54 protein-coding genes and 1 pseudogene (1 of these 55 cut by a window edge) are annotated in these 56,881 nt (G+C 63.1%); 36 read left to right on the forward strand and 19 right to left on the reverse strand.

Going from position 1 to position 56,881, the window contains the following annotated elements; genetic code table 11:
- From B2696_RS07675 to B2696_RS07680, 3 genes and pseudogenes are all read left to right on the forward strand, one after another.
- A partial coding sequence (locus B2696_RS07675; RefSeq protein ID WP_414646596.1) for a hypothetical protein occupies positions 1 to 410 on the forward strand: 410 nt, incomplete at its 5' end.
- 66 nt (positions 411 to 476) lie between these two features.
- A pseudogene (locus B2696_RS11585) lies at positions 477 to 707 on the forward strand (ABC transporter substrate-binding protein); the annotation flags it as partial.
- On the forward strand, positions 689 to 886 hold the full coding sequence (locus tag B2696_RS07680) for a hypothetical protein (protein WP_286954881.1): 198 nt from the start codon (positions 689 to 691) through the stop codon (positions 884 to 886). The pseudogene B2696_RS11585 and the gene B2696_RS07680, both read left to right, overlap by 19 nt.
- Here B2696_RS07680 and B2696_RS07685 read toward each other — a convergent pair.
- From B2696_RS07685 to B2696_RS07725, 9 genes are all read right to left on the reverse strand, one after another.
- Positions 883 to 1,380 (reverse strand): hypothetical protein, encoded by a 498-nt coding sequence (locus tag B2696_RS07685; protein ID WP_286954883.1) that lies wholly within the window; start codon positions 1,378 to 1,380, stop codon positions 883 to 885. The genes B2696_RS07680 and B2696_RS07685 overlap by 4 nt on opposite strands.
- Positions 1,311 to 1,970, reverse strand: coding sequence for a glycosyltransferase 87 family protein (locus B2696_RS07690; protein ID WP_422653253.1), 660 nt, complete (start codon positions 1,968 to 1,970; stop codon positions 1,311 to 1,313). Before B2696_RS07690 ends, B2696_RS07685 begins: the two co-directional genes overlap by 70 nt.
- A gap of 128 nt (positions 1,971 to 2,098) precedes the next feature.
- The gene (locus B2696_RS07695) at positions 2,099 to 2,479 is read right to left on the reverse strand and encodes a monovalent cation/H(+) antiporter subunit G (protein ID WP_075730594.1); all 381 of its coding nucleotides are present in this window, start codon (positions 2,477 to 2,479) and stop codon (positions 2,099 to 2,101) included.
- Entirely contained in the window at positions 2,476 to 2,751 is a 276-nt protein-coding gene (locus B2696_RS07700) for a monovalent cation/H+ antiporter complex subunit F (RefSeq protein ID WP_075730593.1), read from the reverse strand. The genes B2696_RS07695 and B2696_RS07700 overlap by 4 nt, the downstream gene beginning before the upstream one ends.
- The gene (locus B2696_RS07705; protein ID WP_255312467.1) at positions 2,751 to 3,290 is read right to left on the reverse strand and encodes a Na+/H+ antiporter subunit E; all 540 of its coding nucleotides are present in this window, start codon (positions 3,288 to 3,290) and stop codon (positions 2,751 to 2,753) included. The genes B2696_RS07700 and B2696_RS07705 overlap by 1 nt, the downstream gene beginning before the upstream one ends.
- The gene (locus B2696_RS07710; RefSeq protein ID WP_286954889.1) at positions 3,280 to 5,091 is read right to left on the reverse strand and encodes a Na+/H+ antiporter subunit D; all 1,812 of its coding nucleotides are present in this window, start codon (positions 5,089 to 5,091) and stop codon (positions 3,280 to 3,282) included. The genes B2696_RS07705 and B2696_RS07710 overlap by 11 nt, the downstream gene beginning before the upstream one ends.
- Positions 5,084 to 5,584: a Na(+)/H(+) antiporter subunit C gene (locus B2696_RS07715; protein WP_286954891.1), complete on the reverse strand. Its 501-nt coding sequence runs from the start codon at positions 5,582 to 5,584 to the stop codon at positions 5,084 to 5,086. Before B2696_RS07715 ends, B2696_RS07710 begins: the two co-directional genes overlap by 8 nt.
- Entirely contained in the window at positions 5,585 to 8,560 is a 2,976-nt protein-coding gene (locus B2696_RS07720; RefSeq protein WP_286954893.1) for a Na+/H+ antiporter subunit A, read from the reverse strand.
- A gap of 322 nt (positions 8,561 to 8,882) precedes the next feature.
- Positions 8,883 to 10,238 carry a dipeptidase gene (locus tag B2696_RS07725; protein ID WP_286954895.1) on the reverse strand — a complete coding sequence of 452 codons (1,356 nt, stop codon included), beginning with the start codon at positions 10,236 to 10,238 and terminating at the stop codon, positions 8,883 to 8,885.
- 161 nt (positions 10,239 to 10,399) lie between these two features.
- On the opposite strand from B2696_RS07725, the gene B2696_RS07730 reads away from it, so the two are divergent.
- From B2696_RS07730 to ppk2, 5 genes are all read left to right on the forward strand, one after another.
- Entirely contained in the window at positions 10,400 to 12,388 is a 1,989-nt protein-coding gene (locus tag B2696_RS07730) for an OPT family oligopeptide transporter (RefSeq protein WP_286954896.1), read from the forward strand.
- A 286-nt stretch (positions 12,389 to 12,674) separates the two neighbouring features.
- A complete protein-coding gene (gene groL / locus B2696_RS07735; RefSeq protein ID WP_286954897.1) occupies positions 12,675 to 14,327 on the forward strand; it encodes a chaperonin GroEL in 1,653 nt (550 codons plus the stop codon).
- 623 nt (positions 14,328 to 14,950) lie between these two features.
- Complete coding sequence (locus B2696_RS07740) at positions 14,951 to 15,133, forward strand: hypothetical protein (RefSeq protein ID WP_286954898.1); 183 nt, start codon at positions 14,951 to 14,953, stop codon at positions 15,131 to 15,133.
- A gap of 44 nt (positions 15,134 to 15,177) precedes the next feature.
- The gene (locus tag B2696_RS07745; RefSeq protein WP_286954899.1) at positions 15,178 to 15,312 is read left to right on the forward strand and encodes a hypothetical protein; all 135 of its coding nucleotides are present in this window, start codon (positions 15,178 to 15,180) and stop codon (positions 15,310 to 15,312) included.
- Between the two features lie 156 nt (positions 15,313 to 15,468).
- Positions 15,469 to 16,368 (forward strand): polyphosphate kinase 2, encoded by a 900-nt coding sequence (gene ppk2, locus B2696_RS07750; protein ID WP_075730585.1) that lies wholly within the window; start codon positions 15,469 to 15,471, stop codon positions 16,366 to 16,368.
- A 153-nt stretch (positions 16,369 to 16,521) separates the two neighbouring features.
- Here ppk2 and B2696_RS07755 read toward each other — a convergent pair whose 3' ends face one another.
- From B2696_RS07755 to B2696_RS07770, 4 genes are all read right to left on the reverse strand, one after another.
- A complete protein-coding gene (locus B2696_RS07755) occupies positions 16,522 to 20,376 on the reverse strand; it encodes a Pls/PosA family non-ribosomal peptide synthetase (protein WP_286954938.1) in 3,855 nt (1,284 codons plus the stop codon).
- 131 nt (positions 20,377 to 20,507) lie between these two features.
- Positions 20,508 to 20,966: a MarR family winged helix-turn-helix transcriptional regulator gene (locus B2696_RS07760; RefSeq protein ID WP_286954900.1), complete on the reverse strand. Its 459-nt coding sequence runs from the start codon at positions 20,964 to 20,966 to the stop codon at positions 20,508 to 20,510.
- Between the two features lie 37 nt (positions 20,967 to 21,003).
- Positions 21,004 to 21,300, reverse strand: a complete 297-nt coding sequence (locus B2696_RS07765) for a rhodanese-like domain-containing protein (protein WP_286954901.1) — start codon at positions 21,298 to 21,300, stop codon at positions 21,004 to 21,006.
- 46 nt (positions 21,301 to 21,346) lie between these two features.
- The gene (locus B2696_RS07770; protein WP_286954902.1) at positions 21,347 to 21,820 is read right to left on the reverse strand and encodes an inorganic diphosphatase; all 474 of its coding nucleotides are present in this window, start codon (positions 21,818 to 21,820) and stop codon (positions 21,347 to 21,349) included.
- 83 nt (positions 21,821 to 21,903) lie between these two features.
- Between B2696_RS07770 and dacB the strand changes: the two genes are divergently transcribed.
- The 13 genes from dacB (at position 21,904) to B2696_RS07835 (ending at position 33,636) form a co-directional block, all read left to right on the forward strand.
- Positions 21,904 to 23,178, forward strand: coding sequence for a D-alanyl-D-alanine carboxypeptidase/D-alanyl-D-alanine endopeptidase (dacB, locus tag B2696_RS07775; RefSeq protein ID WP_286954903.1), 1,275 nt, complete (start codon positions 21,904 to 21,906; stop codon positions 23,176 to 23,178).
- Between the two features lie 13 nt (positions 23,179 to 23,191).
- On the forward strand, positions 23,192 to 24,133 hold the full coding sequence (tilS, locus tag B2696_RS07780) for a tRNA lysidine(34) synthetase TilS (protein WP_286954939.1): 942 nt from the start codon (positions 23,192 to 23,194) through the stop codon (positions 24,131 to 24,133).
- A gap of 15 nt (positions 24,134 to 24,148) precedes the next feature.
- Complete coding sequence (hpt, locus tag B2696_RS07785) at positions 24,149 to 24,736, forward strand: hypoxanthine phosphoribosyltransferase (protein WP_286954904.1); 588 nt, start codon at positions 24,149 to 24,151, stop codon at positions 24,734 to 24,736.
- 12 nt (positions 24,737 to 24,748) lie between these two features.
- Complete coding sequence (gene ftsH, locus B2696_RS07790; protein WP_286954905.1) at positions 24,749 to 27,085, forward strand: ATP-dependent zinc metalloprotease FtsH; 2,337 nt, start codon at positions 24,749 to 24,751, stop codon at positions 27,083 to 27,085.
- Positions 27,075 to 27,668, forward strand: coding sequence for a GTP cyclohydrolase I FolE (gene folE, locus B2696_RS07795; RefSeq protein WP_286954906.1), 594 nt, complete (start codon positions 27,075 to 27,077; stop codon positions 27,666 to 27,668). Before ftsH ends, folE begins: the two co-directional genes overlap by 11 nt.
- Positions 27,669 to 27,712: 44 nt before the next feature.
- Positions 27,713 to 28,603, forward strand: coding sequence for a dihydropteroate synthase (folP, locus tag B2696_RS07800; RefSeq protein ID WP_286954907.1), 891 nt, complete (start codon positions 27,713 to 27,715; stop codon positions 28,601 to 28,603).
- 19 nt (positions 28,604 to 28,622) lie between these two features.
- The gene (gene folB / locus B2696_RS07805; protein ID WP_286954908.1) at positions 28,623 to 28,994 is read left to right on the forward strand and encodes a dihydroneopterin aldolase; all 372 of its coding nucleotides are present in this window, start codon (positions 28,623 to 28,625) and stop codon (positions 28,992 to 28,994) included.
- Positions 28,994 to 29,482, forward strand: coding sequence for a 2-amino-4-hydroxy-6-hydroxymethyldihydropteridine diphosphokinase (gene folK, locus B2696_RS07810; RefSeq protein ID WP_286954909.1), 489 nt, complete (start codon positions 28,994 to 28,996; stop codon positions 29,480 to 29,482). Before folB ends, folK begins: the two co-directional genes overlap by 1 nt.
- Complete coding sequence (locus tag B2696_RS07815; protein WP_286954910.1) at positions 29,479 to 29,961, forward strand: DUF3180 domain-containing protein; 483 nt, start codon at positions 29,479 to 29,481, stop codon at positions 29,959 to 29,961. Before folK ends, B2696_RS07815 begins: the two co-directional genes overlap by 4 nt.
- A 61-nt stretch (positions 29,962 to 30,022) precedes the next feature.
- Complete coding sequence (locus tag B2696_RS07820; RefSeq protein WP_286954911.1) at positions 30,023 to 31,231, forward strand: DUF6779 domain-containing protein; 1,209 nt, start codon at positions 30,023 to 30,025, stop codon at positions 31,229 to 31,231.
- Between the two features lie 2 nt (positions 31,232 to 31,233).
- Positions 31,234 to 31,890: a hypothetical protein gene (locus B2696_RS07825; protein WP_174775513.1), complete on the forward strand. Its 657-nt coding sequence runs from the start codon at positions 31,234 to 31,236 to the stop codon at positions 31,888 to 31,890.
- Entirely contained in the window at positions 31,887 to 32,669 is a 783-nt protein-coding gene (locus B2696_RS07830) for a pantoate--beta-alanine ligase (protein ID WP_286954912.1), read from the forward strand. The genes B2696_RS07825 and B2696_RS07830 overlap by 4 nt, the downstream gene beginning before the upstream one ends.
- Positions 32,670 to 32,709: 40 nt before the next feature.
- The gene (locus B2696_RS07835) at positions 32,710 to 33,636 is read left to right on the forward strand and encodes a 2-dehydropantoate 2-reductase (RefSeq protein WP_286954913.1); all 927 of its coding nucleotides are present in this window, start codon (positions 32,710 to 32,712) and stop codon (positions 33,634 to 33,636) included.
- On the opposite strand, the gene B2696_RS07840 is transcribed toward B2696_RS07835, so the two are convergent.
- On the reverse strand, positions 33,633 to 34,595 hold the full coding sequence (locus B2696_RS07840) for an HNH endonuclease signature motif containing protein (RefSeq protein ID WP_286954914.1): 963 nt from the start codon (positions 34,593 to 34,595) through the stop codon (positions 33,633 to 33,635). The genes B2696_RS07835 and B2696_RS07840 overlap by 4 nt on opposite strands.
- Positions 34,596 to 34,675: 80 nt before the next feature.
- Positions 34,676 to 36,766: a PhoX family protein gene (locus tag B2696_RS07845; protein ID WP_286954915.1), complete on the reverse strand. Its 2,091-nt coding sequence runs from the start codon at positions 36,764 to 36,766 to the stop codon at positions 34,676 to 34,678.
- Between the two features lie 215 nt (positions 36,767 to 36,981).
- On the opposite strand from B2696_RS07845, the gene lysS reads away from it, so the two are divergent.
- On the forward strand, positions 36,982 to 38,550 hold the full coding sequence (gene lysS / locus B2696_RS07850; RefSeq protein ID WP_075730567.1) for a lysine--tRNA ligase: 1,569 nt from the start codon (positions 36,982 to 36,984) through the stop codon (positions 38,548 to 38,550).
- 12 nt (positions 38,551 to 38,562) lie between these two features.
- Here the strand turns inward: lysS and B2696_RS07855 are convergent, their stop codons facing one another.
- Positions 38,563 to 39,999, reverse strand: a complete 1,437-nt coding sequence (locus tag B2696_RS07855) for a GuaB1 family IMP dehydrogenase-related protein (protein WP_286954916.1) — start codon at positions 39,997 to 39,999, stop codon at positions 38,563 to 38,565.
- A 218-nt stretch (positions 40,000 to 40,217) separates the two neighbouring features.
- Between B2696_RS07855 and B2696_RS07860 the strand changes: the two genes are divergently transcribed.
- The 4 genes from B2696_RS07860 to B2696_RS07875 all read left to right on the forward strand — a co-directional run bounded on the left by B2696_RS07860 (position 40,218) and on the right by B2696_RS07875 (position 46,376).
- The gene (locus B2696_RS07860) at positions 40,218 to 41,660 is read left to right on the forward strand and encodes an MDR family MFS transporter (RefSeq protein WP_286954917.1); all 1,443 of its coding nucleotides are present in this window, start codon (positions 40,218 to 40,220) and stop codon (positions 41,658 to 41,660) included.
- Between the two features lie 151 nt (positions 41,661 to 41,811).
- Positions 41,812 to 44,571 carry an ATP-dependent Clp protease ATP-binding subunit gene (locus B2696_RS07865; protein WP_286954918.1) on the forward strand — a complete coding sequence of 920 codons (2,760 nt, stop codon included), beginning with the start codon at positions 41,812 to 41,814 and terminating at the stop codon, positions 44,569 to 44,571.
- 311 nt (positions 44,572 to 44,882) lie between these two features.
- Complete coding sequence (locus B2696_RS07870; protein ID WP_075730563.1) at positions 44,883 to 45,053, forward strand: DUF4236 domain-containing protein; 171 nt, start codon at positions 44,883 to 44,885, stop codon at positions 45,051 to 45,053.
- Positions 45,054 to 45,089: 36 nt separating this feature from the next.
- A complete protein-coding gene (locus B2696_RS07875; protein WP_376778870.1) occupies positions 45,090 to 46,376 on the forward strand; it encodes a threonine/serine ThrE exporter family protein in 1,287 nt (428 codons plus the stop codon).
- Here B2696_RS07875 and B2696_RS07880 read toward each other — a convergent pair.
- Positions 46,350 to 47,210, reverse strand: a complete 861-nt coding sequence (locus tag B2696_RS07880) for an A/G-specific adenine glycosylase (RefSeq protein ID WP_075730561.1) — start codon at positions 47,208 to 47,210, stop codon at positions 46,350 to 46,352. The two genes, B2696_RS07875 and B2696_RS07880, sit on opposite strands and share 27 nt — an antisense overlap.
- 46 nt (positions 47,211 to 47,256) lie before the next feature.
- On the opposite strand from B2696_RS07880, the gene B2696_RS07885 reads away from it, so the two are divergent.
- A complete protein-coding gene (locus B2696_RS07885) occupies positions 47,257 to 47,883 on the forward strand; it encodes a carbonic anhydrase (protein WP_286954920.1) in 627 nt (208 codons plus the stop codon).
- Positions 47,884 to 47,941: 58 nt separating this feature from the next.
- The gene (locus tag B2696_RS07890; RefSeq protein ID WP_286954921.1) at positions 47,942 to 48,685 is read left to right on the forward strand and encodes a hypothetical protein; all 744 of its coding nucleotides are present in this window, start codon (positions 47,942 to 47,944) and stop codon (positions 48,683 to 48,685) included.
- Here B2696_RS07890 and radA read toward each other — a convergent pair.
- Positions 48,682 to 50,058 (reverse strand): DNA repair protein RadA, encoded by a 1,377-nt coding sequence (gene radA, locus B2696_RS07895; RefSeq protein WP_286954922.1) that lies wholly within the window; start codon positions 50,056 to 50,058, stop codon positions 48,682 to 48,684. The two genes, B2696_RS07890 and radA, sit on opposite strands and share 4 nt — an antisense overlap.
- Before the next feature lie 177 nt (positions 50,059 to 50,235).
- On the opposite strand from radA, the gene B2696_RS07900 reads away from it, so the two are divergent.
- From B2696_RS07900 to B2696_RS07915, 4 genes are read left to right on the forward strand one after another with little or no spacing between them, the layout of a single operon-like run.
- Positions 50,236 to 50,610 (forward strand): hypothetical protein, encoded by a 375-nt coding sequence (locus tag B2696_RS07900; protein WP_286954923.1) that lies wholly within the window; start codon positions 50,236 to 50,238, stop codon positions 50,608 to 50,610.
- A 12-nt stretch (positions 50,611 to 50,622) separates the two neighbouring features.
- A complete protein-coding gene (locus B2696_RS07905) occupies positions 50,623 to 51,153 on the forward strand; it encodes an ABC transporter permease subunit (RefSeq protein WP_286954924.1) in 531 nt (176 codons plus the stop codon).
- On the forward strand, positions 51,153 to 51,641 hold the full coding sequence (locus B2696_RS07910) for an ATP-binding cassette domain-containing protein (protein WP_286954925.1): 489 nt from the start codon (positions 51,153 to 51,155) through the stop codon (positions 51,639 to 51,641). Before B2696_RS07905 ends, B2696_RS07910 begins: the two co-directional genes overlap by 1 nt.
- Before the next feature lie 54 nt (positions 51,642 to 51,695).
- Positions 51,696 to 52,724 carry an ABC transporter substrate-binding protein gene (locus tag B2696_RS07915; RefSeq protein ID WP_286954926.1) on the forward strand — a complete coding sequence of 343 codons (1,029 nt, stop codon included), beginning with the start codon at positions 51,696 to 51,698 and terminating at the stop codon, positions 52,722 to 52,724.
- A 128-nt stretch (positions 52,725 to 52,852) separates the two neighbouring features.
- On the opposite strand, the gene B2696_RS07920 is transcribed toward B2696_RS07915, so the two are convergent.
- Positions 52,853 to 53,440 (reverse strand): hypothetical protein, encoded by a 588-nt coding sequence (locus B2696_RS07920; RefSeq protein ID WP_286954927.1) that lies wholly within the window; start codon positions 53,438 to 53,440, stop codon positions 52,853 to 52,855.
- Between the two features lie 319 nt (positions 53,441 to 53,759).
- Between B2696_RS07920 and B2696_RS07925 the strand changes: the two genes are divergently transcribed.
- The 4 genes in view from B2696_RS07925 to cysS are tightly spaced (at most 49 nt apart) and all read left to right on the forward strand, a layout consistent with a single transcriptional unit that may run on beyond the window.
- Positions 53,760 to 54,350 (forward strand): CarD family transcriptional regulator, encoded by a 591-nt coding sequence (locus B2696_RS07925; protein ID WP_075730557.1) that lies wholly within the window; start codon positions 53,760 to 53,762, stop codon positions 54,348 to 54,350.
- Between the two features lie 43 nt (positions 54,351 to 54,393).
- Entirely contained in the window at positions 54,394 to 55,098 is a 705-nt protein-coding gene (gene ispD, locus B2696_RS07930) for a 2-C-methyl-D-erythritol 4-phosphate cytidylyltransferase (protein WP_286954940.1), read from the forward strand.
- On the forward strand, positions 55,091 to 55,603 hold the full coding sequence (gene ispF / locus B2696_RS07935; RefSeq protein ID WP_286954928.1) for a 2-C-methyl-D-erythritol 2,4-cyclodiphosphate synthase: 513 nt from the start codon (positions 55,091 to 55,093) through the stop codon (positions 55,601 to 55,603). The genes ispD and ispF overlap by 8 nt, the downstream gene beginning before the upstream one ends.
- Before the next feature lie 49 nt (positions 55,604 to 55,652).
- Positions 55,653 to 56,881, forward strand: the 5' portion of a protein-coding gene (gene cysS, locus B2696_RS07940) for a cysteine--tRNA ligase (RefSeq protein ID WP_286954929.1). The gene runs 190 nt beyond the window's last position; the window shows 1,229 of its 1,419 coding nt (coding positions 1–1,229); its start codon is at positions 55,653 to 55,655; the stop codon falls past the right edge of the window.

Here is a 56,881-nt window from a genome sequence, read left to right on the forward strand (position 1 = left end):
CCACGATTTGCGGGCAAGCCCAAACTCACATGAAGCAGGCAATTCTAGCGGCCAGCCTCGCCGCCATCACCACAGTCGGATTGGTCTTGGGCGGTTGCTCTGCCCCCAATAGCTCCACTGATGGAAGCTCTCAGGCTTCGTCTGCAGCGCCTGGCGCCACCTCGGATAAGACGGTCACGATCACCGATCACGCGGGCAATTCCGTGGAGATACCGGCGAATATCGAGCGCATCGCGGTTGATGAAATCCCCATCGCTTCCACCTACTTGGCATACAACGACGGTAAGGCACCGAAACTAATTGGTATGTCGCAGTCTGTGGTCGGCGCGCTCAAAGATACGATCGTGAGTCTACGCCGACTGGCTGCGGTTGCTGGAGCAGGTATTCCAGGAGCCCGGCAAGATGGATGAAAAGATTGCCTATGGCCGCCAGCTTATCGACGACGCAAGCAGCGAAGCGCCCAGGTCAGTGAGGCGGAACGCAAGCGTGCGCCTATCATCTTCAACTACAGCAATGGCACCGCCCGAGTGGCGGGGGATACCCCCTTCTTTGGCTACTACTGGTTGCAGACAGCCAATGCTAAGAACGCGGCCGAAGGCACTAGTCAGGGGCTGGCTCCCGTCAATGCTGAGCAGATACTGGCTTGGGATCCTGACGTGGTACTCATTGGCGGGGCCGGGCACTGCGAGTGGCAGACTATTCCATGATTCTGCGCGGCCAGCAGCCGCCGGTGTTTGGGCTCCGAGACAGGGTTCTCACGCCGGAAACCCTGGGCGCGGCTTTCGATGTGCAGCTCCACATCGCGGACGTTGAGGTCGGAGGACGCAGCTACCCGGCGGTCATTCTCATGAATGTTCGGGAAGAAGCTCCCCCTGAGCGGTTCTAGCTAGCAGCGGGAACCGAGCTCTTCGCGGCGGCCTTGCGGGGAATAAAACCCCAGGCCGCGTACACGGCGATGGCCACCAGACAGGTTGCCGTGAAGATCGTGGAGAGCCACGGATGCAAGAACGTGGTCGAGTCGAGGCCGCGGGAGGAGAGCTGCTCCCAGACAGGCGCTGATACGAAAGGTAGCTGGATGAGGATGAGGGCCGCGAATGACAGGAGCCCTGCTAACTGCGCGCCCCACACCGAGTGCAGGCGGTCACCCACGGCCTGGTTGACGGCGATGAAGACGACGATGCCCAGGGGAATCGTCCACACAAAGTGGTGATACCAGGCAAAGGGTGAGACCAAGCAGGAGCTGAGACCGGCAACGGTCAGTGCCGCGGAGTTGTTGCGGAGCTTATATGCGGTGCGCAGCGCCAGGCAGGTCAAGATGAAGACCACGAGCACGGCGAGGAGCCACTTCCAGCCGCCGTCGATGCCCCAGACGCGGTACATAAGCGAGCGCAGAGACTTCGCACCAGTATTGTCGTGGTCGCCCACGCGCGAGGAGTTGAACATGGCATCGGTCCAAAAGACCTTGGCATCCGGGATGAAGAGGAAGCCGAGGACGACGGTGACGATGAAGGTNNGCCCATGTATGCCGGGGTGAGTTTGAGGCCCGCAGCTAGGCCAATGCCGATGCCCGGCAGACGCCACTTGTGCGGCAAAATATCGAGGGCCACGAGAAGCATGAGCAGGACGTTGATCTGGCCGTAGAACAAGGTTCCGTGGATGGGCTCGTTGGCAGGAGTGGCTGCGGTCAGCAGGATCGCCACGAGGATTGCCAGCGGCGACAGGCGCAGCCCACGCTCCCGGAAGATCATGAGGATGATGATGAGCAGGCAGACAAAGATTCCGCCCTGCCAGACGCTGATGATGAGGTTATCGGACCAGCTGGCCATCTGCTCGAAGATCACGGCGGCAAAAGGCGGGTAAGTAAACGGGAAGTTGTCTATATACGGCCCGTCATAAAGCAGGCCGCCGTGTGCAACGTCCTGGCCGGCAAGGCGGTAGATGCTCAGGTCGAAGGGGACTATCCACTCCATGGCGTTGTAGTTACCGCTATAGATGGTGAAGCGATAAAACACTACGGCGACCAAGGCGCTCAGAAGTATCACAAGGGTAGGAGTGCCGTAGAGCTTTTTCACTTTTGCCTCTCAGGTTCTCAGGACTTTTACTTTTTGCGCAAAGACTTGCCAGCTGGGCGGTCATTGCGCGACATGGAGCCATCCGTGCCGTACAGTCCTTCGCGGCGCGCGATGCGCGAGATCCGCTGGGCGGTGACCGGACTGGTAATCATGGCAAAGATTACCAGCAACATAAGTATTCCTAAGTCACCTTTTTCGGCAATGCTAAAAGTCCCTGATCCCACGACGCGAATAAGCGCGCCGATGATGGTGAGGATGAGTCCAGTGGTCTGTGGCTTAGATACCGAGTGCACCCGCGACATGGTGTCGCGGAATCGCGCCACTCCTATGGCAGCAGAGAGTGCGAAGGCAGAACCGGCGAGGATGAATACTAGGGAGAGAATGTCGGTGATGAGTTCGATGTTCATTGGCTATCCCTCTTGCGAAAGCGCGTGACCGAGACGGTGGAGATGAAGCCCAGGAGCGCGATGACCAGCATGGCATTGGCTACGGTGGTGTTCAAAGACCAGCAGATATAGGTTGCCAGCGAGCACTGGAAGATGGCGACGAAGCCGTCCATACCCACGAGCCTATCGAGGGAGTTGGGCCCAGAGACTATGCGCCACGTCAGGATGAGAAACGCGATGACGAGCATCAGCGCGGCCACGGTGAGGATGGCATTGTAGAGGGAATCATCCATTAGGGGTGGCTCCTTTCGAAGATGGAGATGAGCGAGGCTTCGAGGCGGGCGACGGCGGCGATTTCGCGCTCAAGGTGGCTATCGGAGTCCGCGTCGAGAACGTGGATGGTGAGCATGCGGTTGGCAATGTCAATATCCGTGACGGTTCCGCCTGGTTGCAGGTTATACAACGTCACGGCCAGGGAAAGGATGAACTCGTTCTCCAGCCGCATGGGCAGCTCCAGGATCGCCGTCTTCGGTGGGGCCTGCGGGCGAATGGCCAGCCACGCCACCTTCACGGAGGCGTAGAAGAGATCAGCCACCCACCGAAAACAGAAGCGGATGAACTCGCCCCAGGATATGGAGATCCCCGCCACCGGCATGGCCGGCAGCGGCAAGAGGAATACGATGAGGCAGCCCACGGCCAGCCCGCCGAAGACATTTGCCCAGCTGACATCCCCCATCAGCAGACACCACATGACGGTGAGCCAGACAATGAACCACGGGCGGAAGCGGTGCCGGAAGCCCTGGAAGTGGATTCCATAACGGTTACTGCTCACGGTCGGCCTCCGGAGATTGTGGCTCACTGGCCTCACTGCTAGGCGAAGGTGCGGAAGACGTGGCCCGTGCTGTAGAAGTAGCAGAGATTCCGGGCTCTGGATCCGGCAGCAGGTGCTTGCGGTTGCCTATGGAATCCGCGTCATCGTCGTCGCGATCCTTGCGATCGAGGTGGCGAGTGGGATTATCAGCCGTGTCCCCGAGCACAGCGTATTGATAGATGCTGCGATCCTGGGCAGATTCCGCGGCGCGGCTGGTGACCCCAGAGATAGGGCCGGCGAGGAAGGTAATCGAGGTGGATGCGGCCACGAGAAGCGCCGTCGAGGCCACCATGCCGAAGGGCAGGCGGCCGAAATCCTTGCGGGACTCGAACTCGATCTCGTCGGTGACATCTGCTAGCGGAGAAACCTGCGCCATGGCCTTGTTGCCCTCTGGGGCATCCGCGCGATCGCGCAGGAAGCCCTTGGCCCAGACCAGCATCATGACATAAAGGGTGAGCAGCGAGGTGGCAATAGCGCCGGAGATAAGCACCCACGCCTGCCACGTGCCCGCATTGGCGCCGGCCTGGATGAGCAGGATCTTGCCCAAGAAGCCGGAGAAGGGTGGGATGCCGCCCAGGTTGACGGCCGGGATGAAGTACAAGATGGCAATCAGCGGCGCGGTGTAGATGAGGGAGCCCAACCGGCGCAGGGAGGAGGTCCCGGCTTGGCGCTCGATGAGGCCCACGACCAAGAAGAGGGCGGTCTGCACCAAGATGTGGTGCACGGCGTAGAAGATGGCGCCGGAAAGACCCTGGGCGGTGCCCAGGGCCACTCCGAAGATCATATAACCGATGTGGCTGACCAGGGTAAAGGAAAGCAGACGTTTGATGTCTGATTGCGCGATGGCGCCCAGAATACCCACCAGCATGGTGGCCAGGCCTACCCACATGAGCAGGGAATCGAGCTCCCCGGCGGTAAATATCGAGGTCCGCGCACGGATGATGGCATAGACGCCGACCTTGGTCAGCAAACCCGCGAAGATGGCCGTGACCAGGGAAGGCGCGGTGGGGTAGGAGTCCGGCAACCAGGCATCGAGCGGGAAGACGGCCGCCTTGATGCCGAAGGCGATGAGCAAGACGGCGAAGACCGCGGCACGGGTGCCGGCGGGAATCTCCTCCATGCGCAGGCCAATCTGCGCCATGTTCACCGTGCCCACCGAGGCATAGACCAGGGCCAGGGCGATGACGAAGATGAGCGAGGAGGCCATGGAGACCATGACGTAGCCGGCGCCGGCGCGCACGCGGGCCGGGGAGGCGCCGAGAGTGAGCAGGACATAAGAGGCGACGAGGAAGATCTCAAAGCCGACGTAGAGGTTGAAGAGGTCTCCCGCAAGGAAGGAGACGTTCACGCCCATGGTCAACAGCATGTAGGTGGGCAAGAACACCGCCACCGGCTCGTCCTTGGATCCGTCGCGGATGCCCTGGGAAATGGCGTACCACATCACGCTAAAGAGCACCACGGCCGAGGTAAAGAGCATCACGGAGGAGAGCCGGTCAGCGACGAGCGTGATGCCGACCGGGGCGTCCCAACCGCCGACCTGCAGGGTCTGAATGCCGGCGGTATCCGCCACCACAATGAGCGCGGCGTTGACCACAGCGAGGCTCAGCAGGGAGAAGAAAGCAATCTGGCGCTGCACGTTGGGCGCCTTGGCAAAAAGGAGCGCTAACGCGGCGGCGAAGGCCGGGATGAGAACCGGCAGTGCGATGACGTAGCCGATGTAGGGCAAGAGGGCTTCGACAAGCGGGGTGACAGACTCAGTCATCGCTGGCCCCCTTTACTGGCTCCTCGAAGAACTCGGGGCCGAATTGATCGCCCTCTTTGGTGGCGCGGCCGGTGGCCGGGTCATTGGAGGCGTCGTGGTCCGGCGCGGCGGAAGCCTTGCCCGGGCGGGCGGCGATGGCGGCGATAGCGGTGTCCTCTGTGTCGTCTTCCAAGACGTCAGCCGTGCGGTAGCGGTACTGCCGGTAGGCCAGGGTCAGGATGAATGCGGTCATGGCCATCGAGATGACGATGGCGGTTAGAATCATCGCCTGCGCGAGCGGATCAGCAATCTGCTCGCCGTAGGGATGGGATTCGCGGCCGTCGATAGGTGGGGAACCGGCCTGCCCGCCTGCCTGCAAGAGCAGGAGGTTGGCGCCGTTGCCGATGAGAAGGAGACCCAACAACATCTTGGTCATTGCACGGTCGAGCAAGAGGTAGACCCCGCAGCCCACCAACACCCCGGAGGCGAGGAGCAAAAAGAGATTGGCTTCCATCTACTTCTCCTTTCCTTCAGTCTCGGTTGTGGCTGTGGCTGCACCAGCGGCAGCCTTGGCCTTCTTGGCCTTCTGAACCTTGGCGGCGGCTTCGCGCTGACGCTGACGGCGGGCCAGGGAGCGGGCGCGGTCGCGAGCACGCTGCTTACGGCCTTCCTCTTCGATGTCGAGGCGCGCTCCCAAGGAGTTGAGAATGTAGAGCGTGAGCCCCACCACCACGAGGTAAACCCCAGCGTCGAAGATGAGCGCGGAAGGCAGCGAGACATCCCCGATAAGCGGAACCGCTATCTTGTCGTAGCCCGTGGTGAGAGGCGGGCGGCCGAAGAACATCGGCACGATGGCGGCTAGGGCGGCGAGGATGAGGCCGGTGCCCATGGTGCGTCCGCCGTCGATAGGCAGCGCCTCATCAAGCTCAGCGCGCCCTCCCGCGAGGTAGCGCAGGATAAGCGCGAGGGCGGCGACGAGGCCGCCGGCGAAACCGCCGCCGGGGGCGTTGTGGCCGGCGAAGAAGAAGTACAGCGAGAGCGCCATCATCGAGGGGAAGAGCACGCGGGTGGTTACGTCAATCATCAGCGAGCGGTTAAGCGCCTGCTCGGATTCGACCCCGGCCGCCAGCCAACGCCGACCAGTCACCCGCAGGGTGGGCCGGCGCGAGGAGCGGCTGAAGGATTGCGTGCGGTAGATGAGGGAGGCCACGCCGATGGCGGTGATGACCAGCACGGAAATCTCGCCGAAGGTATCCCAGGCGCGGATGTCAACGAGGAGGACGTTGACGGCGTTAGCGCCGTGGCCGATCTCCTTGGCTAGCTCCGGCATGAACTCGGAGATGGGGCGAGCGGTACGCGCGTTGATGGCGTACATGCCAACCAGGGTGACCGAGAGCCCCACGCCCACGGCCAGCCAGGCGCGCAGGCGCGAGGTCTTGGGGTTTTGCTTCCAATCCGTCTGTGCGGGCATGCGCCGCAGGACCAACATGAACAAGACCATGATGATGGTCTCCACCAGCAGCTGCGTCAACGCCAGGTCCGGGGCGCCGTGGAGGGCAAAGACGAAGGCGAGCGCGTAGCCGGTGACGCCGACAATGATGACGGCGGAGAGGCGGTTATCCATGGAGGTAGCGGCGATGGCGGAGAGCATCATGATGAGCGCGGCCACCATCTGCCAGGGGTTCTCGGCCACGATCATGCGCACATTGGTGAGATCACCGTTGATGAGCATGATGACAGGCAAGATCATCAACGTGGCGAAGATGACCGTGAGGTTGAGCTGCAGGGAGCCGCGCTGCGTCGAGGCGGTGGTGCGCAGCGAGAGGTTGCGCAGAGAGTTAATGACGGTGTCATAGGCCTTGTCCGCCGAGCCGAGGGCCGGGTAGGTAAATTGCCACTTCACCAGCACCTGGCGCTGCCAGTGCAGGATGATTCCCATCGCGACGATGAAGGCCGACAACGCCAGCGGGATGGTCCAGCCATGCCACAGGGAGAGGTAGGTCTTTTCCGCGCTCCCAAACACGGAGTTGAGGTGCTGGTTGATGGCGGAAGACAAGGGCGTGGGCAGCAGACCAAAGAATATGGTCAGGGCGCTCAAGATTCCCGGGGGAAGCCAGAGCAAAAGGCCCACCGGGTGCATCTTGCGCACGGCCTCAGAGGCCCCTGCCTCCCGGTCCTTGGTGGCGAAGGCACCCCACAGGAAGCGCAGGGTATAGGCCATGGTCAGGATGGATCCCAGGACCACGCCGACGAGCAGCAGATTGCGCGGCATGCCGACGAGGAGCTCCTCGTGCATGATGGCCGTGAGCACTGCCTCCTTGGAGACGAAGCCAAAGAGCGGGGGAATGCCCGCCATGGACAGCCCGGAGATGATGGCTAGGCCATAAAGCAGCGGTTGGCGCCGCCCGAGTCCGGAGAGCTTGTCGATGTCGCGGGTGCCGGCGCTGTGGTCAATGGCGCCGACGATCATGAACAGCGCCGCCTTGAACAGGGAGTGTGCGAAGGTCAGGGCTAGGCCCGCCTGCATGGCCTCGCGCGAGCCAATAGCCATGATCGAGGTAATAAAGCCCAGCTGGGAGACGGTGCCATAGGCCAGAACGAGCTTCAAGTCCTTCTGCTTGAGCGCCATCCAGCCGCCGAGCAGCATGGTGAAGACGCCGAGCGGGATGACCACGAGGTGCCAGGTGGGCACCACGTGAAACTCAGGCGCCAGGCGCGCAACGAGGTAGATGCCTGCCTTCACCATGGCTGCCGAGTGCAAGTATGCCGAGACCGGGGTGGGTGCGGCCATGGCCCCTGGCAGCCAGAAGTGTGAGGGCGCGATGGCGGACTTGGACAGAGCTCCGGCCAGGATGAGCACGATGGCGACCGTGATATACGGAGTCTGCACCACATTCGGCATGGCGGCGATCTCGGAGAAGCTCCACATGCCGGTCTGGCGCCCGAGCAGGATGATGCCCATGAGCATGACGAGCCCGCCGAGAGCTGTGACCATGAGTGCTTGCTGGGAGGAGCGGCGGGAGGAGGCGCGTTCGCCGTAGTAGCTGACCAAGAGGTAGGACAGCAGGGAGGTGACTTCCCAGAAGACGTACATCAGCAGGAAGGAATCGGAGATGACCAGGCCGTACATGGCGGTGGCGAAGGCCATCATCTCGCCGGCGAAGAGGGATAGGCGGCGCGGGGTTTGATCAAAGTAGCCCCAGCAGTAGAGCATGACCAACGCGCCCACTCCCAAGATGATGAGGGAGAAGAGCGCGGAGAGCCCGTCCATGCGCAGGCTGATATCGAGGTGGGCTGCGGGCATCCACGCGATGTCGAAACGCAGCGTGTTTCCGTCGGCGAAGGCGCCGTCAACCAGCTTCTGGAGCGTCCAGAAGAATCCGACGCCCGGGACTAAGGCGAGCAAACCAAAAGCCGGCCTGCCCAATGCGGAAATGAGGAAAGGCGCGATGGCGGTGGCAACCAGAAGGGCGCCCATCAATGTCAGCACGGCGGTATTCTGCGCTCCTTTTCGAGGTTTCGAAGTGCGGGGTGCAAGAACTGCGGTTTACAGATCCCTGTAGGCGTGACCCCGTGAGCGACTGCCACCGTGGCAGGCGGAGAAGGTGCGAAGAGAGATTCCCGCTGCGCGCGGATGCCTTAAGAAAGACTTCCCGAGCGCACGCGAGACCAGCGAGGAGAGTCGATCACGATGCTACCAATGGTGCCGATGTTAGCACTCATTTCACACTGATCAAAGATAACTCTAAATATACTGTTATATATAGGCTCGTTTGCACCGGTTTGGCGCCACCTACTCTTTACGCGTAGCGCTACGCATAGCGCTGGAGGAACAGTGCCTCCGCGATGGCGATCTTTTCAATCTCCGTCGGGTCAACCGACTCGTTGGCGGAGTGGATGGTGGCCTTGGGCTCTTCGACACCGAAGAGGGCGATCTCCGCGGCGGGGTGCTTCTCCTGCAGCTCCACCGTCAGGGGGATGGACCCACCCATGCCGATCTGGGTCACCTCGCGGCCATAAGCCTCCGCCAGGCACTCGCCGAGGGTGGCCAGTGCCGGCTTGGTGGGATCGGTTTCGAAGCCGCGGTTGACCTCAAGGATCTCGCACGTGGCGTGTGCGCCCCAAGGCACGTGCGCCTCGATGTGCTTGACCAGCGCCTCGGCGACCGCATCCGGATCCATGGTGGCGGGAACGCGCAGGTTGAGGTTGGCGCTGGCGGTCGGCGCCACAGCGTTGACGGCCTCGGCAACGGGCGTGGAGCTAAAACCGGTGATAGATACCGCCGGGCGGGCCCACAGGAAATCTGCCACCGCATCCTGCTCGGTGCCCATGACGTCTACGCCCTCGAGGATCTGGGCGTCGGCGCGGAAATCCTCGACCGGATAGGCCTCGCCTTCCCAGATGGCGCTGGTGTCAATGCCGTCAATCTGCAGACGTCCGGCCTCATCATGCAGGGAATCCAGTGCGCGCATGAGAGCTTTAACTGCATCCGGGGCAGCGCCGCCGAACTGGCCGGAGTGTACGCCTGCTGCCAGCGTGTCTACGGTAACGAGGATCTGCCCGCCCCCGCGCAGGGACGTGGTCAAGGTGGGGTGGCCCAGCTTGGCGTTGCCGGCATCGGCGATGAGGATGGCGTCGGCAGTAAAAAGCTCGGGCTTTTCCTCGATGAGGGCGGAAAGCCCTTCGCCGCCGCGCTCCTCGGAGCCCTCGATGAGAACCTTGAGGTTGAGCTTGGTGCCGCCGGTGGTCTCAAGGGCGCGCAGTGCAGCCAGGTGCATGGCGACATTGCCCTTGCAATCAGCCGCGCCGCGCCCATACCAGCGGGTGCTGCCATCGTCCGCGGCGCGCTCGGTCAATGTGAAAGGATCGCTCACCCACGCGGCGCGATCCCCTGCGGGCACCACGTCATAGTGGGAGTAGAGAAGAACGGTCTTGGCCGCGGGGTCTCCGGCGCGCTCGCCCACAAGCGCTACTGAGCCATCGACGGTGGTGATCGCTTCCATCTTGATTCCAGCCTCCTCAAAGGCCTGCGCTACCCAGGCAGCGGCGGCTGCATTGGCCTCCTCGGCCCCAGGGGCGGCATGGACGGATGGGAAGGAGACCAGCGCGCTGAGCTGTTCGAAGATACGCGGGCGGTCTGCGGAAATTAGTTCAGGAATTGTAGTCATGGTCACTAACCTACCCCGCACGCCGACAGCGGTGCCGAGCCTCCTGCTTATGCCCACAATGTGAGATCTCAGTAAGAGAGGAATAGACTTTTTCTGTTCTACAACTGTCGTCGTCTCTTTTTGAGGCCGCGGCAACCTGTCTATCTAGGAAAGGACCTGGCATGGCGCACGATACTGCCTCCGCCACTGGTTCTCAGACCACCCCGTTGCGCGAGCTCACGCTGCGCGGCGTCATCATCGGTGGCCTTATAACCTTGGTCTTTACGGCCGCTAACGTCTACCTAGGCCTCAAGGTCGGGCTCACCTTCGCCACGTCGATTCCGGCGGCGGTGATTTCCATGGCTGTGCTCCGCAAGTTCGCCGGGCACAACATTAAAGAAAACAACATCGTCCAGACCATCGCTTCCTCCGCCGGTACCCTTTCGGCCATCATCTTCGTCCTGCCGGGCCTTATCATGGTGGGCTATTGGTCGGGTTTCGAGTTCTGGGAGACCGCCGCGGTCTGCGCCATCGGTGGCGTCCTCGGCGTCATGTATTCGATTCCGCTGCGTCGCGCGCTTGTGACCGGTTCCGATCTTCCTTATCCGGAGGGCGTCGCTGCCGCCGAGGTCCTGCGCGTCGGTGATGATGACGGCGATGGCGCCAACCACGCCGAAAACGCCCAGGGTCTCAAGGTCATCCTGATGGGCGGCATCGTTTCCGCCGTTATGGCACTGCTGGCCGCGACGAAGGCGGCCGCGAGCTCCGTGGCAACCTACTTCAAGGTCGGCGCTGGCGCCACCACCATGGGCACGAGTCTGTCCATGGCGCTCATCGGCGTCGGTCACCTCGTGGGCCTGCCCGTTGGTATTGCCATGCTCGTCGGCGTGGTCATCTCCTTCTTCATTCTCTTGCCCATGCACACCTCGGGTTTGGTCGATGGCATCAGCGACATCACCGCGCTGGGCGACGTCGTTGATTCCGTGTTCTCTTCCGAGATCCGCTTCATCGGCGTGGGCACCATGGCCATCGCCGCCATCTGGACCCTCATCAAGATCGCCGGTCCTATTGCGCGTGGCATTAGCGCCTCCTTTGCTTCCTCGCGCCAGCGCAGGGCTGGCCAGGTTGTCGACGTCACTGAGCGCGATATTCCCTTCCCCTATGTCATCGGTGCCATCATTGTGCTGATGATTCCTATCGCAGGGCTGCTGTGGAACTTCGTCTCCGGCACGGATATTCACCAGCACATGGGTGTCCTTCTTGTGGTCTCCGTGGCCTTCACCCTTTTGGTCGGACTCATCATTGCCTCGGTCTGTGGCTACATGGCCGGACTCATCGGCGCCTCGAACTCCCCGATTTCCTCGGTGGGTATCATCGCCGTGCTGGTGGCCTCGCTGCTCATCGCCGCGGTGACCCGCGGAACTGACGCGGAGCCGCTCTCGCTCGTGGCTTATACGCTCTTCACCGCGGCCATCGTCTTCGGTATTGCCACCATTTCCAATGACAACTTGCAGGATCTCAAGACCGGCCAGCTCGTCGGCGCGACCCCGTGGAAGCAGCAGGTTGCTCTCATCATCGGCGTGCTCTTTGGCTCCGTTGTCATTCCTCCCATCCTGCAGGTCATGCTCACCGGCTTCGGCTTCCAAGGCATGGAAGGGGCCGGCCCGGATGCCTTGGCTGCCCCGCAGGCGGCGCTGATGTCCTCGGTGGCATCGGGCATCTTCGATAACTCGCTGGACTGGAACCTTATTCTCACCGGCGTCGGCATCGGCGTAGTCCTTATTATTATTGATGAGGTTTTGCGCAAGACCACCGATAAGTACTCGCTGTCCCCGCTGGCCGTGGGTATGGGTATGTACCTGCCCGTCTCGCTGACCGTCATCATCCCCATCGGCGCCATCTTGGGTAAGTTCTACGATCGCTGGGCTGCCAGGCAGGAACGCCCCGAGTTTAAAAAGCGCATGGGAACCTTGCTGGCCACCGGCCTCATCGTGGGCGAGTCCCTGTTCGGTGTGGTCAACGCCGGCATCATCGCTGCTGCCGGTGGAGCCTCCCCTCTGGAGATCTTCCCCGGCGGCAAGCTCAGTGACATCGTCGGCATCATCCTCTTCGTCGCCGGTATCGCCTTTGTCTATTTCTGGACCAGGCGCCGCGCCAGCGCAGAGAATTAGAACTCGAAACCTTCGCCTTCCTTCACGCAGATTTTGCGTGGTGGGGAGGCGATTCTTTATCCCACAATGAGTGTTCGCTGAGGGCATGCGGTCAGTTCCATGTCCCACCTTGCACTCGCGTTAAACGAGTGCCAGAATGGTCGTTGGCACTCCCTAAGGGCAAGTGCTAGATAATCTGTATCTCTACGGTTGAGGCTGGAATAGCACTCACCAGCCATGCCGTCGCGGGCGGCCGTAAAGATTGACGCGAGTGTCGTCCTCATAAACTTTAAGGAGCACAAATACCATGGCAAAGATCATCGCCTTTGATGAAGAGGCGCGGCGTGGCCTTGAGCGTGGCCTGAACACGCTGGCTGATGCAGTTAAGGTCACCCTCGGCCCCAAGGGCCGCAACGTCGTTTTGGAGAAGTCCTGGGGCGCCCCGACCATCACGAATGACGGTGTCTCCATCGCTCGCGAGATTGAGCTCGAAGACCCATATGAGAAGATCGGTGCAGAGCTGGTCAAGGAAGTTGCCAAGAAGACCGATGACGTAGCAGGTGACGGCACCACCACCGCTACCGTTCTGGCTCAGGCACTCGTCCGCGAGGGCCTGCGCAATGTTGCTGCTGGCTCTAACCCCATGGGCATCAAGCGCGGCATCGAGGCCGCCACCAAGGCAGTGGTTGGCTCCCTGCTCGCCTCCGCCAAGGAGATTGAGACCCAGGAAGAGATCGCCACCACCGCCGGTATTTCCGCGGCTGACCCTGCCATCGGCGCCAAGATCGCTGAAGCTATGTACACCGTGGGCAACGGCCAGGTAAACAAGGACTCCGTCATCACTGTCGAGGAGTCCAACACCTTCGGCGTTGACCTCGAGGTCACCGAGGGCATGCGCTTCGACAAGGGCTACATCTCCGGCTACTTCGCCACTGACATGGAGCGCCAGGAAGCCGTCCTCGAAGATCCGTACATCCTCCTCGTGTCCTCCAAGATCTCCAACATCAAGGACCTCGTCCCGCTGCTGGAGAAGGTCATGCAGTCCGGCAAGCCGCTGCTCATCATCGCCGAGGATGTCGAGGGCGAGGCCCTGTCCACCCTCGTGGTCAACAAGATCCGCGGTACCTTCAAGTCTGTTGCCGTTAAGGCTCCGGGCTTCGGCGATCGCCGCAAGGCCATGCTGCAGGATATGGCTATCCTGACCGGCGGCCAGGTCATCGCTGAGGAGGTCGGCCTTTCCCTTGAGACCGCTGAGCTCGAGTACCTCGGCCAGGCACGCAAGGTCGTTGTCACCAAGGATGACACCACCATTGTTCAGGGTGCTGGCGATCAGGAGAAGATTGACGGCCGTATCAAGCAGATCCGCGCCGAGATCGAGAACTCTGACTCCGATTACGATCGTGAGAAGCTCCAGGAGCGTCTGGCTAAGCTCTCCGGCGGCGTCGCTGTCCTCAAGGTCGGTGCCGCAACCGAGGTTGAGCTCAAAGAGCGCAAGCACCGCATCGAGGATGCCGTGCGCAACGCCAAGGCCGCAGTCGAGGAAGGCATCGTCGCCGGCGGCGGCGTGGCTTTGCTCCACGCGGCAGCCGCTCTCGACGGCCTTTCCGATCTCACCGGCGATGAGGCCACCGGCGTCAAGATCGTCCGTGAGGCCCTTTCTGCGCCGCTCAAGCAGATCGCTCACAACGCTGGCCTAGAGCCCGGCGTCGTGGCCGACAAGGTTGCTTCCCTGCCTAACGGCCAGGGCCTCAACGCCGCCACCGGCGAGTACGTCGACCTCATGGAGGCCGGCATCAACGATCCGGTTAAGGTCACCCGCTCGGCACTGCAGAACGCCGCTTCCATCGCTGCGCTCTTCCTGACCACTGAGGCTGTCGTCGCTGACAAGCCGCAGCCGGCCGGTGCTGGCGCTGGCGCAGGCATGCCTGACGCTGACGCCATGGGTGGAATGGGCTTCTAAGAGCCCCGTTCTAGCCCCTCTGTCCAAGAGCCGCCTTCCTGCAATATGTAGGAAGGCGGCTCTTCTCGTCTTAGAGCCCTGGTTTGCGGCCTAGAAGCTAGGGCTCAAGACTCGTCCGCTGTAGTTCTGAGCAATTCACTCGCGTAACTCTGTTAACATTTTCTCGAGGGGGAAGTGGCGGGAACCGCTGATTCGACCCGGACTTGGGCGCGAATTTACCGGTCGGCCAAGTTTCCCAAAACAGCCAACCATCACGAGCTACCCCCAAAATGGGTTAATTTTGGGGAGTGTTGACCAGTGTAAAAATTGTGCAAAGAAAAAGATCTTAATTAAGACGCAATCGTGGTTGGTCGCCAACACGTTACCGCGTTAAAACTAATTTCACGTGAAAGTAACCTTGAAAGGTTAGTTTTCCCAGCTAAAGGAAAAGCTGGGCATTCTCTGTGCGTTGGCTCACTGTCCATGCTTTTCTCTCAGCACCGATACAGTAAAGAAATCTAATCGTAATTTCGTCTTGATTTTTGTTGAGGGTGTGCCAGAATAGCTTCTTGTGACGCCCGCTGTGGGTGTCGGTAAAACCGTAAACCATACGGGCGCAAGCTCGGATCTACTTAGGAGTTCACATGGATCTCTCCACCATCATCGATCACCTCGACAACTTCGTCACCACCTGGGAAGGTTGGGGCAAGGTATTCGAGGGTCTGAACGCATTTGACGGCTTCAAGAACCTCTTCGAGGTCACTTCTTCTGTTGGAGAGGGCGCACTTCAGGCTTTCTCTTCTTTGTCTTCCGAAGCTGACGCTTAAGTAATACTAACTTCATCAACCTTTTTAACTTCAAGGAGTTTCAAATGACTGACCTTTCTTCTTTGTCTTCTGGCGCTTTCACCATCATCAGCACCTCTTTCGAGATTCTGTCTGAGACTTTCGGACCGCTGGTCACCCTTGCTAAGGGCTTGTCTGACCTGCTCGGCCTGATCGCCTAAGCACTCTTTATCGCTGCGGCGATAATCTTTGAGAGCTCCACCTTGTGGTGGGGCTCTTTTTGCGTTCGTGGGGGCGGGGGAGGGGGGAGGGGTAATCGCCTAACATGGCTTAGGTTCAGCAGGCCATAGCGTGATTTGACCGCTAAACTGTCCCTTATGGCTCATAGTAAAGACGACGAACTCCCCGAGATCGACCTGGCGCAAACTGACGGCTACGTCGTCGATGGATCTGATGAAGATGACCCCTCACTGATCATGCCGGATGGCTCGCCCATCGAAACGTGGCGTGAGAATTACCCCTACGAAGAGCGCATGTCGCGCGACGAGTACGAGGTTATCAAGCGCGCACTGCAAATTGAGCTGTTGAAGTGGCAGAACTGGACCAAAGAGACCGGGCAGCGCCACATCATCTTGTTTGAAGGTCGGGACGCCGCCGGCAAAGGTGGCACCATCAAGCGCTTCAACGAGCACCTTAACCCCCGCGGCGCCCGCACTGTAGCGCTGGAGAAGCCCTCCCCTCGTGAGTCCACCTCCTGGTACTTCCAGCGCTATATTCAGCATTTCCCCGCCGGCGGAGAGATCGTTTTCTTCGATCGATCTTGGTACAACCGCTCCGGCGTCGAGCGCGTCATGGGCTTTTGTACCGAGTCCCAGCACGCGGAGTTTCTTCGTGAGGTTCCCATGCTGGAAAATATGCTCTTAGGCTCTGGTATCTCATTGACCAAGCTGTGGTTCTCCGTCACGCGCAAGGAGCAGCGCACCCGCTTTGCCATCCGCCAGATTGACCCTGTCCGTCAGTGGAAGCTTTCCCCCATGGACTTGGCCTCCTTGGATAAGTGGAATGACTATACCCGCGCTAAGGAAGAGCAGTTCCGGTATACCGATACGGATGAGTCGCCCTGGATCACTATTAAGTCCAATGACAAGAAGCGCGCGCGTATCAACGCCATGCGCTACGTGCTCTCTAAGTTCGAGTACACCAATAAGGACCATGCTTTGGTGGGTGAGCCCGACGCGAACATCGTCAAGCGCGGGCGCGATCAAATCGGTGACTAGGCCACGCTTATAGCGCAAACCCCGTACCCTCCAGTAGCGGAAGGCACGGGGTTTCCTTTGTAGAAAACACAAATACTGCACCTGGCCGCGGGGACGAAGTGCAGTAATCGGTGCTTTAGAAAGAGCCTCTCGATCGAGAGCTCCTCAGGTATCTCACCCTTTGTGCTCCCAAGGCTCGATGGGGTTTCCCTGCCACAACGAGTTGGCGGGCACGCGGTCGCCGCGCATGACGAGGGAGCCTGGGCCGATGGTGGCGGCGTTGCCAATGGTGGAGGCGGGCAGCGCTACGGAGTGCGCGGCTAGAGTAGCCCCCGTCCCGATGGTGACGGTATCGAGGCTCATCACGCGGTCCTGGAAAAGGTGGGTCTGCACCACCGTGCCAGGTCCTACGGTGGCGCCAGCGCCGACGCGGCACAGATCAGTCTCCGGGAACCAATAAGAATCTATCCACGCGCCGCGGCCGATAGACACGCCCAGGGCGCGCAGCCCGAGGTTGATCTCCCCGGAACCGGACGTGTGTTGGAAGAACCACGGTGCTGCAACGGCCTCGATGAAAGCATCTTGGAGTTCGTTGATCCAGACGAATCCTGACCACAAGGGGTGATCCCCTGGCACCTGTTTGCCCACGCAGATCCACTTCACAGCTGCGGTAATCGCCATGGCGAGCGCGCCGACGGTCATCAGCAGAATCCCCGACATGGCCCAAGCCAGGGCCACACCCCATTCAGTGATGGCATAATAGAGTCCACTCAAAGTTAGGGCCAACAGCATCGCAGAGGTCATGGGAGCGAGTAGGCGCATGGTCTCCACAATGCCGCGCGCGGCTTTGACCCGGAATGTGGGGCGGTAGGTTAAAGCCTCGCCCTCCACACCGTCGATATGTGCGGTGACGCGGCGCATGCGCTCAGGCGGGGAACCCCACCAGTTGGCGCCGGGCTTGGTCTTCTTCGGGGTCGAGGAGAGCACGGCGACCAGCGAGTTCTTGGAGAGCTTGCGGCCGGGCCCGGCGATGCCGGAGTTGCCAATGAAGGAGCGCTTGCCCACCTTGGTTGTGCCGGTCAGGGTCCAACCGCCACCGAGTTCGTAGCCGCCGACCATGGTGTCGTCGGCCAGGAAGGCGCCATCCTTGATGTCGGTGAGCGCGGGGATCATCACGGCGGTGGAAATCTCCACGTCCTTGCCAATCTTCGCTCCCAGCGAGCGCAGCCACAGCGGGGTGAGTTGGGAGGCATAAAGCGGGAAGAGTTGAGTGCGGGCCTCATCCATGAGCCTTTCGATGGCCCACAAACGCCAGCCCTGAGCCGAGCGCACTGGAGCGACGCCGGGTTTCAGGCCCGCCGAGAGCAGGCGCACGCCGAACCAGACTTGGAACATATAGAAGGCGAAGGCCACCAGCGCCCCGGCTGGCGCGAAGAGTACGACTCCGACATAGGGATTGCCCGCAGTCACGTGGACGAGGCCGATGGTGGCGCAGGCCGCGAGGACGAGCGCGATGACGGGCTGCAACGCGAGGAAGATGGAAGTCGCACCATAGATGGCTACCCACCAGGGACGGCGTGCGGGCGGCTGATCCGGGAAGCGGTGCTTGGAACGGCCCACCTTCTTCGCGGGGGAGCCGGACCAGCGCTGGCCATCCTTGACGCGCTTGGAACCGGTGACGGTAGAGCCGGCCTCCACGTGGGCGTACTCGCCGATGACGGTGCCAGGCAGCAGAGAGGAGCGAGCGCCCACGCGGGCGCCCTCGGCCACGGTGATGGCGCCGACATGGAGAATATCGCCGTCGAGCCAGTAGCCGCACAGGTCGACCTCCGGTTCGATGGCGGCGTGATCGCCCAAGGTGAGCAGCCCGGTTACCGGCGGCAGTGAGTGCAAGTCGACGCCGCGTCCCACCTTCACGCCCAGTGTGCGCGCGTAGTTATTGACCCACGTGGCACCCGCGATGGAACGCGAACCGGAGGCGTCGGCCCAGCGCTCAGCGGCCCAGATGCGCAGATGCACCGACCCGCCGCGCGGATAGTCGCCCGGAGTGATTCCTAGGGTGAGAAGCCGCGCGCCCCAACCGCCTAAGGGGATACGGCCGAGCGGGGTGGCAAAGACCACGAGCAGCGCTATGACCTGCCACCAGGGGGTGAAAAGCGCCCAGTCCAGGCCGGCGAGCGCCGCCACGTTTGAGCCCAAGAGCAGCCAGGCCAGCCAGGTGCTTGCCGCCAGAGTCATGACGGGCAGTTGGATGGTGGTCTGCGCCAGCCTTGTGATGCCAGATACCTTCTTAACCTCGCGTTGCGTGGTCACAGGGCGCGGCTGCGCTCCGGCGATGGATTCCGCCAAGGCGCCGAGCCGCGGGTGATCGTAGAGATCGCGCACCGCGACGGTGGGGTAGCGCTCACGAATGCGGCCCACCAGCGTGGCCGCAGCCAGCGAGGTGCCGCCGAGGGAGAAGAAATCGGCGTGCTCATCGCTCACGGAGGCACCGAGCACGTCGACCCAGAGCCCCGCCAGCCAGGCCTCGGTGGGGCTGAGCCCCGTGGCGTCGACTCCGACGCCGGGCAGAGGCCAGGGCAGTGCTTTTTTGTCCACCTTGCCCGAGGTGCGGATGGGCAGCTCATCCATGACGCAGATGCGCGGCACGAGGGCGGCAGGCATGGTCTCCGCGAGGCGCGCGTGGGCATCCTCGTGGTCGAATGCGGCGGTGGGATCTGTCAAAGAAACGTAGCCCACCAGTACGGATTCCCCGCCCGGGGTCTTTTGCACCGCGACGGCGGAGTTATAGACGTTATCCAGTGCCGCGACATGTGCCTCGACCTCGCCGAGCTCTATACGACGCCCCCCAATCTTTAACTGATCATCCACGCGGCCTACGAAGTAGAGGCCGTCTTCCTCTAAGCGCACATGGTCGCCGGTGCGATAGGCGCGTTCCCAGGCCAGGGAGGGCAAGGGCGCGTACTTCTCGGAATCCTTGTCTGGGTCGAGGTAGCGCGCCAGTCCGACGCCGCCGATGACGAGCTCGCCGACTTCACCCACCGCAACGGGGAAGCCCTCGCCGCCTATGACGGCGAGATTCCAGCCGTTTAAGGGCAGCCCGATGGAGACAGGATGCCCCGGGTGCAGGCGCGCGGCGCAGGCCACGACGGTGGCCTCGGTGGGGCCGTAGGTATTCCACATCTCGCGCTCAGCGGTGGCAAGGCGCTCGACTAGTTCTTGAGAGCAGGCCTCGCCGCCAACGATGAGCAGGCGGATATTATCCAGCGCCTCCGCTGGCCATAGCCCAGCCAGGGTAGGCACGGTGGAGACGACGGTAATGTCGCGGCGGATGAGCCACGGGCCTAAGTCCATGCCGGAGCGCACTAGTGAGCGCGGAGCGGGCACGAGGCAGGCGCCGTTTCCCCAGGCCAGCCACATTTCCTCGCAGGAGGCGTCGAAAGCCACGGAAAGCCCCGCGAGCACGCGGTCCTCAGGCCCGAGCGGGCCGTGGGGATGGTCAACGAGGAAGAGGGCCGCCTCGGCGTCGACGAAGGCCGCGGCGGAGCGGTGGCTAACGGCCACGCCCTTGGGCTTGCCCGTCGATCCGGAGGTGAAAATGATCCACGCGGTGTCATCCGGGGTGGGATAGCCATCTTCTGCATCTGCTGGAGTTGCCGCGTTCTTTTCCCCCGGCGGGCGCAGCATCCTAAAGCCCTCATCGCTAAAGAGGCCGTCGATCCCTGCCTCGCTGAATACCATCTCGGCGCGCTCGTCTGGATCATCGGCGTCGACAGGCACGTAGGCGGCACCCGCGGCCAGGGTGGCCAGGATAGCCAGGTAGAGCTCGCGGCGCCCGGAGGTCATGCGGATGCCCACCCGATCGCCGCGGAGAACGCCACCGGCGCGCAGCTCAGCGGCCCAGGCCTCGACGTCGGTGATGAGTTCGGCGTAGGTGAGGACCTCGCCGTCGTCCAGCGCGGCGGCCTCGGGGTGCATCTGCGCCGTGGAGCGGATGATGTCCCACAGCGTGCGCTCGCGTGGGGCCATATCCTCTCGCAGGTAGTGCTGTGGAACGAATACCAAGCCCGCGCCGGGTGCGCGGCGGTCTAAGGGGTCATCGGGCAGCGCGTGGCGCCCGGCGGACGTTTTTTCCGCTGGTTCAGTCGATTCCATTGCGCCTATGCCTCATCCTCGTCAGCGGCAATAATGGCCTTGGCGAGCTTGCGCAGGTGCTTGAGCTGCTTGGACGTGGACTCGTCGAGCGCTGCGTCCTCGGCCTCGGAGACGATGATGGCCAACTCGCCGTGGGCCTTGGGACCCTTCTTGGTGCAGGCGACAATCTGGCGGCGGCGGTCCTTGGGATCGCGCTCGCGCTTGGCCCAGCCGTGGCCCTCGAGGGCGTCAATGAGGCGGACCATATCCGAGGCGTCAATGGCCAGGGTTTCCGAGAGTGCGGATTGGGAGGCGGCGTCCGCCTCGACCAGACAGGTTAAGACCCAGAACTCGCGCAGGGAGGTCTTGCGGGAGGCTAGCGCTGCCTCGACCTCGTCGCGCGTGCGGCGGCGCAGGCGCTCGAGCTGGAAGGAGGGGGATTGGAGAAGGGCGGTGGGTACCGCACTACCAGGTGTGGATGACATCCCACCATCATAATCTCAAATGATGGGTGCAATCCAATTAATCTACGTCGATGGCCAGGCCATCGGCACGCCAGGCCTGGGTCCCGCCCTCAACGTTGATGACATCCCAGCCCAAGGCGGCCTCTAGATACTGCCCGGCCTGGGCACTGCGCCCGCCGGAGTGGCAGATGAGGTAGATGTCCTTACCCGGATCGATCTCTTTAAGGCGGTCTGTGAGCTCCCCTAGAGGGATATGGGTGGCGCCGCGGGCATGGCCCGCAGCCCACTCGTCATTTTCGCGGACATCAATAAGCTGCGCGCCGGCAGGCACATTCTTGGGGCTGATATTTTCCATGCCCGCAATGCTACCTGGCCGACGCGCTTTTATACGGTGGTGCCTACTACTTGTTGCGCTCGATGGCCTCGGCGAGAATCTTCTCAGCCTGGGCCTTGTCGCCCCAGCCGGAACCGGTGACTTCCTTGTTGGGCTCCAGGTCCTTGTAGTGGACAAAGAAGTGCTCGATCTCATCCTTGAGGTAGGACTCAACATCATCGATGTCCTGGTAGCGCTCCCAGCGCGGATCATCAACCACGCACAGCAGCTTGTCATCGCCGCCGGCCTCATCCGTCATCTTGAACACGCCCAGGATGCGCGCCTTGACGACGACGCCCGGGAAGACCGGCTCCGGCAGGATGACGAGAGCATCCAGCGGATCCCCGTCCTCACCCAAGGTGTTGTCGATGAAGCCATAGTCAGCCGGGTAGGCCATGGGGGTGAAAAGGTAGCGGTCCAAGAAGACCTTGCCGGTCTCGTGGTCGACCTCGTACTTGTTACGGGAGCCCTTGGGGATTTCGATGGTTACTTCAACGCTCACTGCGCATTCCTCCATAAGGAAGTGGGTTATCAATTGCTCCCAATAGTCTACCGTGTCGCCCAAGAGCGCTAGGGTTAAAGGCGATGAAAGCGAAGCAGATTTGGTGGACGTCCGCGGCGGTGCTGGTGACCGCGGCCGTCGCCGCCACGGTGGGCCTGGGAATAAGCGTTCAGCACACCTACGAGGACTTGGATCACGGCACGCCGTTTACTGAGCCTGCGCCGGAAACCGCCCTGCAGAAGGCCGTCCCCGGCGAGGTGGACTTGGCCGCGCTCAAGGCTCGCCTGGACGAGCTCTCCACGGACGAGGCCCTAGCCACCTTTGGTGGCCAAGTCATCGATACCACCACCGGCGAGGTCATCTGGGACAAGAACGCTAGCACCCCGCTCGTTCCTGCCTCCTCCACCAAGCTGCTCACCATCGCCGCGGCCACTGCGGAGCTCGATGAATCGGAGCGGCTGCGCACCCAGGTGCTCAAGGGCGCCGAGGAAGGCAACGTCATCATCAAGGCTTCAGGGGACGTGTGGCTCGACGCGGAGCAGTTGGACGCGCTGGCGGAGCCCATCGGCCATGCTGAGTCCGTCTCCATCGATACCTCCGTGTGGAAGGGCCCCGCTGAGGGCAAAGGCTGGGACCCCGTCAACGTGGATGAGGGATACGTGGCCCCCATGGAGCCGGCGATGTACTACGGCGCACGCCTGGGACAGACCGAGGGCGATGTACCCCGCAGTCACGAGCCCGCACTGGATGTCGCGCGTCAGCTCGCCACGCGCCTGGGAACCGACAAAGTTGGGGTGGCGGTGGCGCCAGCCGGCGCGGCGGTCCTCTCGGAGGTGGACTCGCAGCCCCTATCCGTGCGCGCGCAGCACATGATCAAGCACTCCGATAACGTCGCTGCCGAGGCCATCGGGCGCGAAATGGCCCGCTCGCGCGGCGAGGAGACCAGCTTTAGCGGCACCGCCGCGGCGACCTTAGCCAGCCTGCAAGAACAGGGGTTTGATACCGCCGGCGTCGAGCTGAATGACGCCTCCGGTCTCTCCGTAGACAACCGCATCCCCCCGGCCCTTTTGGCTCAGATTGCCCAGCATGCCGTCACCCAGGACTCCTTGCGACCCATCCTGGATTATCTCCCCATCGCCGGGGGCGAAGGCTCGCTCTATGACCGCTATTCCGGCTCCGGGGCGCGCGGCTACGTCCGCGCCAAGACGGGTACGCTGACCGGCACCTCGGCGCTGGCCGGCACCGCGCAGGGAGAATCCGGGCGCGTCTACGCCTTCGCCTTCATGGTCAATGACGGGGACCTGCTTGCCGCCCGCCAGGCCCAGGACCGGCTCGCCGCAGCCTTGCACGATTTCTAAAGGAAGGCTCGTGATGGAAGCCTTCTGGCCGCGCCACTCGCCGCACTTCTTGGCCTGCCGGCAGGGCGTGCGCGCCGCAGACACTCCCCACCAGGTAGCGGTGGGGCTCTCCGGCGGGGCCGATTCCCTCGCCCTGACCGCAGCCCTCGTGGCGGAGGGCCACGAAGTCACCGCGCTCTGCGTGGACCACGGGCTGCAGGAAGGCTCGGCTGCCCAGGCGCGCCGCGCCGCCGCCCAGGCCGAAAAACTGGGGGCTTATGCCCGCGTCCTCACCGTGCAGGTGGCAGAAGGGGAGTCGCTCGAGGCGGCAGCGCGGGTGGCCCGCTACCGGGCTCTGGCGCAGCACGCGCCCCTTATCGCCGTGGCTCACACCGCAGACGATCAAGCAGAAACCCTCCTGCTGGGCGTGCTGCGCGGCAAGGCCTCCGGCATGTCCCCGCGCGCCGAGATCGAGGGCGCGCACATCTTAAGGCCCCTGCTAAACGTGCGCCGCGCCGATACCCTCGGTGCCTGCGCCGAGCTGGGACTCGAGCCCTGGCGCGATCCCCAGAACTTTGACCAGGGCTTTCGCCGCGCCCGGCTGCGTCACGACATCCTCCCGCAGCTGAACGATATCGTGGGAGGAGACGTCGTTCCCGCCCTGGCCCAGGCAGCCGCAGACGTCGCGGCTGACGACGCCGCCTTGACCAGCGCCCCGCTTGGCCCGCGCCCGGACTGCGCTGAACTCGCGCGCCTGGCCGATCCGGTGCGCCGACGCGCCTTGGCTAGCTGGCTCGTGGCCCAGCACGTGAAGGTGACCCGGCAGGGTCTACGCGACATCGCCAAGCTATGCACCCAGTGGCACGGCCAGGGTGCCGTTGCCGTGGCGGCCGAACCCGGATTTGAGCCAAAGCAGGGGCAAAGGTTGGAAGTCACCCGGGTTGGTGGCAAACTAGCCCTATTGTCCGGACGCTAAAAGGAGCGCAAGCAAGTGCACAGCAACAAAGACTTCAACGTCCCCGCCAATCGCTATGGCAACGATGTCGAAGCCGTCCTCATCAACGAAGAGGATCTCCACAACCGCATCAAAGAGCTGGCGCAGTCAGTCTCGCAGCGCTATGCCGATGCCGAGGAAGAACTCATCCTCGTGTGCGTGCTCAAGGGCGCAGTATTCTTCCTCACCGACTTCGCCCGTGCGCTTAGCATTCCCTCCCAGCTGGAGTTCATGGCCGTATCCTCCTATGGCAATGCCACCTCATCTTCCGGGGTAGTGCGCATCCTCAAAGATTTGGACCGCGACATTGAGGACCGAGATGTCCTCATCGTCGAGGACATCATCGACTCCGGGCTCACCCTCTCCTGGCTCATCCGCAACCTTAAAGGCCGCAACCCGCGCTCCCTGGAGGTTGTTACCCTGCTGCGCAAGCCGGAGGTCATCAAGGCCGACATTGACTTGCTGGAGGTGGGTTTTGATATCCCCAATGAGTTCGTCATTGGCTACGGCCTCGACTACGCGGAGCACTACCGCGACCTGCCCTACGTGGGTACACTTCACCCCGATGTTTATAACAACCAATAAAGTCGCGCATAGATGAAAATTAAGAGAAACAAGAACATTCTTCGCTACGGCGCGATTGCCGCGCTGGTCCTCATAGCGATCTACTCCTTCACCTTCTTCACCAACGATTCCCGCAGCTATATGCCGGTCGATACCTCGGTAGCCGTCCAGCAGCTGCAGGATAAGAACGTGGCGGAGGCGCAGATCGACGATCGCGAGCAGCAGGTCCGCCTCAAGCTCAAGAACCCGGTCAAGGTGGAAGAGCGCGAAGGCGTCGAAGAGGTAATTGCCAAGTACCCGGCACGTGCCGGCGAGCAGATCTTCAACGCCGTCAAGGATTCTGGTGCGGACAAGTACCAGACCAAGGTGACCCAAGAGTCCTTCTTTGGCTCCATGATTAGCTTCTTGCTGCCCATGCTCATCTTGTTCGCCTTCCTGTTCTGGTTCATGTCTCGTATGCAGCAAAACGGCGGCGGGATGTTCGGCATCGGCGGTTCCAAGGCCAAGGAACTGACCAAGGACATGCCCACCAACACCTTCGCCGATGTGGCGGGTGCGGATGAGGCCGTCGACGAGCTGCGTGAAATCAAGGACTTCCTGGACAACCCGGACCGCTACTACGCCCTAGGCGCCAAGATCCCGCGCGGCGTTCTGCTCTACGGCCCTCCCGGCACAGGCAAGACGCTGCTGGCGCGCGCCGTGGCCGGGGAGGCGGGCGTTCCCTTCTATTCCATCTCCGGCTCGGACTTCGTGGAGATGTTCGTCGGCGTGGGCGCCTCCCGCGTGCGCGACCTATTCAAGCAGGCCAAGGAGAATAGTCCCTGCATCATCTTCGTCGATGAGATCGACGCCGTGGGCCGCCAGCGCGGCTCCGGCACCGGCGGCGGGCACGATGAGCGCGAGCAGACCCTCAACCAGCTGCTCGTGGAGATGGACGGCTTCGGCGACCGCGAGGGCGTCATCCTCATCGCGGCGACCAACCGCCCCGACATCCTCGACCCGGCGCTGCTGCGCCCGGGCCGCTTCGACCGCCAGATCCCCGTGACCAACCCGGACCTGGCCGGCCGCGAGCAGATCCTGCGCGTCCACGCCAAGGACAAGCCGCTGGCCAAGGAAGTTGACGTGGCCCAGCTGGCCAAGCGCACCGCCGGCATGTCCGGCGCTGACCTGGCCAACGTGCTTAACGAGGCCGCGCTGCTCACCGCGCGCATCGGCGGCAACGTCATTACTTATGACGCCCTCGAGGAAGCCACCGACCGCGTCGTCGGCGGGCCGCGCCGTCAGGGCAAGATCATCTCCGAACACGAGAAGAAGGTCACCGCCTATCACGAGGGCGGGCACACGCTTGCCGCATGGGCGCTCAAGGACATCGAACGCGTGTACAAGGTCACCATCTTGGCCCGCGGGCGCACCGGCGGTCACGCCATGACCGCGCAAGAAGATGACAAGGGCATGTACACCCGCGACGAGCTCTTCGCGCGGCTGGTCTTTGCCATGGGCGGGCGCGCGGCCGAGGAGCTAGTCTTCGGCGCGCCCACCACCGGCGCCTCCTCCGATATTGAGAACGCCACCAAGATCGCGCGCTCCATGCTCACCGAGTACGGTTTCTCCCCGGATCTGGGCACCGTCAAGTATGGCAAGGAGCAGGGCGATCCATTTGGCTACGGCATGGGCGGCGGCTCCATCGAGTACTCCGACGCGGTGGCCGCGCGCATCGACGATCAGCTGCGTTATCTGCTCGATCGCGCCCACCAGCAGGCCTATGACATCCTGGCGCAGCACCGCGACTACCTTGATAAGCTCGCGGATCTGCTCCTAGAGAAGGAAACGGTGCGCCGGCCGGACCTCGAGCGCATCTTCACCGGCATCGAGCCGCGCCCGGCCTTCGACGTCTTCCCCAACGAGGATGATCGCTTCCCCCGCCAGGCGGGGCGCGAGCCGGTCAAGACCCCGGTCGAGTTGGCCCAGGCGCGCGGCGAGGAAATCCCGAAGCGCATGACGCTTCTCGACGCCTCCCGTGCCGCCCGGGAACGCCGCCAAGCAGGCGAGGAAGCCAAGGGCGAGATTGGATTCAACTTTGGGCAGCATGCGGGCGACGTCGTGGACGAGCCTGTGGAAAGCACAGAGAGCACAGCGGGCACAGCGGGCACAGCGGGCCCAGAAGGCTCAGAGAACGCTGAGAGCACAGAGGGTACCGCGAACGCCGAGGGCGCAGGGAATACCGTGCCTGAGCAGGAACCATCCGCGCAGCTGGCCGGCGGGCGGCACTCCAAGCCGAGCAATAACTGGGCTGTGCCCGGCGTGGAAGAATCGAGCTCGAACCCTTATGCCTCCGGCCCCCACGTGGAAGAAGGAAAAGATGACAAGTAGCGAGATTCCGGCCATAGCTGCCTTCGATCAAGATAGAGCAGAGGCAGCAGTGCGCGAGCTGCTCCTGGCGGTAGGGGAGGACCCCGACCGCGAGGGCCTGCGGGAAACCCCCGCGCGGGTGGCTCGTTCCTACCGCGAGGTCTTTGCTGGGCTCCACGAGGATCCCACTGAGGTTTTGCACAAGACCTTTTCTGAGGAGCACCAAGAGCTCGTCCTCGTGCGCGATATTCCCATTTACTCCACCTGCGAGCACCACCTCGTTCCCTTCTTCGGTGTGGCACACATTGGCTATATTCCCGGCAAGGATGGGCGGGTGACCGGGTTATCCAAGCTCGCGCGCCTGGCGGATGTCTACGCCAAGCGCCCGCAGGTCCAAGAAAGGTTGACCCGCCAGGTCGCTGACGCTTTGGTGTCGGTGCTCGGCGCGCAGTCCGTCATCGTCGTCATCGAATGCGAGCACTTGTGCATGGCCATGCGCGGTATCCGCAAGCCGGGGGCTACGACCACGACGTCGGCAGTGCGCGGCGGGTTTAAGACCAATGCCGCCTCGCGTGCCGAGGTCTTAAGCCTTATCCGCAGTTAGACGCTGAACCCCGCCTCCCGGAGTCGGGCAAGGAGAATAGTCTCATGAGTATCGACGATCTCACGGTGCAGGGCCGGACCCTGGTGATGGGAATCCTCAACGTCACTGAGGATTCCTTCTCCGATGGCGGACGCTTTATCGACGTAGAAGCAGCTCTTGCGCACGCCCGCGAGCTTGTGGCGCAGGGCGCAGACATGGTCGACGTCGGCGGCGAGTCCACTCGCCCCGGCGCCGTGCGCGTGTCCGCCGAAGAAGAGCTGCGCCGCGTGGTGCCAGTCATCGCGGCGCTGCATTCAGAGGGAATCCGCACCTCAGTGGACACTATGCGCGCCGAGGTGGCCGCGGAGGCGGCTAAGGTCGGCGTGGACATGATCAATGACGTCTCCGGAGGCCTCGCAGATCCGCAGATGTATGCCACGATGGCGGCCGCGGATATCCCGGTGTGCCTCATGCACTGGCGCACCGTCAAGTTTGGCTCGGCGGCCGGCAGCCATCACCCCGGCGATGTGGTTGCGGATGTCCACGCGGCGCTCGCCCAGCTCAGCGCCTCCGCGGTGGAGGCGGGGGTTCACCGCGAGAACATTGTTCTCGACCCGGGTCTGGGCTTTGCTAAGACACCGCAGGACAATTGGGCGCTGCTGCGGGCGCTGCCGGAGTTCATCGCGGGCGAGTTTCCCATCCTCGTCGGGGCCTCGCGCAAGCGCTTCCTCGCCGCCATCCGTGATGATCGCGGCCTTGAGTCGGGGCCCTTGTTGGCAGACGCGGCGACCAGCGCGGTCACCGCCATCGCCTCCCAGCTGGGGGCGTGGGGCGTGCGGGTCCACGAGGTGGCAGTCTCGCGCGATGCCGTCGACGTCGCCGCCGCCTGGAACGCCGGGGCGGCCTACCGCGGCGGGCGCAACGCTACGGGCATCTATACCAACGGCGCCAGGTAGCGCCCCGAAAGGAAATCACATGGCAGATCGCATCGAACTTAAAGGCCTGGAGTGCTTTGGCTACCACGGCGTCTTCGCCGAGGAGAAGCGCGCCGGCCAGCCCTTCATCGTCGACATCACCTGCTGGCTCGACTTCGCCCCCGGGGATGACCTAGCGCGCACCATCAACTACGCCGAGCTTGCCGACGTCGCCGCACACATCGTCGAAGGCCCCTCCCGCGACCTCATCGAGACCGTGGCCACCGAGGTGGCCCAGACCGCGATGGATACCTTCCCGTTCCTCTACGCCATCGAGGTAACTGTGCACAAGCCGCAGGCTCCCATTCCCCGCACCTTCGGCGATGTGGCCGTAGTGGCAAGACGTTCCCGGAAAACGCAGCGGGGCAACTGATGCGCGCGGTACTGTCTATCGGATCCAACCTGGAGGACCGCGTGGCGCTCTTGGACAGCGTCTTCGCGGAGTTCGCGGGCCAGATAGTTGCCTCCTCGCCTGTATATGCCACCCCGCCCTGGGGAGTAGAAGATCAGGAAGAGTTCCTCAACGCGGTGCTCGTGGTCGAGGTGCCCGAGACCCCGCTGCAGCTGTTGCGCCGCGGCCAGGCACTGGAGGCCGCCGCGCAGCGCGTGCGGCTGCGCCACTGGGGCCCGCGCACACTCGACGTCGATATCGTGCAGGTAGAAGGCGTAGAGTCCAACAATCCGGAGCTGACCTTGCCGCATCCCTATGCCGCGCAGCGCGCCTTCGTGCTCGTGCCCTGGCTGTCCGCTGACCCGCAGGCCAAGTTGGGAGAGCGCCCCGTATCCGCGCTCATCGCGGAACTGGATCCGGCCGAGGTCGCCGCGGTGCGCGAGCTGGGGAGAATGGAGGATCTGCGATGAAGAGGACGTCGATTAGCGCGCTCGTGGGCGCGGCCGTATTCGTGACGGTGGCGTCGGCAATGCTCACCACCCGCTTCTACGGCTCCATGCTGGCGATACCTGCCACCGTATCCATCACCTTGTGGGTGATGGCGGTGGTCTGCGGCGTGCTCGCGCGCAAAGTCTCCCAGGCCCGCAAGGAAGACGCCCACGGTATCGGGCTCGACAGCTCCCAGCTCAACCCCCTCACCGTCGCGCAATTCCTGCTGGTGGGCAAGGCTTCCGCGTGGACGGGAACCATCGTCGGAGCGGCATACCTCGGCGTAGCCATCCACGTCGTACCTCGCGCAGGGGAGCTGCTCGCCGCGCAAAGCGACCTCATCGGCGTCATCACCTCCGCCCTCGGCGGGGCCGCGATGGCGGTCGCCGGAATCGTGCTGGAGCGCCAATGCGAGGTGAGCCCGCCTGCCGACGGCGCCTCCGCCCCCGGCGGTGCCTAAGCGCGCAACGCCGTGCCTAATAAACGTTGAATACTGAGTTGGGCGCGGTAAATTAGGGGGCATGACTGCGCGGAGCCCACAAGATAGCAACTCATCCAAGCCGGACGCCGGCTCAATCGGCCTGATTGTCCTAGTGGTGTTGGCCGGCCTGGCCAGCATCGTCATGCTGGTGTCCGGTTCCTCTGCCGCGCTGAAAATCGCACTCGTCGCCGCCTTGTGGGCAGCGGTGCTCGGCTTCTTCCTCGTGGTGCGCTATCGCCGTCAGGCGCAGGAATCTGTGACCAAGCTCGAATTGCAAGAGCGCGCGCACCGCGCGGAACTCGATGCCGCCGCCGCCCACGCCGACTCCTCCGCGCTCGCCGCCCGAGACGACCGCGGCCAAGCCGACCTCGACATTCTGGAAGAAATCCGCAGCGAGCTCGCCTCTATCCGCGCTCAGATCGAGGATCTCACCGGCCGCGACCTGACCTATGAGCCAGCTGCCCTCCACGCCGAGGCGCGGCGCATCCTCGAGCTCGAAGCCCAAGCCAAGGCGGCCAGCGAGCGCGAATACTCCCAAGAATCCTACGGCGCGCCCTCCGAGGCGGCCATCTCCGGGCTCCTCGGCAACGCGGCACACTCTGCCTCTGCCGAGGCTAACCCGCTCAGTGACATCATCAGCGAGAAGATCCGCGAGCATCAATCCGCGCCCCGCCAGTCTGCGCCCGCTGCCGCCTCGCCGGCGCCGGAACCCGCCGCTGAGCCTTTTGTCGAGCCTTTTGCCGAGCCTTTTGCCGAGCCGGTTGCAGAGCCCACCGCGGAGCCTATTGCTAAGCCGGTTGCTAAGCCGGTTGCGGCGACTGTAGCTGAGCCGGTCGCTGAGCCGCTAGCCGGGCGTTTCGCCCAAACGGAACCGGCCGCGGAACCAGAAGCCGTAGAGCCAGAGCCTGTCGCCGAGCCCGCTCCCGAAGATGGTGCGAAGCCCGCTGCAGCAAAGACCTCGGATAAGACTTCAGATAGGTCTGCAGCGAAGTCCGCGGCGAAGTCTGCAGAGCGCCCGAGCTTCGACACCAATTCCTTCCAGGCCGTGCGCTGGGCCGCCGAAGCAGACGAGACCACGCAATTTGCCGCGAAGGATACTCACGTCCACCAGGCCCGGCACTGGAACGCCGAGACCCAGAAAACCGCAGAGTCCGCAGAGCCGCGCGGGCGTCGCCGCAGTGACCAGCGCCGCGACGGCTCCGTGACAGTCGCGGAGCTCATGGCCGAGATGAAAAAGAAAGGCAAGTAGACATGCAGGCCCCTCGCATGCGAGTGGCCCACCTCGGAGACTCCTCCGCGGGGCGCGAGCTGGTGGAGGGGATGATGGGGGCGGGGCACGACGTCGTCAAGCTGGAGGATCCCGGCGACCTCCGCGAGTTCCAAGCCCTTGTTGTCGGCGTTGGAGACGCGCGCCTTGAGGCCACCGTCGAGATGCTGGAGAGCTTCGTCTTCGACGGACTCATCGTCATTCATACGTGCCTTTCGCGCGGCGTGCAGGTCCTCGACCCGCTCGAGGCGCACGGCGTTGTCGCTGTTGCGGCTGCCCCCTTCGCGCAGAAGCGCTGGGCGATAAGCGCGCTCGATGAGCTCGGTGAGACCATCGCGAGCCTCATCGTGGGCGAAATGGGTGCTACGACCGTCGAATACCGCGATACCGAGCGGCCGGGGTTGGCGGCGCGGGTCTACTACGCCCGCATGCTGCGGCGCCTGGCCCGACACGCGGATCTTTTTGAGGACGAGCCGCCGGAACTGCTGGGCAATGTCGACAGCGAAGAGATCGTCGCGGCCTTCTACGCCATCGAGGAGCCGGGCCTGCGGCGCAGCTACTTGGAGAGCGCCCGCCGCCTAGGCGAGGTCGAATTGCGCGAAGAACTAGAGTTGTGGGCCCTGCAGGAGGAGAACAAATGACGGAAATTGTCACAGACTTTGAGCGCATCCGCATGGTCGGCAGCGCCTACCGCAAGACCGGGCGGCCGGTGGCGCTCGTGCCGCTGGGGCGAGGTGTGCATGCCGGGCACATTGCGTTGGTGCGAGCCGCCGCCCGCCGCCGTGGCGCCGTGGTTGTTGCCGCGGTGGAGGAGGGCGTCGACGCCGCTGCGCTGGAGGGGGTGGACTACCTGTGGTTTTACCGCGACCTGTGGCCGAAGGGGCAGCGCACCCAGGTGGTTCCGCTCGACCATGGCCTCGAGTCGGTGGCGGACCTCGCCCCGGAGCTCACGCGCATTCTGGCGCTCATCGGTGCGCTCGGTCCGAGCGAGGTCTTCGTGGGCGAGAAGGACTACGAGTTGCTCGTGGCGTTGGGGCAGGCCATCAACGACCTGCACCTGGGCGTGCGTGTGCGTGGTGTGCCCGTGGTGCGCATGCCGGACGGGGTGGCGGTGAGTCTGCGCAACGCGGAGGTACCTGCGACCGAGCGTGAGCGCGCCGGCGCTTTGTCGGCTGCCCTGACCGCGGGGGCATACGCCGCGGAAGACGGGGCGCAGGCCGTGCTTTCCGTCGCGCGCCAGGTGCTCGACGCCGCCGGGGTGACACCGGAGTACCTCGCCTTGCGTGGACGCGACCTTGGCCCGGCCCCCGAGGTTGGTGATGCGCGGCTGCTGGTCGCCGCGACCATCGGTGGGGTGCGCCTCATCGACAATGTTGGCGTTCCCATCGGCATTGGGTTCCGCAACATCGACAACGGATAACGCCCTCGCGGCCGCCTGGCGCGCAGGTAAGGTGTGGAGAATGAAAATCGGAATCTTAGGAGCCGGCGCGATCGGCGGGTACTTTGGCGGAATTCTTCAGCAAGCGGGGCATGACGTGGCATTCGTGGCACGCGGCGAGAGCCTAGAGACGTTGCGCACCACGGGGCTTACGCTTATCGACTCCGCCGGCGCCACCGTCCTCAACGTGACCGCAACCGCCAGTTTTGCCGAGGCACGCGAGGCTCTCGGCGGGCTGGACGCTGCGATTATTGCTTCGAAGGCGCTGCCGGACAATGATACTTTCGGCAGCGAGGAAGATCGCGCGCAACTGCAGGGCGTGCCCGTGGTGACGACGCACAACTCGGTGGAGATTCCCTACCTTGCCGCGGATGTATTCGGGGCAGACAACGTCTTGGCTGGGGTCGCGCGCGTCTACGCCACCCGCCTGCGGCCGGCGCGAGTGAAGCGCAATCCGGGCCCGCTGAGTCTGGCCTTTGGGCTGTTGCCGCAGGCTGAGCACGCTGAGGGGACCCTTCGGACGGGCGAGCAGCTCGTCGAGGCGCTGCGGGCGGGCGGCGCGCACAGCGCCTTGGAGGACGATGCACTGGCCGATATTTGGGCCAAGGCCATGTTTGTTACCACGACGGGCGCGCTCGGCGCGTTGGTAGACGAGCCGATTGGTTATCTGCGCACCGCTATCCGCGGGCAGCTTAAGGCCTTCATGCGCGAGGTCGAGTCCGTCGCCCGGGCGCTCGGCGTCAACCTGGCAGAGACGGTGGTCGAGGACACGCTGGGTTTTGTGGATCAGCAATATGCCGAGGCCACCTCGTCCATGCAGCGCGACATCACGGCCGGGCTTCCCAGCGAGCTCGACGCGCAGGTGGGAGCCATCCGCCGCATGGGCAAGCGCGCAGGGGTAGCCACCCCTCTCTTCGACTTTGCGCAGGAGGTCTTGGAGGCTCGTTAGCCCCAGGGCGGAATCCAGGTCACGCGGCCTTCTTGGCGCACGAGCCGGCCGCGCCGCGGCGGTGCGTTGGGGTCATCGTCGTTGATGGAGTTGTGATAACTGCAGCACACCGCGAGATTGTCGGCGTTGGTGTTGCCCCCGTGATGCCAGGCGCGCAGGTGATGTATCTGCGCCGTGTCTGCGGGATGGTTGCACCCGGGCCAGGCGCAGGTGGGGTTCTGCGCGCTGGCCATGATTCGCTGCTTGGCGCTGGCGAGGCGCTGCGTGCGGTAGAGATTGACCGGCCCGGATACGGGGTGCACCAGCGTGGCGTAGCCGTGCTCGCTCAGCGTCCGTTGCAGCAGCTGCGCCCCGGTCAGCGTGGCGCCGTTGGTCATGCGCAGGGTCACTTCTTCGCCGTCGCCGTCTAAGATGCGGTCAAGCGCGTCGAGCGTGACAATGACGTTGGTGGTCACCCGCGCCCGCCCTGCACCATGGCGAATAAGCTTGTCGACGCCCTCCACACCCGAGCCCACCGCCGCATATACATCCGCCAAGAGCGAAGATTCGCCGGTGATGCTCAGTGTCCAGTCGCCGTCGCGCCGCCTGGTAAGGCGCACCCCGCGCTGCGGGGGCCGCCGCGCGGGGACTAAAGAGCGTGCCAGAGTTTGGATTTGTGGGGTATCTCCTGCGGCGGTGCACAGGCGCTCGCGCAGCGCCCAGGCCTCGCGCTGAGAGCCGGTACGGGCGGCGTAACGCTCGATGAGTTTGAGCGTGGGCAGCGAGTGCGCCGTAGCGCGGGCGGCACGCTGACGTGCGCTAAACGCGGTGGGCCCGAAGTAGACCTGGGCCAGATGGAAAAGCTCGCGTGCCTCGCTGGCCGGCAGCCCGAGGGCGCGGAGTTCGGTTTCAGACAGGCCGAAGGCCTCGCCGAGGAGGTCCATCGGCGAGGCCAGCTGTGCGGCGTAGGTCTGCAACATGGGCCTAAGCCTAAGGCGCGGGGGCCACAGCGCGCGAGGGCTTAAAGCGCAGCCTGTGGATAACTACGTGGCGGTGTCAACTACTCGACGCCGATGTTGCCATCTTTCTTCCACGCGACCACGACGGCCGGACGTGGGGTGGAGTTGCCGCCGTCGGGCCAGTGCGAAGTGGGGGCTTCGAAGGTGGCGTCGTCAGCCTCGCCGGGGTGCTGGACGTTGACCATGACGCGCTCATCGGTGACGATGGGCCCGCAGGTCTCGGCGCTGGCGGGGACCGTTAGGAAGCATTTGAGCTCGCCGCGGGTGTCTCCCTCGGTGGTGACGGCATAGAGGCCGTCGTTGGAGTCGAGGGCGTTGCCGTCGGTGGAGATCCACATGTTGCCGTGGTTATCAAAGGCCAGGTTATCGGGGCAGGAAATCGGCGAGACCTTGGTCTTGTCGAAGCCGCCGAAGTAGGTGTTGGCCTCGTTGGGGTCGCCGCAGACGAGGAAGAGGTTCCAGGTGAACTTCTCGCCGGCGTGATCGTCCTCGATCTCCATGACGAGGCCGTTCTTGTTTTCCTTGATGGGTGCCCACTCGCGGGCGTCTTCCTTGTTCTTCTTGGCGTTCTCGCCGGTGGCTCCGCGGTAGGAGTTGTTGGTCAAGGCGACGTAGACCTTGGCGGTCTTCGGGTGGACCTGCATGTCCTCGGGGCGGTCCATCTTGGTTGCGCCCACCTTGTCGGCGGCCTCGCGGGTGAAGACGGCGACCTCCTCGGCGCTGAAGCCATCGACGTGAGACTCGAACTTGTTGTTCTCCGTATCGGAGGTGAGCAGCTTGACCCACGTGCCGGTGCCGTCGAAGGCTCCGTCCTCCGGCAGGACACCGGAGCCGTCAATCTCATCCTGGGGCGAGTTGCCCTCGGCCACGGCTACGTAGAGGGTGCCGTTGTCCAAGATGGTCTGGTTGTGCTTGAGGTTGCCTTCCTCGAACTTCTTGGTGGAGACGAACTTGTAGATGTACTCGAAGCGTGAGTCATCTCCGGAGTAGCAGACCACGGTGCCATCAGAGGTGATGTGGATGTTGCCGGCCTCGTGCTTGAAGCGTCCCAGCGCGGTGTGCTTGATGGGCGTGGAGGTGGGGTCGAGCGGGTCGATTTCAACGATCCAGCCGAAGCGGTTGGGCTCGTTGGGCTCCTGGGCCACGTCGAAGCGCTTGTCAAAGCGCTCCCACTTGCGCTCGGTCTCGGGTTCCTTGATGCCGAAGCGCGCAAGGGACTTCTTGGCACGCTCGTCGACGTTGTCGCCGGCGGCGAAGTACTGGTCAAAGTTCTCCTCGCCGGAGAGCATGGTGTTCCACGGGGTGATGCCGCCGGAGCAGTTGTTCAAGGTGCCCAGCACGCGCTCGCCCTGCGGGTCAGCGCTGGTCTTGACCAGGTCGCTGCCCTTGGCCGGCCCGACGAGGACGAAGGGGGTGGTGGCGGTGATGCGGCGGTTGAGGGGGCCGAACTCGCGCTTCAGCTCGCCCGTCTTGCCTACCTTGGAGACCTCGACGATGGAGTGGCCGTGGCCGGCCCAGCCAATCTTGGCCTGCTCCTCGGTGGGGTTGTCGGGATCGTAGTTGGGGAACATCATCGGCTCGGTGGTGTACTCGTGGGAGCACATGTAGACCATGCGGTTGTCATCATCCGGGTGATCGATGAGTCCGGCGAAGTCATTGTTGAAGCCGAATTGCTTCTCGGCGGCAGCGGCGGTCTGGTTCTTGTCGTCGAACTCGGGGGCGCCTTCGATGATGGGGTCTCCCCAGGCGATGAGCACGGACTGCGCGTAGCCGGCGGGGAGGACGACCTCGTCCTTGGTATTGGGGGCGACGGGCTCGAACTTCATGCCCTCCGCAGAGGTCAGCTCGATCGTGGGCTCGGTGGTTCCCGGTGCGGAGGATCCCGCAGCCTGGGAGGAGGCATCCTCGGAGGAGGAACAGGCGGCTAGTGCGCTGGCGCCGCCCACGGCGAAAACGGTGAGGCCTCCGGCGCGCAGTGCGGTGCGGCGAGAGAATTGGTCGCCGAAGTAGGCGTTGTCAGAGGTGTTTTCGCACTCGCCCAAGCAAGCGTTTCCGCATTTGTAGGTACAGGTAAGGCTGGATCGAGAAGACGTGAACATTTTACTCAACAGGTTGCGGCCTTGAAGTGCCATAGACAATGTGCTCCATGTGTAGTTGAAAAGACGAGATCACGCCGCAGGGGAGAGAATTGGGCGTGATCGGGACGCAACTATTTAAGATTCGCCACATTTCCCCGCCGTTGCACCCACGTGGCGTGGAGATGAATAGACGGTGAAAGAATGCCTTCGCCAAGCGCGGGCAGGGTCAAATCGCTCCGTGTCGAGCGGATCGACTACCCTAGACAAGCGTGAGCGAGCAGAAGAAGACCCAAGACATTCCCGAGCAGGTACGGATCCGCCACGAGAAGCGCGAACGCCTGCTTGCCAGCGGCATCGAGGCCTATCCGGTGCACGTAGATCGCACTATTTCCCTGGCGGATTTGCGCCGCAAGTATCGCGTCCTCGGCCCAGATGAGCAGCCGGGCACGGAGGAAGGCGTGCGCTACCTGGCGGTCGGGGAGGAGACCTCGGACGAGGTCGCCATTGCCGGGCGCCTGATATTCATGCGCAACACAGGCAAGCTGTGTTTTGCCACCCTGCAGGACGGGGACGGCACCAAGGTGCAGGCAATGCTTTCCCTGGCTGAGGTCGGCGAGGAGGCCCTGGCCGCCTGGAAGGCTGACGTGGACTTGGGGGACTTCGTCTCCGTGCGCGGTCGCGTCATTTCCTCGCGCCGCGGGGAGCTCTCCGTCATGGCAAAAAAGTGGGCCATGGCCGCCAAGGCCCTGCGCCCGCTGCCCGTGGCCTTCGCGGACATGGCGGAGGATACGCGTGTGCGCCAGCGCTATAACGATCTCATCCTGCGCGAGGAGGCCCGCCGCAACGCGCTGACCCGCGTCTACGTCATCCGTGCGCTGCGCCACTATCTGGAGGATCAGGGCTTCGTCGAGATTGAAACTCCGATGCTGCAGACGCTGCACGGCGGCGCTGCGGCGCGGCCCTTTGTCACGCACTCCAATGCGCTCGATATCGACCTCTACCTGCGCATTGCGCCGGAGCTCTACCTCAAGCGCGCCGTCGTCGGCGGCATCGATCGCGTCTTTGAGATCAACCGTAACTTCCGCAACGAGGGCATCGACCGCTCGCACTCGCCGGAGTTTGCCATGCTGGAGACCTATGCGGCGTGGGGGGATTACAACGATTGCGCGCGTACCACGCGCGAATCCATCCAGGCCGTGGCCATGGAGGTCTTTGGCACCCACAAGGTGACCTTGGCGGACGGCAGTGAATACGATCTCGGCGGCGAGGAATGGCCGGAGATTGAGATGTATCCCTCCCTCAACGAGGCCCTGGCGCGCAAGTTCCCCGGCCAGCCCGAGGTCACCATTGACTCCAGCGTCGAGGAGCTCAAGGCCATCGCGCAGTTCATCGGCCTCGCGGTGCCGAAGGATGGCGGCTGGGGCCACGGCAAGCTGGTGGAGGAGATCTGGGAGGTCCTGTGTGAGGATCAGCTCGAGGGGCCGATCTTTGTCAAGAACTTCCCGCTGGAGACCTCGCCCCTGACGCGCCAGCACCGTTCCCAGCCCGGCGTGACGGAGAAGTGGGACCTCTACGTGCGCGGATTCGAGCTGGCCACCGGCTACTCGGAGCTCGTGGATCCCGTCATTCAGCGCGAGCGCTTCGAGGATCAGGCTCGCCTGGCCGCCGGCGGCGACGAGGAAGCCATGGTCTTGGACGAGGACTTCCTCGCCGCCATGGAACAGGGCATGCCGCCCACAGCGGGCACCGGCATGGGCATCGACCGCCTGCTCATGGCGCTCACGGGCCTGGGAATCCGCGAGACGGTGCTATTCCCGCTGGTCAAGCCCGAGCGATAATAGCCTCAAGCGTTAGCGGTTCGTCGCGCGCGGCAGCCCCTCGGCAAAGCCGGCGGCGGATTGCACGCCGACCACCGCGCGCTCGTGGAACTGCGGGATGGAATCCGCGCCCGCGTAAGTAAAGGAAGAGCGCACCCCGGAGGTAATACGGTCGATGAGGTGCTCCACCCCGCCGTGCTCCGGGTCGAGGTAGATGCGCGAGGTAGAAATCCCCTCTTCGAAGATCTCGCGCCGCGCCCTCTCGAAGGCCTCGGTATCAGAGTTGCGGTTGCGCACGGCGCGGCGCGAGGCCATGCCGAAGGATTCCTTGTAGAAGGCGCCGTCGGCGTCGCGGTGCAGGTCACCGGGGGATTCGAAGGTCCCGGCAAACCAGGAACCGATCATGACATTGGAGGCTCCGGCCGCCAGTGCGAGCGCCACGTCGCGCGGGTCGCGCACGCCGCCATCGGCCCAGACATGCGCGCCGAGCTCGCGGGCGGCTGCGGCGCATTCGAGCACCGCGGAGAACTGCGGCCGGCCCACGCCGGTCTGCATGCGGGTGGTGCACATTGCGCCCGGACCCACGCCCACCTTGATGATGTCGGCCCCTGCCTGGACAAGCTCGGTGACGCCGGCCGCGGTGACGATGTTGCCGGCGGCGAGTGGCACGCCCAGCCCCAGTGCCTTGATGCGGTGCAGCACGCCGAGCATGCGCTGTTGATGGCCGTGCGCGGTGTCGATGACGAGGACGTCTGCCCCGGCGTCGACAAGCGCCTGCGCGCGCGATTCCACGTCACCATTGATGCCCACGGCGGCGCCGATCCGGAGCCTGTCCTGCTTGTCGACGGCCGGCTGGTACATCGTCGCCCGCAGCGCACCCTTGCGGGTGAGGATGCCGGCCAGGGTTCCGTCCTTGTTGACCACGGGCGCCAGCTTGCGGGAGGCGCGGCGCAGCAAGCTATAGGCTTCCTGCGGGTCGATGCCCACGGGGAGGGTGAGCAGGTCCACCGACATCAGCTGCCCGACGTTGGTGAAGTTATCTTGACCGCGCAGATCCTTGGCTGTGACCAGACCAATGGGCATGTTGTCCTCAACCACCACGGCGGCGCCGTGCGCGCGCTTGTGCAGGAGGTTATCGGTATAGCCCACGGTGTGGTGTGGTTTGACGGTAATGGGAGTGTCATAGACCAAATGCGCGGACTTGACCGAGTGGATGGTCTCGGTTGCGGCGCTGACGGGGACGTCCTGGGGCAAGATGGCCATGCCGCCGCGTCGGGCGATGGTCTCAGCCATGCGCCGACCCGCCACGGCAGTCATGTTGGCCACGATGAGCGGGATGGTGGTTCCCGTGCCATCGCCGCTGCGCAAATCCACGGCCATGCGCGACTCGACGTCGGAATGGCTGGGCACCATGAATACATCGGAATAAGTAAGTTCATAGGGCGGGCGGGAATCGTTGAGGAAGTGCATCTTTTGTGCTCCTTCGAGCGCGGGGTGTGCTAGAGAATCAAACGCCGCAATTCTACCCTTTATTCGCCCCTCCAACTTTGGACGCTAGGTCTGTGCGGCGGCGGTGAGGCGCTTGTCGCGCGGCCATGGTAGCGTGCACTCTTGTCGTTTTCGGGCGCTTGGGGGGGTTGAAAAAGCCCAGTGCGCCTGTGCAAAAAGGAAAGGTTTGTCAGCGCGTTTTGTCTTCTGAAAAGCAGGGGCCGGAGACCGGTTCTCAACTTACTCGCGAGGTGATTATCAACCTCGCAATCCTCGTCTTCGCGGCGATGATCATGATTTTGAATGAGACTTCCTTGTCGGTGGCGCTGCCCTCGATCATGGTTGATTTCGACATCCCGGCCACCTCCGCCCAGTGGCTGACCACCGGTTTCATGTTGACCATGGGCGTGGTCATCCCGACCACCGGCTACCTGCTTGATCGTTTCAGCACGCGCCAGATTTTCCTGTGCGCCACGGGCTTCTTTCTCGTCGGCACCGTGGTTGCGGCGATAGCTCCGGTCTTTATCGTCTTGTTGGCGGGGCGCGTGATTCAGGCCGTGGGCACGGCCCTGATGATCCCCACGCTGATGACTGTGACGATGAACCTCGTGCCGCCGCAGCGGCGCGGGACCATGATGGGGGTTATCTCCGTCGTCATTTCCGTGGCTCCCGCGCTGGGGCCAACGGTGGGCGGCGCCATCATTAACGTTGCCACCTGGCACGTCATCTTCTGGGCAATGGTTCCGTTGGTCGCGCTGGCGGCGGGTCTGGGCTACGCCAAGCTGGTCAATGTGGGCAAGAATTTTGATACCCCGCTGGATGTGGCCTCCGTGATCCTTTCCGCTGTCGCCTTTGGCGGATTGGTCTATGGCCTGTCATCGATTGAGAAGATCCTCGAGGGACGCGGGGCGGTGGAGATCATCGCCGCGGCGTGTGGCGCGGTGGCGCTCGTCATCTTTACCCGCCGCCAGATTGCGCTGGCCAAGCAAGGCCGCGCGCTGTTGGATCTGCGGCCTTTCCGCGTGCGCAGCTACACAATCGCCGTGGCCATCATGCTTGTTTCCTTTGGGCTGATGCTTGGCTCGGTGACCGTGCTTCCGATCTTCATGCAGACCTCGCTGGGGGTCAGTGCACTTATAACGGGGCTGGTTGTCATGCCCGGCGGTCTCCTGCAGGGCGTGATTTCCCCCGCGGTGGGCCGGCTTTTCGACGCCCACGGCCCCCGCCCCCTCCTCATCCCCGGCGCCCTCATGCTCGCGGGAGGCATATTTCTGATGTCCACGCTCAATGAAGACTCGCAGGTCTGGATGGTGGTGGGCATGCACGTCCTCTTTGCTCTCGGAATGGGCCTGATGATGACCCCGCTGATGACGACCGCGCTCTCCTCGCTGCCGAAGGATCTTTACTCCCACGGCTCGGCCATCATGAATACCCTCCAGCAGTTGGCGGGTGCGGTGGGAACCGCCTTCTTGGTGGTCTTCTTGACCCGCGGAACCAACGCCGGAATACAGTCTGGCCTTGACCAGGCCGCCGCCACGGCCCAAGGCACGCAGTGGGCATTCCTCTTCGGCTGCGTGCTGGCGGTAGCCGTGGTCATCTTGGCCCCGCTGCTGCGGCGGGTGCCCACGCAGGAATCTCACTGATAAATAGGGGTGTTCGCTACCGGCGTACACCCCTTTGAGCTGCACAAAGAAGCGTTTTGCGGGTGCTTGGCGGAAAACCGGGGATTGAGTGGGCTCAAGGCGCGTTAGAGTAGATGACACATTAAGAGCGAAATCGCAAAGGTAGATAGCTATGTTCGAGAGGTTTACAGACCGTGCCCGCCGCGTCATCGTTTTGGCGCAAGAAGAGGCGCGCATGCTCAACCACAATTACATCGGTACCGAGCATATTCTGCTCGGACTCATCCACGAGGGCGAAGGCGTAGCCGCCAAGGCCCTGGAATCTATGGGCATTTCGCTGGAGGATGTACGCCGCGAGGTCGAGGAGATCATCGGCCAGGGCACGCAGCCCCATACCGGGCACATCCCCTTTACTCCGCGCGCCAAGAAGGTCCTCGAGCTTTCCCTGCGCGAAGGCCTCCAGATGGGCCACAAGTACATTGGCACAGAGTTCCTCCTGCTTGGCCTCATCCGTGAGGGTGAGGGCGTAGCCGCGCAGGTTCTTATTAAGCTGGGTGCGGATCTGCCGCGCGTGCGCCAGCAGGTTATTCAGCTGCTCTCGGGCTATGAGGGTGGATCGGGCGAAGGCGGGGAAGGCGCTGCACAGGGCTCCGGCCCCGTCGGCGCTGGAACCGGCCAGCCCGGCATGCGTGGCCCGCAGGCCACCTCTACCGGCGAGCGCTCTAACTCCTTGGTGCTTGACCAGTTCGGGCGCAACCTTACCCAGGCTGCGAAGGATGGAAAGCTCGATCCCGTTGTGGGGCGCGAGTCCGAGATTGAGCGCATCATGCAGGTGCTGTCTAGGCGCACCAAGAATAACCCGGTGCTCATTGGCGAGCCCGGCGTAGGTAAGACTGCCGTCGTGGAGGGCCTCGCCCTCGATATTGTCAACGGCAACGTGCCGGAGACCCTGAAGGATAAGCAGGTCTATTCCTTGGACCTGGGTTCCTTGGTGGCCGGTTCGCGCTACCGCGGTGACTTCGAGGAGCGCCTGAAGAAGGTCCTCAAGGAGATTAACCAGCGTGGTGACATCATCTTGTTCATCGATGAGATCCACACCCTGGTCGGTGCCGGTGCAGCCGAGGGCGCTATTGACGCGGCCTCCCTGCTCAAGCCCAAGCTCGCCCGCGGTGAGCTGCAGACCATCGGCGCCACCACGCTGGATGAGTACCGCAAGCACATCGAGAAGGACGCGGCACTGGAGCGCCGTTTCCAGCCGGTGCAGGTCAACGAGCCTTCGCTCGAGGACACCATCCTCATTCTGCGCGGCCTGCGCGATAAGTACGAGGCGCACCACCGCGTTTCCTATACCGATGATGCGCTCAAGGCCGCGGCCTCGCTTTCGGATCGATACATCAATGATCGCTTCCTGCCGGATAAGGCAGTGGACCTTCTCGATGAGGCCGGTGCCCGCATGCGCATCAAGCGCATGACTGCGCCGGAGGGCCTGCGCGAGGTCGATGACCGCATCGCGGAGGTCCGCAAGGAAAAAGAAGCCGCCATTGACGCTCAAGACTTCGAGAAGGCCGCCGGCCTGCGCGATAAGGAGCGCAAGCTGGGGGAGGAGCGCCAAGCAAAGGAAAAGCAGTGGCGCTCGGGCGACCTCGAGGAAATCGCCGAGGTGGGCGAGGATCAGATCGCCGAGGTTCTGGCTCATTGGACCGGCATTCCGGTTCTCAAGCTCACGGAGAAGGAATCCTCTCGTCTGCTGCACATGGAAGATGAGCTGCACAAGCGCATCATCGGCCAGGATGAGGCGGTTCGCGCCGTCTCGCGGGCGATTCGTCGTACCCGTGCAGGCCTGAAGGATCCGCGTCGTCCCTCCGGTTCCTTCATCTTCGCCGGTCCTTCCGGCGTGGGTAAGACGGAGCTTTCGAAGGCGCTGGCCAGCTTCCTCTTCGGTTCGGATGATGATCTTATCCAGATCGACATGGGTGAGTTCCATGATCGATTCACCGCCTCCCGTCTCTTCGGTGCACCTCCGGGATACGTGGGCTATGAGGAAGGCGGCCAGCTGACTGAAAAGGTCCGCCGCAAGCCATTCTCTGTGGTCCTCTTCGACGAGATCGAGAAGGCGCACAAGGAGATCTACAACACCTTGCTGCAGGTGCTCGAGGATGGCCGTCTCACCGATGGCCAGGGTCGCGTCGTTGACTTCAAGAACACCGTGCTGATCTTCACCTCCAACCTGGGCACCCAGGACATCTCCAAGGCCGTCGGCCTGGGATTCACCGGCTCCTCGGAGACGGACGCGGATGCGCAGTATGACCGCATGAAGAACAAGGTCAATGACGAGCTCAAGAAGCACTTCCGGCCTGAGTTCCTCAACCGTATCGATGAGGTCGTGGTCTTCCACCAGCTCACCCGCGAGCAGATCGTTCAGATGGTGGAGCTGCTCATCGGGCGTGTGGAAAAGCAGCTGGAGGAGCGCGACATGGGCATCGAGCTCACGCAGAAGGCCAAGGACCTGTTGGCCGCTCGTGGCTTCGACCCCGTTCTCGGTGCTCGTCCGCTACGCCGTACCATCCAGCGCGAGATTGAGGATCAGCTCTCGGAGAAGATCCTCTTCGGAGAGATTGGCGCAGGGGAGATCATCGCCGTCGATGTTGCGGACTGGGATGGAGAGTCTAAGGACAACTCCAAGGCCAGCTTCACCTTCACTCCGCACCCGAAGCCGCTGCCGGAGGGTGCCTTCAGCAACGAGAAGGAGCTCGAGGACACCGAGGTGCGCGAGCACGACGAGGAAGTCGCCACCGAGATCGATGATGACATCCACGGCGGACCGGAGGGCGACAACTTGTCTCCGGATACGCTGCCGCAGGCACCGGCATCGTCCGGCTCCACGGATGACGGGCAGAACCCGCCACCGGCTGGTGCTGGTCAGCCGCGCTAGCGCCTGAGTTAGCAGCAGAAAGCCGCGAACCTTGTACAGGTTCGCGGCTTTCTGTGATCTCTATTGTGTGTTCCTATTCGCAGTTGTCCGGGGCAGGCACATCGTTGAAGCGCTCAATGAGGTAGCCCAGCCCGCGTGGCACGGAACCGATGAAAGGGACGGCGTGGTTGATTCCGGCGCGGGAGCTAAAGGCTGCGCAGAGGCGGCGGCGAAAAGACCAGGCCGGGGAGACTGGTGCAGTGAGAAAAGCATGAGCCTAGGCTAGCCAAGATGAAGTGGCCGCGGGGCGCAGTTGCGCTAGAGTTTAAGGCATGGGCCTTCAATATCGTTCACGCAAAAAGACCGGCAAGAATAGCTGGATCAACGTCTCTGGATCGGGTGCCTCGCTTTCTACGAAAGTGGGCCCGGTGACCTTCAATTCCCGCGGCGGCATGTGGATTAACTTGCCTGGCGGGCTGAACTTCCGGGGTCGTTGGCGTTAATTCATGTCCTTTCAACCCGGTAGCAACTACGTCCGCATGGGTATTGAGGCGGACGTTGTTTTGCGCCTTGGCATGCTCCTGATGGGGGCGGGGACCTCTGGCTACCGCGTGCTGCGCGGCATGAAACGCGCTGCGCGCGCGTTGGGTTTTGACAGGCTTGATGCCAATGTTGGGGTCACCCAGATTACGTGCACCTTCCACCAGGGGCGTTCCTTTCGCACCGTGGTGGCGCAGCAGCATTCGCCGGCGGTGGATGCCTCGCGCATTGAGGCACTCGAGGATCTCACTCACCACCGGCTGCACTATGGCATCACGGCAGAAGAGCTCACGGCCATGCTCGACGAGATCGAGTCCAACGTGGTCAAGCGCTGGAATGGGTGGATTTTGGCCTGCGCGGCAGCTGTTGCCTGTGCCTCCTTCGCTGTTTTGAATTACTTCCCGGCCTATGCGGTGGGTCTGGTGGCGATCTCGGCCTTCTTGGGTCAGTTTGCCCGGTGGGGACTGCACCGCCAGCACGTGCACCAGCTGGGGTGCATCGTCGCCGCGGGCACGGTGGCCAGCCTGTTCTACTTCTTCAGCACTGAGGCCTTAGACGCGCTGGGCCTGGCGACCTCGGCGGATTATTCCTCCGGCTACGTGGCGGCGGTTCTCTTCCTCATTCCGGGGTTCCCGCTGTTCTCGGCGCTCATTGATTTAGCCCGCTTCGACTTCGAGGCGGGCATGGCGCGCCTGACTTATGCGGTCACGGTCATCATTACGGCGACGTTTACCGTCACCATGGTCACTTGGTTCACGGAGCTCACGCCCAGGCCTGGTACGCCCGATCCGCAGCCTTTGTGGTTTGCCGCCGCAGCCACGGCGAGCTTTTGTGGCATCGCCGGCTTTGCCCTCCTCTTTAATTCTTCGCGGCGCATGGTGCTGGTGGCCGCATGTGTGGGCACAGTGGCCAATATGACGCGAATCTTTCTTGCGGAGTTCGGCGGCACGGCTTATATGGCGGCCTTCATCGGCGGCCTCATCGTGGGGATGCTGGGCGCGGTGGCCGCGCGCCGGGCGCATCTGCCGCGGATTACCACCACAGTTCCGGCCTCCGTCATCATGATTCCAGGCACGGCGATGTTTCGCACCGTTTATCACCTCAACGCCGGAAACATGGACCAGGCCTTGAGCAATCTGGCCACCGCCTGCATGGTGGTGCTGGCCATAGGCTCTGGCCTCATCGTGGCGCGGCTCATCACGGACCGCGATTGGGCGCTGGGGCATCTCATTGACTTCAACCATCGCCCTTCGCCACCTCTAGAGGGGCAGGCGAAAGAGTCCTGAGGGGTCTTGTTCGGCGAGGCCGTCGTCAAGCAAGGATGCCAGGGCGCGGGAGCGTTGCGCGGCGTCGGGCCAGACCACGTCGATGTCGGCCTGAGGAACCGGGTGGGCGGCCGCTCGCAGCACGTCGAGGATGAGCCCGCGCACCTGCCTGTCAGTGCCTTGGAACTTCTGGACTTTTTTCTTCGCACGGGCGAGTTCCTGCTCGTTCGGCGGCGGACAGCCATCCTGGAACCAGGCGCAGGTTGGCCGCAGCGGGCAGTGCGCGCAGTCGGGGTTCTTGGCGGTGCACACCAGGGCGCCGAGCTCCATGAGAGCGGCGGAGAACCGGGGTCCCTGCAATTCTGGCAGGAGCGTGGCCACCTCACCCAGCTCCTTCTTCGACGCCCCCGGCGCCAGGAAAGTGCCGCTGACAGCGCGCGCATAGACGCGGCGGACGTTGGTATCGACCACGGGCACGTTATGGCCATAGTGGAAACAGGCCACGGCGCGCGCGGTGTAGTCCCCGATCCCCGGCAGGGCCAAAAGCTTGTCGACGTCGTCTGGAACAGGCTCATCCCCCAGCACCTGCGCGCACTCCCACAGCCGCAGGGCGCGACGCGGGTAGCCCAGCTTGCCCCAGGCGCGCAGAACCTCGGCGCGAGAGGCGCGCGCGAAGCTGGCCGGGGTGGGCCAGCGGCTCATCCACTCCTCCCAGACGGGAGCCACGCGGGCGACGGGGGTTTGCTGGCTCATAACCTCGCTGAGCAGCACTCCCCAGGCGCTCGTGCCCTCTTTGCGCCAGGGCAGCGGGCGTTCGGCGGCCTGAAACCAGACCAATAGAGCTTGCGTATCCATCAAGCCAATCAGTCTAGAGGCAGTTGGTCGGTCTATAGTAATGGGTATGCCACTTAGTAAAGTTCCACACGAACCACAAAAGGTATGGGAAGCCCTGCAGGAGGGCAATAGGCGTCTGGTGACGGGAAACGTCATCGCCGTGAGCCAGATGGCGGACGAGCGCTACCAGCTCACTGCCGGACAAGATCCGCGAGTCATCGTCTTATCCTGCTCGGATTCGCGCGCCCCGATTGAGCACGTGTTCAACATTGGCTTCGGTGATGCCTTCGTCATCCGTACCGCCGGTCATGTCTTGGATAACGCCGTTCTGGCTTCTTTGGACTATGCGCTGGAGAATCTGCACGCCAACCTCTTGGTAGTCATGGGGCATCAGTCCTGCGGCGCAGTTGCTGCGGCGGCCTCTTTCCTGTCCGGCAAGAGCGATCTTCCCACTGGCCTGCAGCGCCCCATTATTGAGAAGGTCGCAACGTGCGCCCTCGTTGCCCAGCGCGCTGGCCGGGATACCACCGCCGATTTCGAGCGCGAGAACACCGTGCAGACCGTCTCGCAGATCATCTCTGATGTGCCCGCGGCACGCCGTCTGCTTGATTCCGGCACCCTCGGCGTGGTCGGCGCGCGCTACCTGCTGGAGGATTCCAGCGTAGAGACCGTGGCCACCCACGGGGTCAAATAGCCAGACACGCGGCGCGCGGTGATGTTATCTGACCCGCTCACACCCTAAAATTGGGGGCGTGACTAAACCAAATCCCGCGCAACCGAAGAAGCTGCCCCAAGAGGTCTATACCCGCCGCCGCGTCGCGGCTTTGGTAGTAATCCTCGTGGTTGTGGCGCTCTTCATTTGGGCGGTCACCTCGCTCTTTGGCGGATCGGGGAAGGACAACAACGCCGATTCCGTCGCGGTGACCTCGACCACCGCGCCGCAGGAGACGTCCGAGGCCGCCGCGACCTCGGAGACTTCGCAAAGCACAGAAAGCACAGAAAGCACAGAAAGCTCAGAAAGCTCTGAGACCGAGGAATCTGCCAAAAGCTCTGAGAGCGAGAAGGCCTCCGAGCCCAGCACCCCGCTTGCCGCGGATGCGAAGCGGACCTGCGAGCTTGCGGACCTGCAGATTACTGCTATAGCGGCAGAGGACACCTTTGCCCCGGGTGCGCTGCCGGTGTTTTATATGCGCGTGCACAACCCCACGGCGGCGGACTGCGTTATCAACCTTGATGAGAATCAGCTGCGCTTCGAGGTCTATGGCCTGTCCACCAACGCGCGGATGTGGGCGGATACGGATTGCTACCCGGCGGTGGAGACCGGCGAGCAGGTATTCAAATCCAATTCAGACCGCAACTTCAAGGCGGAGTGGTCGCGGCGTACCTCCAAGCCGGGACAATGCACGGACCGCCAAGAGGCGCCCACCGGCGGCTACTACGTGCACGCCGTCTTGGGAGATAACCCCTCGGCGCCGACGCCCTTCAACCTGGCCTAAGAGGCAAGCAGGGAGATGGCCTCGCGCAAGGTGGAAGCCTTGCGCACCTTGATCCCCGTGGCGGTGACCTTTGTATTGGGCACGATGGCGCGGGTATAACCCAGGCGTGCGGCCTCGGCCAGGCGCCTATCTAGGCCAGGAACCGGGCGCAGCTCGCCGGCTAGTCCCACCTCGCCGATGACCACCATCTTCGGCGGCAGTGGTTTCTCGTGCAGCGAGGACCAGGTGGCTAGAGCCACCGCGAGATCGGTGGCGGTCTCGAGGATGCGCATGCCTCCCACGGTGGCGACGTAGGCGTCCTTGTCATTGGTGCGCTCGCCCGCGCGTGCCTGCAACACTGCCAGGACCATGGGCACGCGGTTGGAGTCGAGGCCGGTGACCACGCGGCGTGGGTTCTTTGCCACCGGATCGACGGTCAGTGCCTGGACCTCGGCGAGGATGGGGCGCACTCCATCCATGGCCACGGTGACGGCGGAACCATCCGGCGTGCTGCCGCGGTGGGAGAGGAAGAGGCCTGAGGGATCGGAGACTTCCCGGATGCCGGTGGCGGTTTGCTCGAAACAGCCCACCTCATCGGTGGCGCCGAAGCGATTCTTGATGCCGCGCAGCATGCGCAGGCTCGACTGCTTATCGCCCTCGAAGTTTAAGACAACGTCCACGAGGTGCTCGAGGACGCGGGGACCGGCGACGTTGCCGTCCTTGGTCACGTGGCCGACTAAGAGGATGGGGATGCCGGTGGACTTGGCCAGGGTGGTCAGCGCGGCGGTCACGGCGCGCGACTGGGCCACCCCGCCTGCTACTCCCTCGACGCCGGCGGCATGCATAGTCTGCACGGAGTCCACGATGATAAGTCCGGGCTTGAGGGCGCTGACGTGGCCGAATACGGTGTCGAGGTTGGATTCCGCGGCGAGGTAGAGGCTGTCGTGGAGGGCGCCGGTGCGCTCGGCGCGGGCGCGGACCTGGCCCGCGGATTCCTCCGCGGTGACATAGAGCGCGGTATGGTCTTGGGCGGCCCAGCGCGAGGCCACCTCGAGTAAAAGGGTGGACTTGCCCACGCCGGGCTCTCCGGCCATGAGGACAACGGAGCCTGGCACGAGGCCTTTGCCGAGCACGCGGTCGAGCTCGCCGATGCCGGTGGGAAGGGTGCGCGTGGCCTGCGCGCCGACTTTTGTTATGGGCACGGCCGGGCTGGTGGGGGTCAGCCCTGGGGTGAGCTGCCCCGTCACGGCTGCGGCGGCGGCGCCACCGGAAGCTGCGGGAGTGGATTCTTGCAGGGTGCCCCATTCCCCGCACTCGGGGCAGCGTCCCAGCCACTTAGGAGAGACGTAGCCGCACTCTGAGCACGTATGAACCGGGCGAACTTTCTTAGCCATTCCCTAAGACTAAGCCATGGCCCGGACACGGCGTGTGGTGGCGCTAAACGGCAAGCCTTAGATTCACCCAGAGTGAATTGAACGGTCTATCTAGACTAGACCAAGATGTCTACGTAAAGTCTCGCTTCAAGCCCCGTACGGTGCGGGAAAGCACACTTATAAGAAGAGAGACAACACATGACAAGCACACTAGATACTCGGTCCTTCGGGGTAGCGGCGGCTTCGCCAAGCGCGCGCAACCCCGAGCCTGCGCCTACAGCGACGGCTGAGGGGAGGGTCATCCCGCGCCGGAACTGGGGCCTCTACGTGGCCTCGGCCGTCGTCATATTCCTGCTCGCGCAGTTCCTGTGGTCCTTAGTCACCGTCAAAAACTATCAGTGGGACGTCTTCGCACAGTACTTCTTCAACGACGCCATCCTGCGCGGCCTGCGGTTGACGCTGGTGCTCACGGTGGTGTCCATCATCGGCGGATTCCTGCTGGCGGCGCTGCTCGCGCTCATGCGGCTGTCCTCCTCCGCCATCCTCAACTCCGCCGCCTTTGGCTACGTGTAGTTCTTCCGCTCCGTGCCGCTGCTGGTGCAGATCCTCGTGTGGTACAACCTGGGCTACCTCTATCCCACCTTGGGCCTAGGGACCACGTTCACCACGAACTTTTGGATCTACGAGGTGCAGACCACCTCGCTCATCTCGGCCTTCTTCGCCGCGGCGCTGGGCATTCCCCGGTCCAGGCGCTTCCTGCGCATCATCGTGCCCCAGGCGGCCCGGTCCATCGTGCCCAATGCGTTCAACGAGATCATCGGCCAGGTCAAGGGCACCTCGGTGGTATTCATCGTGGCCCTGCCGGAGCTGTTCTATACCGTGCAGGTCATCTACAACCGCACCTCGGAGCCGATTCCGCTGCTCATGGTCTCCGTGGCCTGGTATGCCCTCATCACGACCGCGCTGTCCATAATCCAGTACTACGTGGAAAGGCATTATGCCAAGGGCACGCAGCGCCAGCTTCCACCCACGCCCTTCCAGCGCCTGCGTCACTGGGTTGCCACTAGCTGGGCCGCGCTTGGCGAAGCCCCCACCACCGCAAAGGTAAAGAACTAATGACCACAGCATTTACTCCACAATCCGTGTCCAAGAAAGAAGCAAAGAAGGAGGGCCTGGTAGAGATAAGCCACGTCCACAAGTTCTATGGGGAGCACGAGGTCTTAAAGGACATCTCTTTGACCGTAAACCCTGGCGAGGTGGTGTCCCTCATTGGGCCCTCCGGCTCGGGCAAGTCGACGCTGCTGCGCACCATCAACCACCTGGAGTCGATCGACTCGGGGGATATTACGGTCGACGGCGAATACATTGGCTACCGCCGCAAGGGCGACCTGCTCGCCAGCGTGGGGCTCGCTGACAAGGGGGAGGACTACCCTAGGCAACTCTCCGGAGGACAACAGCAACGCGTGGCCATTGCCCGCGCGCTGGCGCTTGACCCTGATGTCATCCTCTCCGACGGCGCCCCGGTGGAGTCCGGTACCCCTGAGCAGGTATCAGACCACCCGCGCCACGAGCGCACACGGGCGTTCATTGAAAGCATCCTCTAGAAGCGCTTGTGAAAAATCTCGACCAAAACTCCCCACAGAAAAGGAAGAATCAACATGGCTTTAAGTAAGAAACAAACCGGCGTGGTAGCAGGCGGCGTCGTCCTCTTGGTGGCATTGGCTGTCGCTATCGCTGTCGCGTTTCGAGGCGATGATTCCTCAACTACTGATAGCTCCGCCGTGAGTCCGGTGGCAGACTCGAACGCAGAGGGCGGTTTCGACCTTAGCTCACAAAACGCCAAAGATAGACCGCGACAAGTCAAGGTCGATGAGGCGGTTCAAGCGTTGGAGAAGAGCGGCTTTAAGCCGGTCGAGCCGGGAAAGCTTACGGTAGCCATCGCGGTCGGCACCGCGCCGCTTAATATCTACGCTGAGGACGATAACACCACGCTCATCGGCTCCGAGGTTGATTTCGGACAGCTTGTGGCTGACGGCCTTGGGCTAGAGTTCAACCCTGTGCCCGTGAGCTGGGCAGATTGGCCCCTTGGAGTATCTTCTGGCAAGTATGACCTAGTTACGGCCAACGTGACAGTGACGGAGGAGCGCCTAGATATCTTCGACATCGCAACCTATCGCGTAGACCTGCTCGGTTTCTACGTCCAGAAAGACAATGAAATTGAAAAGATCGAATCCGCGGAGGACATCAGCGGATTGAAGATAGTTGTGGGATCCGGAACCAATCAGGAGGAGGTGCTATTGCGCTGGAATGAAGAACTAGAAGCTGAGGGGGAGAAGCCGGCGCAGCTCGTGTATTACGATGATCAAACCGCAGCCCAGCTCGCTCTGCAGGCTGGCCGCGTTGATGCCACCTTTGGTCCGAATGCCACGGGAGCCTTCGCGGCCCGCAATACCGGCGATACCAAGCTTGTCGGTTTGATTCCTGGTGGCTGGCCACTGACTGCCAACATCGGTGCGACTACCAAGAAGGATAATGGTCTCATTGAACCAGTTGCTATCGCCCTTGGCAATGCAATTAAGGACGGCGCTTACCAGGAGGTTCTCGACCGCTGGGGCCTTGAGGGCGAGTCAGTCGAATCCGTGGAGATTAACCCGCCGGGCCTGCCGCGCAAGTTGGTGCTGAACTAAAACCCCGGGAACTTCAGAAGCAAGAATACGACCGTGGTCCTCCCCAAGTCCGGAAAGAACTGGAAGTGGGGAGGAGCACGGTCGTATTTGATGCAAGGAGCGCCGCACCTCGCCCGCCTGAGTGAGCTCTAGTGGCCCGAGTGTGCTTCCTCGGTGGTGTAACCGGGGGTGGACTCCACGTCACGGTTGTACTCGCCGGCCTTGAGGGGGGATGCGGCAATAGCGGCGTTGACCTCAAGGGTGCCATTGGAGAAACGGAAGACTACCGGGCGGTAGCCGGCGTAGCCGTAGTCATCATTCTTCAACGTGGTGGCAACGTACTGGACGGTGTCGGTGTTGTGCTGATCAAAGGCCGCGAGGTTGGCTGCAGAATCGGCCACGATGGACTGATCGCGGGTGAGCGGCTTGAGGCTGCCCAGCGCGACATCCTGACCGTCCACGGAGACGGAGTCGAGGGAGATGACGTCAGTCTTATAACCCTGGTGGATGGCGTTGAACTTCAGCGCGGCCGCACCGGTGTCAGGCTCGACGAGGATGGTGACATCGCGGACGGCGACCTTACCGTCCTCGGTGGCCGCGGAGGTGCCGTCAACGGCGGCGACCTTATCGGACGTTTGGGTGACGTGACCTGCCGAGCAGGAAGCCAGCGCCAACGCGGACAGGGCGGTAACGGAAATAATGGCACCGCGGCGGGCGGCGGACTTCAGGGACTGCACTTTCAGTGTCCTCCATCGATTGCGATCACAGAGCTTATCAACGATTTAGCCTAGTCCCTTTGGGTGCGAAGTACACAGTTTCGCTAAAAGCTCGCGGTTAGGCCACGGGGTAATACGGGGGTATCCAGTCCGTGTTGCTTTCCCTTAGTGGGTATAGGAAAAGGGCTGGACTTCGGCGCGTGCTAGAATTGGCGGTCTGTATGCGTGGCGTCGTCTGGGCGGCGCTGCCGTCGAGAAGCGCAAGGACTATCGCGGACCCGCGTCCCTTGATTTATACCAAGCGTGACGGGGGATGGATCCGCAGCTAAAAGGAGTGGCAATGGAGTTTAAGGTCGGAGAGGTCGTTGTTTACCCGCATCACGGCGCGGCGATGATCAAGGATATCGAGCAGCGCGAAATGGGCGGAGAGACCCTCGAGTACCTGGTTCTCCAGATCAATCAATCCGACCTCGTAGTCCGCGTCCCTTCCAAGAACGCCGAGTTGGTTGGCGTGCGTGACGTCGTTGGCAAAGAGGGCCTAGAGAAGGTCTTCGCCGTCTTGCGTGAGGAAGACGTGGAAGAGGCCGGCAACTGGTCGCGTCGCTACAAGGCCAACCAGGAGCGCCTGGCCTCGGGAGACATCAATAAGGTCGCCGAGGTAGTGCGCGATCTCTGGCGCCGCGATCAAGATCGCGGGCTGTCTGCAGGCGAGAAGCGCATGCTGGCCAAGGCACGCCAGATTCTGGTCGGAGAGCTGGCCTTGGCCAAGCCCGTCGATGAGAAGAAGGCGGACACCATGGAGGAGGAAATCCAGGCCACCATCGAGCGCCACCGTGCCGCCGGATTGGTGGAGGATAAGTCCGTAACCACCAGCCTCGATAGTGAGAACGACATTGACCTCGCGGACCTGTCCTTCGACGACAAAGAATAAGGGCCAGGGCGGCGGCGCTAGGGTAGGTGCCCGCCGGCCGGTCATCGCGCTTATCGCCGCGGCCGGCCAGGGCACTCGGCTGGGCGCCGAGATCCCTAAGGCCTACGTGGAGCTGCGCGGCAAGACGCTGTTGGAGCGCTCCGTCCAGGCGATGGTGAACTCGCAGATCGTCGATTCCATCCTCATCGTCGTCAGCCCGTCCATGGAATCCCACGCCAGGCAGGTTCTTTCCGGCGTCGATTGTCCCGTGAGATTTGTCCACGGGGGCGGAGAGCGCGCGGATTCCGTGTGGGCGGGCCTGCAGGCCGTGGAAGATGAGGATGCGGTGGTGCTCATCCACGACGCGGCACGCGCTCTAACCCCTCCCGGGCTCATTGCCAGGGTGGCCACGAAGGTCTTGGAGGGCAACCCGTCGGTAATACCGGTCGTGCCTGTGGCCGACACCATCAAGACCGTCGAGGACCACGTTGTGCAGGAAACGCCGGATCGCTCCCGCCTGCGTGCGGTGCAGACCCCGCAGGGTTTTGATCTTGCACAGCTGCGTCACGCAAATGAGGCCTATTTTTCTGGGCAGCAGGATTTCCTCGCCACCGATGACGCCAGCCTGATGGAATGGTTTGGGGTCCCCGTGGTCACCGTCCACGGCGATCCCATGGCATTTAAGATCACCACCCCCATCGATATGACCTTGGCCCGCACGGTGGTCGACGAGGCCGAACCGACCGTATTTGAGGTACCCAGTGACTAGCTCCAGCGCCAACGCGGCACCGATCATTCCCCACGTGGGCATCGCCACCGACGCCCATCAGATAGAAAGCGGCAAGCCCTGCTGGATAGCGGGCCTGCTTTTTAGCGCGGACGATGGCTGTGAGGGGCACTCGGACGGAGACGTCGTGGCCCACGCCTTGGTTGATGCGCTTCTCTCCGCGGCGCACTTGGGTGATCTTGGTTCCTTCGTCGGCGTCGGACGCAAGGAGTATGACAACGTCTCTGGCGCACGGTTGCTCAAAGAGTGCCGGGAGCTTTTGGAATCCCACGGCTTTACTATTGGTAACGCGGCCGCCCAGCTGGTGGGCCAAACTCCCAAGATGGGACCGCGCCGCGCGGAGGCTGAAGCAGTGCTATCCGAAGTCGTCGGCGCACCCGTGTCAATCTCCGCAACCACCACGGATCACCTAGGTTTTACCGGGCGCAAGGAGGGCCGCGCTGCGGTGGCCACCGCGGTGGTCTGGAAACAGTCGCCGGAGCTCTAGCACCCCGAATGCGTGAGGGGATAAGGCGGCGTCTACTAGGATGGCAGGCGTGACTGCATCCGTGACTGAAACAAAGCCTGCCAGCAAACTCCGCCTCTTCGATACCGCTACGCGCACCCAGCGCGAGTTCGTGCCCGTCATCCCCGGGCATGTGTCTATCTACTTGTGCGGTGCCACCCCGCAGGCCCAGCCCCATATTGGGCACCTGCGTTCCGGAGTGGCCTTCGACATCGTGCGCCGCTGGTTCCTTGCCCAAGGCTATGACGTGGCCTTTGTGCGCAACGTGACGGATATTGATGACAAGATCCTCACCAAGGCCGCCGAGAATGGACGCCCCTGGTGGGAGTGGGTATCAACCTATGAGCGCGAGTTCGCCAAGGCCTATGAAACCTTGGGCGTGCTCCCGCCCTCTGTGGAGCCGCGGGCAACCGCCTTTGTCACCCAGATGGTCGAGTACATGCAGCGGCTCATGGACCGCGGCTTTGCCTATCCGGCTAGGGGCTCGGTCTACTTCGACGTGCAAGCGTGGGTCACCGCGGAAGGCTCTGACTATGGCTCGCTTTCCGGCAACCGCGTCGAGGAGATGGAGCAGGGCGAGAGCGACATCGAGGGCAAGAGGGGTCCGCAGGACTTCGCGCTGTGGAAGGCGGCCAAGCCGGGCGAGCCTTCTTGGCCTACCCCGTGGGGTCGGGGCCGCCCCGGCTGGCACCTGGAGTGCTCGGCTATGTCCACCTATTACCTCGGATCGAATTTCGATATTCACGGCGGCGGCCTGGACCTGCAGTTCCCGCACCACGAGAACGAGATTGCGCAGTCGCACGCGGCGGGCGATAAGTTTGCCAATTACTGGATGCACAATCACTGGGTGACCATGGCGGGCGAGAAGATGTCCAAGTCCTTAGGAAATGTGCTCTCCATCCCGCACATGCTAGACCTCGTGCGCCCGGTGGAGCTGCGCTACTACCTGGGTTCCGCGCACTATCGCTCGGTGCTGGAGTACTCAGAGGCTGCCCTGACGGAGTCTGCGGCTGGTTATCGCCGCATCGAGGATTTCCTGCAGCGCTTCGATGATCTAGAGGCAGGGGAATGGACGCCGGAGTTCGCCGCCGCCCTCAACGATGACATCGCGGTGCCGCGCGCCTTGGCGGAGATCCACAACCGTGTGCGCGAGGGCAACAAGCTCCTCGCGGCGGGTGAGGCTGATAGCGCCCGCGCGGTGGCGAAGTCGGTCCGCGCCATGGCGGGAATCCTGGGCTTTGATCCTTTGGCGCCACAATG

This window comes from Corynebacterium sp. UBA4397, from assembly GCF_002390965.1.
Classification (GTDB): Bacteria; Actinomycetota; Actinomycetes; order Mycobacteriales; family Mycobacteriaceae; genus Corynebacterium; species Corynebacterium flavescens.

Excerpts from the sequence above, each read along its gene's own strand:
- folK (WP_286954909.1), top strand. The coding sequence starts at position 28,994 with ATGCGCGCGGTACTGTCTATCGGATCCAACCTGGAGGACCGCGTGGCG.
- B2696_RS07745 (WP_286954899.1), top strand. The coding sequence starts at position 15,178 with ATGACTGACCTTTCTTCTTTGTCTTCTGGCGCTTTCACCATCATCAGC.
- B2696_RS07845 (WP_286954915.1), bottom strand. The coding sequence starts at position 36,766 with ATGGCACTTCAAGGCCGCAACCTGTTGAGTAAAATGTTCACGTCTTCT.
- B2696_RS07910 (WP_286954925.1), top strand. The coding sequence starts at position 51,153 with ATGACCACAGCATTTACTCCACAATCCGTGTCCAAGAAAGAAGCAAAG.
- B2696_RS07700 (WP_075730593.1), bottom strand. The coding sequence starts at position 2,751 with ATGGATGATTCCCTCTACAATGCCATCCTCACCGTGGCCGCGCTGATG.
- B2696_RS07885 (WP_286954920.1), top strand. The coding sequence starts at position 47,257 with ATGCCACTTAGTAAAGTTCCACACGAACCACAAAAGGTATGGGAAGCC.
- B2696_RS07755 (WP_286954938.1), bottom strand. The coding sequence starts at position 20,376 with ATGGCCCCACGCGAGCGCACGCTGTGGGACATCATCCGCTCCACGGCG.
- B2696_RS07820 (WP_286954911.1), top strand. The coding sequence starts at position 30,023 with ATGACTGCGCGGAGCCCACAAGATAGCAACTCATCCAAGCCGGACGCC.
- B2696_RS07725 (WP_286954895.1), bottom strand. The coding sequence starts at position 10,238 with ATGACTACAATTCCTGAACTAATTTCCGCAGACCGCCCGCGTATCTTC.
- B2696_RS07730 (WP_286954896.1), top strand. The coding sequence starts at position 10,400 with ATGGCGCACGATACTGCCTCCGCCACTGGTTCTCAGACCACCCCGTTG.
- B2696_RS07875 (WP_376778870.1), top strand. The coding sequence starts at position 45,090 with ATGGGTATTGAGGCGGACGTTGTTTTGCGCCTTGGCATGCTCCTGATG.
- folB (WP_286954908.1), top strand. The coding sequence starts at position 28,623 with ATGGCAGATCGCATCGAACTTAAAGGCCTGGAGTGCTTTGGCTACCAC.
- B2696_RS07715 (WP_286954891.1), bottom strand. The coding sequence starts at position 5,584 with ATGGAAGCCAATCTCTTTTTGCTCCTCGCCTCCGGGGTGTTGGTGGGC.
- B2696_RS07925 (WP_075730557.1), top strand. The coding sequence starts at position 53,760 with ATGGAGTTTAAGGTCGGAGAGGTCGTTGTTTACCCGCATCACGGCGCG.
- dacB (WP_286954903.1), top strand. The coding sequence starts at position 21,904 with ATGAAAGCGAAGCAGATTTGGTGGACGTCCGCGGCGGTGCTGGTGACC.
- B2696_RS07855 (WP_286954916.1), bottom strand. The coding sequence starts at position 39,999 with ATGCACTTCCTCAACGATTCCCGCCCGCCCTATGAACTTACTTATTCC.
- B2696_RS07900 (WP_286954923.1), top strand. The coding sequence starts at position 50,236 with ATGACAAGCACACTAGATACTCGGTCCTTCGGGGTAGCGGCGGCTTCG.
- folP (WP_286954907.1), top strand. The coding sequence starts at position 27,713 with ATGAGTATCGACGATCTCACGGTGCAGGGCCGGACCCTGGTGATGGGA.
- tilS (WP_286954939.1), top strand. The coding sequence starts at position 23,192 with ATGGAAGCCTTCTGGCCGCGCCACTCGCCGCACTTCTTGGCCTGCCGG.
- folE (WP_286954906.1), top strand. The coding sequence starts at position 27,075 with ATGACAAGTAGCGAGATTCCGGCCATAGCTGCCTTCGATCAAGATAGA.
- radA (WP_286954922.1), bottom strand. The coding sequence starts at position 50,058 with ATGGCTAAGAAAGTTCGCCCGGTTCATACGTGCTCAGAGTGCGGCTAC.
- B2696_RS07870 (WP_075730563.1), top strand. The coding sequence starts at position 44,883 with ATGGGCCTTCAATATCGTTCACGCAAAAAGACCGGCAAGAATAGCTGG.
- ppk2 (WP_075730585.1), top strand. The coding sequence starts at position 15,469 with ATGGCTCATAGTAAAGACGACGAACTCCCCGAGATCGACCTGGCGCAA.
- B2696_RS07830 (WP_286954912.1), top strand. The coding sequence starts at position 31,887 with ATGACGGAAATTGTCACAGACTTTGAGCGCATCCGCATGGTCGGCAGC.
- B2696_RS07740 (WP_286954898.1), top strand. The coding sequence starts at position 14,951 with ATGGATCTCTCCACCATCATCGATCACCTCGACAACTTCGTCACCACC.
- B2696_RS07760 (WP_286954900.1), bottom strand. The coding sequence starts at position 20,966 with ATGTCATCCACACCTGGTAGTGCGGTACCCACCGCCCTTCTCCAATCC.
- B2696_RS07765 (WP_286954901.1), bottom strand. The coding sequence starts at position 21,300 with ATGGAAAATATCAGCCCCAAGAATGTGCCTGCCGGCGCGCAGCTTATT.
- B2696_RS07710 (WP_286954889.1), bottom strand. The coding sequence starts at position 5,091 with ATGACTGAGTCTGTCACCCCGCTTGTCGAAGCCCTCTTGCCCTACATC.
- groL (WP_286954897.1), top strand. The coding sequence starts at position 12,675 with ATGGCAAAGATCATCGCCTTTGATGAAGAGGCGCGGCGTGGCCTTGAG.
- B2696_RS07685 (WP_286954883.1), bottom strand. The coding sequence starts at position 1,380 with ATGTACCGCGTCTGGGGCATCGACGGCGGCTGGAAGTGGCTCCTCGCC.
- B2696_RS07880 (WP_075730561.1), bottom strand. The coding sequence starts at position 47,210 with ATGGATACGCAAGCTCTATTGGTCTGGTTTCAGGCCGCCGAACGCCCG.
- ftsH (WP_286954905.1), top strand. The coding sequence starts at position 24,749 with ATGAAAATTAAGAGAAACAAGAACATTCTTCGCTACGGCGCGATTGCC.
- B2696_RS07815 (WP_286954910.1), top strand. The coding sequence starts at position 29,479 with ATGAAGAGGACGTCGATTAGCGCGCTCGTGGGCGCGGCCGTATTCGTG.
- B2696_RS07695 (WP_075730594.1), bottom strand. The coding sequence starts at position 2,479 with ATGAACATCGAACTCATCACCGACATTCTCTCCCTAGTATTCATCCTC.
- B2696_RS07825 (WP_174775513.1), top strand. The coding sequence starts at position 31,234 with ATGCAGGCCCCTCGCATGCGAGTGGCCCACCTCGGAGACTCCTCCGCG.
- B2696_RS07835 (WP_286954913.1), top strand. The coding sequence starts at position 32,710 with ATGAAAATCGGAATCTTAGGAGCCGGCGCGATCGGCGGGTACTTTGGC.
- B2696_RS07865 (WP_286954918.1), top strand. The coding sequence starts at position 41,812 with ATGTTCGAGAGGTTTACAGACCGTGCCCGCCGCGTCATCGTTTTGGCG.
- B2696_RS07915 (WP_286954926.1), top strand. The coding sequence starts at position 51,696 with ATGGCTTTAAGTAAGAAACAAACCGGCGTGGTAGCAGGCGGCGTCGTC.
- B2696_RS07840 (WP_286954914.1), bottom strand. The coding sequence starts at position 34,595 with ATGTTGCAGACCTACGCCGCACAGCTGGCCTCGCCGATGGACCTCCTC.